Source organism: Mesorhizobium sp. LSJC280B00, from assembly GCF_000502835.1.
Taxonomy (GTDB): Bacteria; Pseudomonadota; Alphaproteobacteria; order Rhizobiales; family Rhizobiaceae; genus Mesorhizobium.
Window position 1 is genome coordinate 389,105 of the sequence record NZ_AYVL01000002.1, and the last position, 55,223, is coordinate 444,327.

Sequence of the window (55,223 nt, forward strand, 5' to 3'; positions counted from 1 at the left end):
GGTGGATCAAGCTGGCGTGAAGCGCGTCGCATAACCACATGTCTCCTAGGGAGAAAATCATGGAACGCAGTATCTATCTCGATGAGGCTCGCGACCCGCTGATCATCGCGGAGGGCTGGATGAAGGACGGCAAGGATGTCGCCATTGCCACCGTGGTCGAGACCTGGGGCTCGGCGCCGCGCCCGGTCGGCAGCCACCTGGTCATCGACGCCGAAGGCAATTTCCACGGCTCCGTCTCGGGCGGCTGCGTCGAAGGCGCCGTGGTCACCGAGGCGGTCGATGTTATCGATAGCGGCACGGCCAAAATGCTCGAATTCGGCGTCGCAGACGAGACCGCCTGGCAAGTCGGCCTGTCATGCGGCGGCCGCATCAAGGTCTATGTAGAAAGATTGGGTTGATCTCGAATGGATCCCTATGCGCTGAAGACACTCAACGCCGAACGCCGCGCCCGCCGCGCGGCAATCCTGGTCACCGATCTCGGCGACGGCCGCGACCGTGTCGTGCGCGAGGGCGACCGGGTAGCCGGCGAACTCGGGGCGGCCATCGCCAAGGCATTTCGCACGGGCAATTCCGGTTCGGTCGAAGCTGAGGGACGGACCTTCTTCCTCAACGCACATCTGCCGCAGCCGCGCTTGGTGGTGATCGGCGCCGTCCACATCAGCCAGGCGCTGGCACCGATGGCCAGGATCGCCGGCTATCCTGTCGAGATCATCGATCCGCGCACGGCCTTTGCCACGCCCGATCGTTTTCCCGATATCGCGCTGCATGCCGAATGGCCAGAGGATGTGCTGACGCGTCAGCCGCTCGATAGCTATACGGCGCTGGCTGCTCTCACCCACGATCCGAAGATCGACGATTTCGCCCTGAAGGCGGCGCTCGACGCCGGCTGCTTTTATGTCGGCGCGCTCGGCAGCCGCAAGACCCACACCAAACGTGTGGAACGCCTGCTGGCTTCGGGAGCGACCGCCGACCAGATCGCCCGCATTCATGCCCCGATCGGCCTCGACATTGGGGCTGCCAGCCCGGCCGAGATCGCCGTCGCGGTGTTGGCGCAAGCGATCCACGCCTTTCGCTCCCGCGGCCTCGAATCCAAAGGCGCGGTCGCGTGAAATTTGGTCCCGTTGCGATCGATACGGCCGAAGGGGCAGTGCTTGCGCATGCCACCAAGGTCGGAGAGCGCCGCTTCCGCAAGGCGCACAGGCTAAGCGCCGGGGATGTGTCCCTGTTGAAGGCCGCTGGCATTTCCGAGGTCGTAGCGGCAGTGTTGGCGCCCGATGATCTCAGCGAGGACGTCGCTGCCGAAAAGATCGCCGCATCCATGATCCATCGCAATATGGAGGCGAAGCCCGCCGCGACCGGCAGGGTCAACCTCCACGCGCAGGCTGCCGGCATATTCACCGTCGACGCGGCGATAATCGACGCCATCAATGCCGTCGATCCGACGATTACTATCGCCACGCTGGCGCAGCATGCGCCGGTCGAAAAAGGTCAGATGGTTGCGACGGTGAAGATCATTCCGTTTGCGGTCGCCTTCGCTTTGGTCGATGCCGTGGCAAGGATCTGCGCCGGCGGCGAGATATTTGCGGTCAACGCCTATCAGCCGGTGCGCGTCGGCGTCATCCAGACGGTGCTACCCGGCATCAAACCCAGCGTGCTCGACAAGACGCTGCGCGTCACCGAAGCGCGCCTGGCGCGTTCGGGCGGCAGGCTGACGGCGGAGCGTCGAACCCCGCATGAAATTATCCCCGTCGCCGAGGCTGCGGCCTCGCTGATCCGCGACAACGATATGGTGGTTATCTTCGGCGCCTCGGCGATGGCCGATTTCGGCGACGTCGTTCCCGCTGCCATCGAAAAGGCAGGCGGCACTGTCATCCGCGCCGGCATGCCGGTCGATCCCGGCAATCTGCTGGTGCTAGGCACTCTAGGCGGCAAGCGCATCATCGGTGCGCCGGGCTGCGCCCGCAGTCCCAAGGAGAACGGCTTCGACTGGGTGCTTGACCGGCTGATCGCCGGTCTCGACGTGACCGCCAGGGATATTGCCGGCATGGGCGTCGGCGGGCTGTTGATGGAAATTCCGACGCGGCCGCAGCCGCGCGAGCCATTGCCGGCCAAAGCCGAACCAAAGGTCGAGATCGTGCTTCTGGCCGCCGGCCGCTCCAGCCGCATGGGCGGGCCGAACAAGCTCTTGGCACTGTTCGATGGCAAGCCGCTGGTCCGCCGCACCGCCGAACGCGCGGTCGGTTCGAAAGCCGCGGCCACCATCGTCGTCATCGGCCACCAGAGCGAGCGCGTGCGCAGTGCACTGTCTGGCCTCGATATGACCTTCGCCGACAATCCGGATTTCGCCAAGGGTCTGTCTTCGTCGCTGAAGGCCGGCATCGCCAAGATTTCCGGCGACGCCGCCGGCGCCATGATTGTCCTCGGCGATATGCCCGGCGTCGCCTCGGCCGACCTCGACAGGCTGATCGAGGCGTTCCGCAAGTCCGAAGGCCGATCGGTGGTGCGCGCCGCTCATGATGGCCGGCGCGGCAATCCGGTGCTGCTGCCGCGTTCGCTGTTTGCCGCGATCGCTCACCTCGAAGGCGATACCGGCGCCCGCCATCTGGTCGAGGCCGAAGGGCTCGACGTCATCGATGTCGAGATCGGCGAAGGGGCAGCCGTCGACGTCGACACGCGCGAGGCGCTGGAAGGCGCCGGCGGCGTGCTGCAGGATTGACAAACCGAAGCCGAAAAACGCATGGCTGAGGGATGGCCTTTCGTTCCTGCTTCCGGTTCCGCTTGCCCCCCTCTGGCCTCCCGGCCCTGCTGATGGCGATTCTTTTGCAGCTCTTTTGTGTCGCCTACGCCAACGCTCTCGAACTCAAACCCTTCAAGGACGATCTGTTCGCCTATCCGGTCACACTCTCGTCCGAGAGCAACGGCGCCTATACGGTCGTCGATTATCGTGAGCTGCGCGACATCAACGCTCGTGACGAAGTGCCTGAGCGTCGTGTGCACGCGCAATACACCGACACCGGCGTGCGTAAGGTGCAGCAGGATCTATTGCTGCCGACCGATGCAGGCGACGTCCGCCACATTGCCGTCGGCAAGACCGGGGGCGCCAGCATCATCGTGCTTTATCTGCACGGGCAGGGCGGCAGCCGTAAACAGGGTGCTGACGATTTCACTTTCGGCGGCAATTTCAACCGTATCAAGAACCTGATGGCCGGTAATGGCGGCCTCTATCTGTCGCCGGATTTTTCCGATTTCGGCGACACCGGTGCCGCCCAGATCGCCGCATTGATCGGCCACTATGCCGAACAGTCGCCGCGCGCAAAAATCTTCGTCGCCTGCGGCTCTATGGGCGGCGCGTTGTGCTGGAAGCTGGCAGGCCGCAAGGACTCCGGCGGGCGCATCGACGGGCTGCTGCTGCTCGGCTCGCTGTGGGACGAGAGTTTCTTCTCAAGCTCCGCATTCAAGCGCCGTGTGCCGGTCTTCTTCGGCCAGGGCAGCAAGGACCCGGTGTTTCCAATCGAGAAACAGGAAGCCTTCTTCCGATCGATTCTGGGCAAATCGAAAGCCTACCCGACCCGCTTTGTCCGCTTCGAGACCGGCACACATGGCACGCCGATCCGCATGACCGACTGGCGGGGCACACTCAACTGGATGTTATCGAAGGTCCCTTAGGGCGCGGTGTTGTAGTCGAGCACGGTCTGCGGGTTGATCTCGCCGTCATAAGAGGCATCGACCTCATACTGCACCAGCGAGAAATTGCCGTGGCGAAACAGGTAGGTGCCGGCCGACGAGGCGTCGCCGACGCCGCGCCACTTGTTCAAGGATGAAATCGTTTTGGTGGCCTCGTCATATTCGGAGTTGACCAACTGGTCGTCAGTCTGGAAGCCGATGATGTTGATGCCCTCGACCTTGCCTTCGCTATTGTTGTTCTCATAGCGAATATCGAGTTCCGGTGACGCGAATTGTAATTGCCGGACGCCCGATACGTCGTCGTAGATGTAATAGACTGCGCTCTCATTGTAGGCGGCCATCGAGCAGAAAAAGCGAAACAGCCGTGTCTCGCGTTCGGGCTCGTTTTCGGCCGCCCCCGCATCCTTGTAGCGGAGCGAGTAGGCGTCCGGCTCTCCTCGCGGATCGCCGCCGGGCATGTCCTTGTCGCACTGGTCGCCATAAGTCGCGGCAAACGCCTTGTTGGCCTGCTCAAGCGCTGCGTCCTTCTTCGGCGGCGGCGGTCCTTCGCCGCAGCTTGCCGGCCCGGCATCTTCGAAATCGGCCTTTGAGGGTTTCAGCGCACCCTTGTCGATGAAGATTGCGCGAAATGGCGGTTCCTGGATCGAGGCGTTGATCTGGCGCAGCGTATAGCAGCCGGCAAAGACATTCTCGCTGCCGTCCTTGGCCGTCGCCCGGATGGCGACCGGAACGCTGTAGTAGATGCTGCCGGCAGCCCCGTCTTCGGATACGCCACCGGTTTTGACTTCGACCGTGTCCGTGCCGTCATAGCCTTTGACGAAGGAATTGAAATCCTTGGCCGGCTTGGTGTCGCCGAAATAGTCCCAGGCGCGCGCGAATTCGTGCCGGCTGATGGCACTATAAAGCGACCGGATGACCGCTTCGGCATTCGACCTGTCGTCTATGTAAGGCGCGTCGGCGGCGAGCACCGGTTGGCTGGTAGCGGCAAGGGAGAAAAAAGCGGTCGCTGCGAACAAGGCGCGTCTCATCGGGAACCTCCACTCGATGAAAAATCCTATCATATCGATTGCGGCGGCGTGGTGACGCTTGAACAATCGCCTGCGAAAGGCGCTACCTCTCGCCGTGGGCAGTCGGGCCGCGTGGAGATTTCTTGTGACCATATCAATGTATGAAGCATCCGTGCCGGTATTTTCGGCGAGGCTGAAGGCACTAGCCAATGTGCTGAACATTGCCGAGCAAAATGCGGCTGATCGCAAGATCGATCCGCAGGTGTATCTGACGGCGAGGCTGGCGCCGGACATGTTTGCGCTGACCAGGCAGGTACAGATTGCCACCGATCACGCCAAAGGCGCGCCGTCGCGGCTTGCCGGGCGCGAGGTGCCAAAATATGAGGACAATGAGGCGAGCTTCGCTGATCTGCAGGCCCGCCTTGCCAAGACATTGGCTCATCTCGCGACATTTTCGGCGGCCGAATTCGATGGTTCAGATGACAGGATGATCGAACTGCGGCTTGCGGGACGCGAGGTTTCGATGCCGGGAATGCAGTATCTGCTGCATGCCGCCATGCCCAATTTCTATTTCCACCTGACCACCGCCTATGACATCCTGCGTCACAACGGCGTGCCATTGGGCAAGTCGATTTTCCTCGGATTGCGTTGAGATTCGCTCGGGAGATATCCCGGCTGCGCCGGGATATCTCGCGGCGCGCTGTTTAGCGTAGGGACATTTCCCGGGCGATGCGCGGGAAGTCGGCCGGCTTGACGCCGATATCGGCGCGATCGGCATTGCTCATCGAATGGAGCAGCGCCAGCGCGGCTCGATAGCGCAGCTGTTCCCGCGGACGCGGACGGGCGAACATTTCAGTGAAGAATCCCATGATTCAAGCCCCTTATTGAACCTCCACGGCCGTCAATATAGGCAGATCATGACAATTGTGCAGTGCAGCATTCGCATGGCAGCCATGCTGCCCTGATCTTTTTAGACATAATTCGGCTGTTCCGGCGAAACTTCTGCGATGCTTCGACCGTAGGCCTCAGTGCCGGCACTTGGCCGGTTTTCCTCGCCATTCCTGGCGAACTTCCGGACTGCATTCACATGCAGTCCGGCTTTTTTGTTAGCCGCACGAAAAAAAGTCCGTTTGCCGGCATCCTGGGAAAGTCGCCGAGCCTGCCGTCGGTGGGCTTGGAAGCGGGCGGCGCTTTCCTGTATGCTATTGCTTCCTCCTCGCGCAGCCGCGCAAAATTCCCGCCGGAGAAACTCCATGCACAAACGCCGTCTCGGCCAGACCGATCTTTTCGTGTCGCAAATCTGCCTCGGATCGATGACCTGGGGCCAGCAGAACACCGAGGCGGACGGTCACGCCCAGATGGATCTGGCGTTTGCTCGCGGTGTCAATTTCATCGACACCGCCGAACTCTATCCGATCCCGCCCAAGGCGGAGACACAAGGCCGTACCGAGACATTCATCGGCAATTGGATGAAGGAGAAGCGCAATCGCGACCAGGTGATCATCGCCTCGAAGGTAGTTGGTCGCACCGCCAACAGTTGGTTTCGCGGCGACCGCCCGTCTAAGCTGGTGCGCGCCGATATCTTCGACGCTATCGATAAGTCACTTGCCAGGCTCAACACCGATTACATCGACCTCTATCAGATCCATTGGCCGGAACGCGACGTGCCGTGGGGCGCCAATCCGAACCGCATCGGCGCCGTACCGCGACGCTCCGATGCCGCCGGCGTGCCGGAAGGCGAGACGCCGATCGCCGAGACGCTTGCCGTATTTGATGAACTGGTGAAGGCCGGCAAGATCCGCCATTTCGGCCTGTCGAACGAGAATTCCTGGGGCGTCATGCGTTTCATCGCCGAAGCCGACAAGGGCGTCGGCCCGCGTGTCGCCTCGCTGCAGAACGCCTATAATCTCGTCAACCGCACCTTCGAAGTGAACCTTGCCGAAGTCTGCGAGCGCGAGCAGGTGTCGCTGCTTGCCTATTCGCCGCTGGCGCAAGGCTATTTGACCGGCAAATACGATCATGGCGCGCGGCCGCAGGGCTCGCGCTCGCAGTTGTTCAACCGCGGCCAGCGCTACGAGACTCCGAATGCTGCCGACGTGCAGCTCGAATACAACCGGTTGGCGCGCACCTTCGGCATGGAGCCGGCGCTGTTTGCCAATGCCTATGTCTCGAACCGGCCCTTGGTCACCTCGAACATCATCGGCGCCACCACCATTTCGCAACTCGAAATGGCGCTCTCTTCCGCCGACGTGGTCTGGACCGAGGACATGCAGAAAGCCGTTGATGCGATCCACCAGCGCGTCGGCAATCCGTGCCCTTGATGCGTCGGGACGCGGTTGTCCGATCGTCATAAGGAGAGGGGAACAGCCATGGACTTCCGGATCGACGCGGTGCGCGCGAAATTTCCGGCTTTGTCGCTGATCGACAAGGGCCGCCGGCGCATCTATCTCGACAATCCTGCCGGCACGCAGGTCCCGCAGGCGGTGGCGGACGCAGTATCGCGTTGCTTGCTGACCACCAATGCTAACCTCGGCGGCTTCTTCGAGACCACCGTTGCAGCACAAGACATCGTGGACGAGGCCCATCTGGCGATGGCGGATTTTCTCGGCGCTGCGAGCCCGCAGGAAATCATCATCGGTGCCAACATGACGACATTGACCTACCACATGTCGCGAACGCTCGGCCGCACGATGAAGCCCGGGGACGAGATCATCCTCACCCGCATGGATCATGAGGGCAACGTCTCACCCTGGCTGCAACTGGCTGAAGACCTTGGCCTTGTCGTGCGCTGGCTGCCTTTCGACCAGCAGAGCTGGCAGATCGAGGAGGCGGCGCTCGCCGCGCTGCTTTCCGAGAGGACGCGGCTCGTCGCGCTCAACTACGCCAGCAATCTCACCGGGTCGATCAACCGGGTGAAGGCGTTGACTGGCATCGCCAGGCGGGCTGGTGCGTTGGTCTACGTCGATGCCGTCCAGTTCGCGCCGCATGGCCTGATCGACGTCCAAAACCTCGGCTGCGATTTCCTGATCTGCTCGGCTTACAAGTTCTTCGGCCCGCATATGGGAATTTTGTGGGGCAGGCTGGACGTTATCGATACGCTTAAGCCGTATAAATGCCGTTGCTCGTCCAATGCCCTGCCGGAGCGCTTCGAGCTCGGCACGCCGCAAATCGAACTGATGGCCGGCCTGTCGGCCGCGGTCGATTATTTTGCCGAGTTGGGCGCGGCAGCCGGCGCGCAAGGATCGCGTCGGCTGAAAATCGCCAAGGCCTTCGAAGTTTCAATCGCTTACGAGAACCCGCTGGCGCAACAGCTGATCGACGGTCTGTCGGATATTGCCGGCCTGACCATCCACGGCATCACCGATCCGAAGCGGATCAATGAGCGTGTGCCGACGGTGTCGTTCACTGTCGAAGGCATCGTGCCGGAGACGATCGTGCGGCAGATGAATGCCGAAAACATCTTCCTGTGGTCCGGCCACAACTACGCCTGGGAGATCGTCCACCAGCTCGGCATTCCGGCCGAGCAGGGGGTGGTGCGCATCGGCATCGCTCATTACAACACTTCAGCCGAAATCGACGCGACGCTGGAGAGCGTGCACCGCGTTGTCGCCATGCTGAGGCAGGAATGATCCTGAGCGGCCCTCGCGGGCGGATCATCGCTTGTGGGCGCCGCCAAAACCGGTGAGGAAGGCGGTGAGATTGTCGCCGAGCTCGTCGCAGAGATAGCCGCCTTCCTGGACGATGACCGTTGGCAGGCCGAGCCCGGCGATCACCTCGCCAATGCGCGAAAAACCAGGCGTGCTCACCGACAGCCCGCCGAACGGATCGCCTTCGAAGGCATCTAGCCCCAGCGCCACCACAAGCGCATCGGGCGAGAAGGTGTTGATGCGCTGGAACGATGCCTCCAGCGCTTCGAGGAACGCTGCATCGCCGGATTTGCGCGGCAGCGGCAGGTTGAGATTGTAGCCGAGGCCGGCGCCTTCGCCGCGCTCGTCGCCATAGCCCCAGAAAAACGGGTAGAAGCGCACCGGGTCGGCATGCAGCGACACGGTGAGCACGTCCGGCCGGGCATAGAAGATGCCTTGCGTGCCGTTGCCGTGGTGCAGGTCGACATCGAGGATCGCCACCCGCGCCGCCTGCTTGCGCAGAACCTGTGCAGCGACGGCCGAATTGTTGATGAAGCAGAAGCCGCCGGCGACATCGGCAAAGGCGTGATGGCCGGGCGGGCGGCACAGCGCATAGGCGGCCGGCGCTCCCGACATCACCGCCTCGGCGGTTTCAACCGCGCTCCAGGCGCTCCAAAGCGCGCTCTGCCACGTCTCGCCGGAGATCGGGCAGGCGGTGTCGGCCATGTGGTAGCCGGCCTGGCCGACCGCCGAGGCCGGATAGGAGCCGTTCCGCGCGATCGGATGGATATTGGGGATGACCTCGGCCGAGGCGCCCTCGATGCGCTGCCAGCGCGCGAAGATATGCTGGAGAAAATCGAGATATTCCGGCGTATGCACCGCCGCAATCGGGCCGAGCCCGTGATCCCGCGGCCGTTCGATCGTGCAGCCGGCAGCCTTGGTGCCGGCTAACAATCGCTCGACCCGTTCCGGCTTTTCCGGATTGGGCTGCGGCGCGCCGCTTGAGAGGAACGCCTTCGGGTCGTGGCGCTTCTGTTCTTCGGCATAGAAGGCTTTCATGTTGGCTCCTCCGGTGCATCGGCAAAGGCGAAAAAGGCGTCGCCGACGATCTTCTGCACCTGCTCGTAGCTCGACCAGCCAATGCCTAACCGTTCGTAAAAAGCCTTGGCGGTCTTGTTGTCGGTGTCGACGGACAGCCTGAGATAGACGCCGCCTGCCTTCCGGCACTGCGCCGCCACCCGGCGCAGCAGGCGCTCGCCGATCCTGCGGCCACGAAAACGGTCCTCGACATAGAGGTCCTGCACATAGACGCCGGGCCGTCCCATCCATGTCGAGAAGATCGGAAAATACAGGCAAAGCCCGGCAAATTCGCCACCGACTTCGGCGATCAAGGTCGAGAAGGCAGGCTTTTCGCCAAAGCCATAGGTGCGGAGATCCTGAGCTGTCGAGGTGATCTCCTGATGTGCGCCGACATGCGCGCCGAGCCGTAGGAGCGCGGCGTGGATGGTTTCGACGTCCTCGACCCGGCCGGGGCGGATGACAATGTCTCTTGACGGTGGGTTGGTCACGGCCGCATCTCAGAACGCCACGCGGTCGCCGCCCTTGAGCGCCAGCATCTGCCGTGCCTCGGCCGGCGTTGCGACGTCCAGCGACAGCCCTTCGAGCACGCCGCGGATCCGGCGGACCTGGTCGGCATTGGACTTGGCGAGCTGGCGCCCGTCGTAGAGGCTGTCCTCCAGCCCGACGCGGACATTGCCGCCCATCGTCGCCGCAATCGAGATCATCGGCATCTGGTGGCGTCCGGCCGCCAGCACGGAAAACCGGTAGCTGTCGCCGAACAGTTTGTCGGCGATGCGCTTCATGTGGATCAGGTTTTCGGGATCGGCGCCGATGCCACCCAATATGCCGAATACGAACTGGATGAACAATGGGCCCGACACCAGCCCGCGGTCGCGGAAATGCGCAAGCGAATAGAGATGGCCGACATCGTAGCACTCGAATTCGAAGCGCGTGCCGCATCCGCGCCCAAGCTTTTCGAGCACCGTCTCCATATCGGCAAAGGTGTTCTTGAAGATCGTGTCGCGGGTGGCCTCGAGCAGCTTCGGCTCCCATTCGTGCTGCCATTCGCGCGGCCGCTCGAGCATCGGGAACAGCGCGAAATTCATCGAGCCCATATTGAGCGAGCACATTTCGGGCTCGGCCCTGAGCGGGGCGGCCAACCGCTGGTCGAGCGTCATCAGCGACGATCCGCCAGTGGTGATGTTGATCACCGCATCGGTCGCCTGCTTGATGCGCGGCAGGAACTGCATGAACACCTCGGGGTCGGCGGTCGGCCGCCCGTCGCTGGGGTCGCGGGCGTGAAGATGCAGGATCGCGGCGCCGGCTTCGGCGGCGGCGATCGCGTCTGCGGCGATCTGGTCCGGCGTCACGGGCAGATGCGGCGACATCGACGGGGTGTGTACCGACCCGGTGACGGCGCAAGTGATGATGACTTTTCGCGGCGCCATGGTTCGCCTCTCAGCCTTCGACCGCCAGGTCGAGCTCGCCGGCCAGCACCTCGAGCGAGTCGCCGATGATGGATATGATCTCGCCGATCTGCGCGGCGGTGACGATCATCGGCGGCGCGACCATGAAATTGTCGCCGTCGACACCGCCCTTGACCTTACGTCCGTAGATGATCAGGCCGCGCTCGTAGGCGAGGTCGAGCAGATGCTGGGTGGCCTTCTTTGCCGGCTCGATCGGCCTCAGCGTTTCTGGGTCGGCGACCATTTCGGCACCGGTGAGCAGGCCCTTGCCGCGGACGTCGGCGATGAACGGAAACCGCTTCGCCAATCCCTTCAGCTCGTCCATCAATAGCTCGCCCATGACAGCCGCGTTGGCGATCAGGCCGAGACGGTCCATCTCGCCGAGCACGGCGAGCCCGGCGGCGCAGGCGAGCGGATTGCCGGCATAGGTATGGCCGTGCTGGAAGCCGCCCGACGCGAGCAATGGCTGCACCAGCCGCATCGGTGCCGCCAGCGCGCCGAGCGGCGCGTAGCCAGAGCCCAGCCCCTTCGACAGCGCGACGATGTCGGGCTTGCAGTTCCAGTGGTCGCCGCCGAGGAATTTTCCGGTGCGGCCGGCACCGCTCATCACTTCGTCATGGATGAGCAGGATGCCGTAGCGATCGCAGATCTCGCGGATGCGCGGATAGTAGCTGTCCGGCGCCACCAGTGCTGCCGTGGCAGCGCCGCCGACTGGCTCCATGATGAAGGCGAGCACGCTCTGCGCTCCCTCGGCGAGGATCTTTTCCTCCAGCATGTCGGCGTAGCGGATGCCGCGCTGTTCCATCGAAAGATTGTCGCGGTCGCGCCAGGCGATGGGCGCCGGCACGGTCGGCATCATCTGCATCATCGGCACAAATGTTTCGGACAGCGCATCGTCGCCGGTAACGGCGAGCGCGCCGAGCGTGCCGCCATGATAGGAGGGAAAGCGCGAGATCACCTTCCAACGGCTGGGCTGGCCGGTGGCGACCGCCCATTGCCGCGCCAGCTTGATGCAGGATTCGATCGCTTCCGAGCCGCCGGAGACAAAGAAGATGCGGTCCATGCCTTCAGGGAGTTTGGCGGCCAGCTGCCGCGCGAGCTCCTCGGCCGGTTCGTTCTCGAAATGCAGGCGGTAGGCGAAGGTGGCGCGGTCCATCTGCCTTTTCATCGCGTCGAGCACGTTGCGATTGGAGTGGCCGATATTGGCAACCATCGGACCGCTCGATCCGTCGATGAAGCGGCGGCCATCCTGCGTCCACATGTAGATGCCTTCGGCGCGGTCGATCAGCGGCCGGCGCACGCTGGATAGATAAAACAGATGCGAGGCTTCGCGAGTTTCCGGGGCAGGAGACTTCAACATGTCATGGCTTTCCAAGATAGCGGTCGAGGACATTTCTGGTGACGCGCTCGACCATCGCATCCTGCCTTAGCAGGCCAGCAACCCATTCGCAGCTTCCGGCGTGAAACACCTCGCCTTTGCCGCGCGGGAAATTGACGATCATGCCGTTGCCGCGTTTGACCTTGTCGAGGTTGGCATCGCTTGCCTCGCCGAACAGCGTCTCGGCGGTGAAGCGTCCGTCCTCGTCGCCGAGAAACTGGTCGTCGAACGCAATGTCGGCGCTTTCCTCGACCTGGCTCGCCATGCCGACGGCCAGCACTTGCAGCCCGTCCGGTGCACCGCTGTCGGGCTTGGGGTAGGGCAGGCCGCCGCGGATCTCGAAATCGAGCCCGTCGACCTCGTAGCCATAGACATGGCTGTCGGCGCCGAGCAGATCGCCATAGTAGATGCCGGTGCCGGCAAACGCCCAATGCTCCGGCCGGTAGACCGGAAAGCCGCGTACGCCGCGCGGCGCGCAGCCGCCCCAGCCGGCATAGACGCCTCTTGTCGCGTTGAGGCCGAAGGTCGCCGCACCCGGCCGGCCGATTTCCGGCGCTTCCCAGGAATTGGTGGCGCGCCTTATATCGCCGCCGCGATAGGCCGGGTCCTCGGCGCGAGCGCGGTATTTGTAACAGACCTGCCGGCGGCCTTCGTCCTCCAGCCTGGTCTGCCACATGAAATTGCCGGCAAAGCGCGCCGCATGACCGCCGCGCTCGACATAGGTGTCGACCGCATCGCGCATTTCCCAGGTCCAATATTCGTCGTGGCCGACCAAGACGACGCAGTCATAGCCGTCGAGAATGTCGGGCGAAAAATGCAGATCGTGCTGGCTGGCGAGATCGACGGCGTAGCCGGCACGCTCGGCGAAGCGGAAGAAATGGCTGTCGTAGCTTGCCCAGCCGGACGAGGCGTATTTCTTCGAATGGCCGGTAGCAAAGGCCCATTCCATATGCGGATAGCGCGGCACGGTTTTCGGCGGCACGGCGACTTCGAGCGGCACGCGCGGCGCGTCCCTGGGCAGCACGACGAAGCCGCGGCACCACGGCCGTTGGGTCGACACCATTCGTGCATATTGGTCCCGGCCTGGCCCGGTGATGCCTTCGTAATGGTTGGAACCGCCCCATGTATTGTAGGCGAGCCAGGTGCTGGTGGCAGCCACCTGCAGCACGCGGCCGGGTTTCTTGCCGGGCTGCGGCGAGACGATGAAAAGGTGATGACAGCGGATCGGCTTGCCGTCGCGACCGTCCGCTTCAAGCGTGACGCGATAGGCGCCGGATGGCCAGTCGTCGCCGATGCGAAACTCGAACGACGCTTGCCAGCCGCAGCCTTCGACCGAACATTGATCCGGCGTATCTTGCCAGCGCGCCGCAATCCCGGTCCTTTCGAACATTGTCGTTTCCGCGCCGCCGTCGCGGATGATTGCGATGCCGAAACCGGCGGCCGTCGAACTGACATGCAGCGCCACCATCTCGCCGGGGCGATAGGAAAAACGGTCGCTGTAGCACCAGATTTCGCCGCGCCTGCCATCCATACCGGGCCATTCCCAGTAATGGCTGCGCACCGCCTGGCGTCGCTGCTCCGGCGTCAGTCCGAAATCGGGAAACTCGGTCGGCGGATGGTTCATGGACACCGCTAAGGTCGAAGGCCGCCATTTCGGCCATCCGCCGGCCAAGCGTCAATTGGAAACGATCGGGCCAGCCATTGCCGGGCTGCTCCCTTGGCCTTGCCTGACAAACAGACTATCTCACAAAGGGCGGCGTTGTCCGCCACGGGAGCCGATATGCTGAGAGTGCAAAAGGTCAGGGTCAACGATATCTACGTGCCGACGGCGCGCAAGAAGACGCTGCATCCCGAGACCGTCCGCCATCTGGCCGAGGACATTCTGGAAAACGGCATGAAGATGCCGATCCAAGTGCGCCATGACGGCAAGCGCCATATCCTGGTCGAAGGGTTGCATCGGCTGGAAGCGGCCAAGTGGCTCGGCGAGACCGAGATCGACGCCTATCTGGTGCAAGCCAAGCGCCACTGAAGCCACTTATTTCCGTCGTTCGAATCTCCTGTCCCGCGGATTTTTTCGCGGACCGTGTCGGCTTGCGTCTTGTCGGTTCGTCCTAGACACGGAAGCCAAAACCGACATGTGAGGAAACATCATGACCACCAAGCTCGACATCGCCCCCAACTCCGATCGCGAGCTGGTTCTCGCCCGCATCATCGATGCGCCGCACGAGAACGTCTATCGCTGCTGGACCGAGCCAAAGCTGTTGACGCAATGGTTCTCGCCGACGCCGTGGATGACGCCGCGCGCCGAAATGGATGTGCGGACCGGTGGCTCCACCCTTGTCGTCATGGCCGATCCCGACGGCAAGGAGTTCCCGAATCCAGGCATCTTCCTCGAAGTCGTACCGGGCAAAAAGCTCGTCTTCACCGATGCCTATACGAAGGCGTGGGAGCCGTCCGAAAAGCCGTTCATGACGGTCGTGCTGACCTTCGAGGACGAGGGCGAGGGCAAGACCCGCTACATTGCCCGCGTCGCGCATTGGTCGGTCGCCGACCGCGAACAGCACGAGAAAATGGGTTTTCACGAGGGCTGGGGCCAGTGCGCCGAACAGCTTGAGGAGGTCGCAAACCGACTTTGATGCAAACGAGAGAGGGAGACTGATGTCCAGATCGGTATTTTTCGCCATTTTCGCCTCGGCCGCCGCGCTATTTGCCGCGCCGGGCACCATCAACGCAGAGGAGGCCAAGCCCGCCATGACGACCGCAACCGCAACACTGCCGACGCCGGAAAAATCCGGCCTGCTGCCGATCAACGGCCTGAACTATTATTACGCCGTCTATGGCAAGGGCGAGCCGCTGCTTCTGCTGCATGGCGGTCTCGGCACGACCGACATGTTCGCGCCGATCCTGCCGAAGCTTACCGAGAACCGCACCGTCATCGGGGTCGACCTGCAGGGCCATGGCCGCACCGCGCTCGGCGACCGGCCGCTCAGCCTGGAGGCGATGGGCGACGACATGGCGGCAATCGTCAAGGCACTCGGCTACGACAAGGTCGACGTGATGGGTTATTCGCTGGGTGGCGGCGTCGCCTTCCGCATGGCCGTCCAGCAGCCTGAAGCGGTGCGCCGCCTGGTGCTGGTCTCGACCGGCTACGCCGCGGACGGCTTCTACGCCGAAATGCGTGGCCAGCAGGCACAAGTCGGCGCGGCGATGGCCGACATGATGAAGGACACGCCGATGTACAAGTCCTACGTCGCGGTTGCGCCGCATCCGGAGGATTTTCCGAAACTGCTCGACCAGCTCGGCGCCTATATGCGCAAGGACTACGACTATTCGGCCGACGTGCCGAAGCTGAAAATGCCGGTGATGCTGGTGTTCGGCGACAGCGATATGTACCGGCCCGAGCACGAGATCAAGTTCTATCAGATGCTCGGCGGCGGGTTGAAGGACGCCGGCTGGATGCGCGAGAACCTGTCGCAGAACCGCCTGGCGATCCTGCCGAACCGCACCCACTACGACGTGTTCTTCGCGCCGGAACTGACAGCTGCCGCGCTGCCGTTCCTCAATGGCCAGACCAAGGTCAAGACCTGGGACGAGGTCGTCAACGAAACGAACTGACGCCCAGTCAATTGTCTGCCGGCCGTCTTCCGCGAGATGGCCGGCATTTCGCCCATGGGGCCTTGGCCCGGCGCATCGGCCAATCGTGGATCGGCCGCATCACAGCTATAGATGGCGCCATCAAAGCTTTTCAATTGACGCTGCCACGCCTATCGATAGGTATGCCGCCTATCCTCACAGGGCAGGGACGCGGGTGATGGCAAGATATCAGGGCGGGTGTTTGTGCGGCGCGGTGCGCTACCGCGCCGAGGCGGCACCGATCAATGAGCGCGTCTGCCATTGCCGGTTGTGCCAGAAGGCGCTGGGTGCCGCCTTTAACGCGCGCGTGCTGTTCCGCATCGACGATGTGACGGTCGACGGACCGCTGGCGACGGTGAATTCCTCGCCCGATCTCAAGCGCGGCTTTTGTCCCCGCTGCGGCACGACGATGTTTTCCCGACGCGATTCCGCCGGCATCATCGGCATCACCACCGGCTCGCTCGATGATCCCTCGGTGTTCAGGCCTGAGATGCATATCTGGACCGCCTCGAAGCAGCCCTGGGTGCAGATCGATGACGGCCTGCCGCAATATGAAGGCGCGCCACCTCCGGCTTGAGGTGAAATCTGGACAAAATTTAATCCAAAGCGACACGAGATAGCCGGCAAAGCGTCATTGGCGGGCCATCATTGCTGCCTATCTATTGGCATGCGGGCAGGCAGTCGAGGAGGCGACGGATGAACGACAGCATCAACACCCTGGATGAACTCTTGAGCGATCCGATGATCAAGCTGGTAATGGAGCGCGACCGCGTGCAACCGGCACAACTTCGCACGTTGCTCGAAGAAAAGGTCCGCCGGGTAGACGATGATGCGCCGGTCAACGATCGCTTTGTACCGCCGGCCCACCTCATGGCCACGACCTGTCACAAGCTGTGGTTGTGCAGCTAGGGTCTTGAAGCGGTCAGCCGGAATTTGCCGGCAAATAGCTGTAATGGCTGCGGAAATAGGCAAGCTTGAAGCCGAGGCGTGCATAGTTGCGGTAGGCTGGCCCCTCACGTTCGGCTCGCGGCGCCTCGATATCGGCCACGAACAGTTTTGCACCGGCCGCAAGTCCGTCGCGCACCATCGCTTCGCCGAGCATTGCATCGAGGTCGAAGCTCGGCGCCATGATGCCGGGCACCGGCGCGTCGATGCCGCTCCAGGCCATGCCGTCGGCGCCGATGAACATCGAGCGCACCGCCGCCACCGCGTCTTCCCGCCGCAGCATGTAATGATGCCAGCCGCGCCGGCCGGCCAGCGCCAGCAACCACGGTGAGGTCGGCAACCGATATTGGCTGTCGATGAACCCAGCCCATTCCCTTGCCGTTGCCGGCGTCACCCGCTCGACCGAGACATCCTCCGTCGGGAAAAGCGGCTCAGCGGGCAATGGCGTCGCGTCGCGAAAGATGCGTTCCCAGCCGCCCTGACGCTGCAGGCCGCGCGCCTCGAGCCAGCAGCTGAGCGTCGCGGGCTCGGTGTGTGGATTGGTGTAGAACCAGGGCCGCAGAATGCCGGCGTCGCGATAATGCGCCAGAAGTGCGTCGAGCCGGCTCTCGGTGGCCGCGCTCTCGACGCCGAAATTTTTGACACAGTTGAAATGGATGAACGGGATCGTCGTGCAGGTGGTCCAGACGAGATCGCCATCTTCGGCGATGGCAAGGCTTTGCCTTGCGGCAAAGTCTGCCGGGGCGGCGCGATAGAGATCGAGCCACGCATTGACCTCGGCGCGTTCGATGGCGCGACTGAGGTTGCGAGGTATCTCGTCGACCCCGATGGCGGGCGAGCATGGCTCCGGCGGGACTACGGGCTGCAATTCTGACAGGGCGGCGGGCTGCATGACGTCCTCCACGTGGTGCCTTACACCGTAAGATTAGTAGAGACTAATCTCATGCCGTGCGTTGTCAAGCCGAGGCAGCGACGTGGCCGAACGTTGGAGGGATCGCGCAACTCCGCCCGGCCAACGTCCCGCTGCAAAGCCCTAACAATTCGATTCAAACTTTGTTGGTAGTTTCTTGTTAGGAATCCAGCTTGGTTTGTCCGGCGGCGTTGTCCTGCCTTCGGTCTGTTGTGTTTTGCGTACAGGTCCAGATGCGGTTATCAGGCGTCGTCATCTTTTCGATCGCAGCGCTGTGCCTTGCCGGCTGCACGTCGACCTCCGGCGTCGATGCACTGCAAGTGCCGTCCAGCGAGACCACCAGCTCGGTTGTGCGACCGCCCGCGCCGATCGCCTCTGCGGCGAAAATCGATGCTGCGCCCGCTTTTGCCGAACAGGAGCAGGACGAACAGCCGGTCGCGATGGACGTACCCGATCAGGACGTCGAACCGCCGGCCGAGGTGATCGCGCTGATGTCGCCGCCGAAGCGGCTGACACGCGCGGCACCAGCAATGCTTGCCGAACCGGTCACGCGCTATGGTTTTCGCGATGCCAAGCCGATCAATTTCGGCAAGGCATCCTCGCCGAGGCGTCTCGCCGTCCACGGCGTCGACGTTTCGCGCTGGCAGGGCAATGTGAACTGGGGAAAGCTGCGTGCCCAGGGCGCCAATTTCGCCTACATCAAGGCCACCGACGGGGGCGACCATCTCGACCCGATGTTCACCAGAAACTGGCGCAGTGCCGACGCCGCCGGCCTCAAGCGCGGCGCCTATCACTTCTTCTATTGGTGCCGCACCGCCGGCGAGCAGGCCGATTGGTTCATCCGCAACGTGCCGCGGGTCGAGGGTGCGCTGCCGCCGGTGATCGACGTCGAGTGGAACGGCGACTCCAGCTGCAAGCGCCGCCCATCGCGGCAAAAGGTGCTGGAAAAGATGCAGGTGTTCATGGACAAGCTCGAGCGCCACTACGGCCAGCGGCCGATCATCTACACCGCGCCCGACTTCTACCGTGACAATCTCAGGGGCGCCTTCCTCGATTATCCGTTCTGGCTGCGCGCCGTGGCGGCGCACCCGTCAAAGGTCTATCCCGACCGCAAATGGCTGTTCTGGCAATATTCCGGCTCCGGCCTGTCGCACGGCGTAAGAGGCCGCATAGACCTCAACGTCTTCCACGGCGATGAGAGGGCCTGGCGCGACTGGGTGGGTGGCCGGCAGATGGTGGCTGAGGCGGAGTAGCGCGGCAGCTTCTTTCTTCTCCCCATGTGGGAGAAGGTGGCTCGGCGCGGAGCGCCGAGACGGTTGAGGGGTGTTGGACGGAGTGCGTCGGTGCCAAGCTGGAGCACCCCTCATCCGACCTCGCTTCGCGAGGCCACCTTCTCCCACAAGGGGAGAAGGGGAGGCGCCGCGCCATCCCCTTTGGTTGGTCTCGAACGTCGGCCCTTATCTGAGGATTCCTTGGAGGTCGTCCCCAGGATTGGATAACGTCGCCCCATGCCGCATCAGCCCGTTGCGCCCACCAAACGTCGCTTCGCCCGCTCAATGCGACGCGAGCCGACGGAAGCGGAAGACCGCCTGTGGCACGAACTGCGCGGACGTAGGCTCGATCGCATCAAATTTCGGCGCCAAGTTCCGGTCGGCAAGTTCATCGCCGATTTCATTTGCGCCGAGGCCAGACTGATCATCGAGATCGACGGCAGCCAGCATGCGGATTCGAACTATGACCGGGAGCGGGACGCCGAACTTAAGGCGAGGGGCTTTCGTGTACTGCGTTTCTGGAATGACGACGTGCTGCGGGATCTGAACGCAGTCTGCGACACCATCATCGCTTACGTCCGCGATGACAGTTTGCAGCCTTGGCGGTAATCGCGCGCTCTTCCCTTCTCCCCCTGTCCTGTGGGAGAAGGTGGATTGGCGCGCAGCGCCGAGACTGTTGAGGGGTGTTGGACGGAGCGCCGCCGGTGCCAAGCTGGAGCACCCCTCATCCGACCTCGCTTCGCGAGGCCACCTTCTCCCACAAGGGTGTTTGGACTGGGGACATCGCGAACAGATGTGCGAGGACATCGCGAACAGTTTTGCATGCTATCGCGCCACGACATTGAGGTCGATGGTTTCTATTTTCTGATGTCTGAACCAGGCGTCGAAGACACCGTCTGTGGCGGTGGGCCTGAAGGCGACGGATTTTCCTGTGAAGGCCCTGCACAAACGCATGGTGCGGCCAAGAATGGAGACGAAGCCATGCTGCTGTACGCGGCGGATGAGATCGCCCTTGGCGTATTCGAACGGCTCGACCGTTTCGCGATAAGGGCGCAGCGATGCCCAGTAGCGATCGAGCGGCACGCCGCCGTCCAGCGCATCGTGGGGACGCTGGGCGTTGTAGACATGGCGCCACTGGTCGAATGCGTCCTGGGCCTTGGCGAGATCGGCGAAGGGCGGTCCCTGCAGCGCCTCGGCCTTGAGCGAGCGATGGAAGCGCTCGTCCTTGCCGAGGGTCTGGGGATGGCAAGGCCTGGAGTGGCTGACGGCGATGCCGGTTTCGATCAGCCAGACGGTGAGCAGCGTGAAGTCGTTGCGGCCGCCATCGCCCCAGGGCGGGCCATTATCGGTGGCGATGCGCCACGGCAAGCCATAGCGGCGGAAGGCGGTGACCAGCCGGGCTTTTACGGCTGCGGTGGTCTGGTCGGCGCAGGCCGACAGCGCGACCGAGAAGCGCGAATGGTCATCAAGCACGGTGAGCGGATGCAGGCGGCCGCAACGCAAGGCGACGTGACCCTTGAAGTCCATCTGCCACAGATCGTTGGGGGCGGCATGCTCGAAGCGGATGAAGGGCTGCGCTCCACCGCCCGACGTTCCCAACTCAATGCCGTTGCGACGCAGGATGCCGGTTACCGTCGAGGCCGCCGGCGTGCCGATACCCTCGCGGGCAAGCACACGCGCGATCTTGCGTCCACCCCAAGCCGGATGCGCCATACGCACCGCAAGGGCCGCCGCTTCCACCTCCGGCGCGCTGCGCGCCGGGCTCGATCGTGGCCGCCGCGACTGTTCGACCAGCCCAGCCTCCCCCTCGATCCGATAGCGCGAAAGCAGCTTGTGGCCACAGGTCCGGCCGATACCGAAGCGCTGGCACAGCACGCTTACATTCGCTCCTTTCGCCGACGCCAGCCTTACAAACTCCAGCTTCTGCTTTATCACGCTTCTGTCCTCGAATGGCATCCCGAACCCCCTCGCGCAAAAGCGCAAAACTGTTCGCGATGTCCTCGCACATCTGTTCGCGATGTCCCCAGTCCAAACAAAGGGGAGAAGGGGAGGCGCGACCTCAGCTCCTCAGCTACACCCGCTCGTGGCCCCGCAAGTATCGCACTTCTCGCAAGTCCCGTTCCGCACCATCGTGAAGTTATGGCATTCCGAGCATTCGTTGCCGGTGTAGCCCTGCATCAGCGATTGCTGGCGCCGGTTGGCGGCGAGCGCTTTGGCTTCGGCTGCTTCTTTCGCGGCCTCGTCGGTGAACAGCTCCGTCGGGTCGGAGGCTTCCGCGTAGACGATGTCCTCGACCAGTTCCCTGGCGCGCTCCTCGTAGTCGCGCTTGTAGGCGATGGCTTCGTCGCTGGCGGGCTTCAGCGTCAGCACATTGGAGCCGGAGAAAGCGGTCGGGGCGGTACGGGCTGGAGTTCCGGAACCGGAACCCGCAAAGCCTTTCGGCTCGGCGCCCATGCCCGACACCAGCTTGACCGGCGAGGCGCCGCGGGTCAGGCCCTTGGAGAAGGGCGTCGCCTTGCCTTCATTGATGCCGCGTCCGAGTGCCGTCTTGTCGAAATCCGACTGGTCGACATGGGCGAGATCGTGGCGGCCGAGATAGGAGACAGCCAGTTCGCGGAACACGTAGTCGAGGATCGACGTGGCGTTCTTGATGGCGTCGTTGCCCTGCACCATGCCGGCCGGCTCGAACTTGGTGAAGGTGAAGGCCTCGACATATTCGTCGAGCGGCACGCCATATTGCAGGCCGAGCGAGATGGCGATAGCGAAGTTGTTCATCATCGCCCGGAAGGCGGCACCTTCCTTGTGCATGTCGATGAAGATCTCGCCGATACGGCCGTCATCAAACTCGCCAGTGCGCAGATAGACCTTGTGGCCGCCGACGACCGCCTTCTGGGTATAGCCCTTGCGGCGGTTCGGCAGTTTCTCGCGGTCGCGGTAGAGACGCTCGACGACGCGCTCGACGATCTTCTCGGTCACCTGCACGGCGCGCTGTGCGGCCGGCGCCGCGATCAGCTGCTCGATGGCTTCGTCCTCGTCGTCTTCGACGTCGGCAAGCAACGAGGCGTTGAGCGGCTGCGACAGCTTCGAGCCGTCGCGATAGAGCGCGTTGGCCTTCAGCGCCAGCTTCCACGACAGCATGTAGGCGCCCTTGGCGTCTTCCACCGTCGCGTCGTTCGGCATGTTGATGGTCTTGGAGATGGCGCCGGAGATGAAGGGCTGCGCCGCCGCCATCATCATGATGTGGCTGTTGATCGACAGCGAACGCTTGCCGATCTTGCCGCACGGGCTGGCGCAGTCGAACACCGGCAGGTGTTCGGCCTTCAGGAACGGCGCGCCTTCCAGCGTCATCGCCCCGCAGACATGGATGTTGGCGGCCTCGATGTCCTTCTTCGAAAAGCCCAGCGCCGGCAGCATCTCGAACGAGAAATCATTGAGCTGCTCGTCGGTGAAGCCGAACGTCTCCTTCACCCAGTCAGCGCCCAGCGTCCACTGGTTGAAGACGAATTTGATGTCGAAGGCCGACTTCAGCGCGGCATTGAGTGCTGCGATCTTTTCGTCGGTAAAGCCTTTTGCCTTGAGCGAGCCGGGGTTGATGCCCGGCGCCTGGTTGAGATTGCCGTGGCCGACGGCATAGGCCTCGATCTCGGCGATCTGGGCCTCGGAATAGCCGAGCGTGCGCAGCGCTTCGGGCACCGCGCGGTTGATGATCTTGAAATAGCCGCCGCCGGCGAGCTTCTTGAATTTTACCAGCGCGAAGTCGGGCTCGATGCCGGTGGTGTCGCAATCCATCACCAGGCCGATCGTGCCGGTCGGCGCGATCACCGTTGCCTGCGCGTTGCGGTAGCCATGCTCCTCGCCGAGCTCGATGGCGCGGTCCCAGGCGGCCTTGGCATGGTCGGCAAGCTCCTGCTGCCTGAGATCGGAGGCGACCAGCGGCACCGGGTTGACGGCTAGCTTCTCGTAGCCGTCCCTTTCGCCATAGGCCGCGCGGCGGTGGTTGCGCATGACGCGCAGCATGTTCTGCGCGTTGCGGTCGTAGTCGGGGAAGGCGCCGAGCTCGGCGGCCATTTCGGCCGAAGTGGCATAGGCCGTGCCGGTCATGATCGCGGTGAGGGCGGCGCAGATGGCGCGGCCCTCGTCGGAATCATAGGGAATGCCCGAGGTCATCAGCAGGCCGCCGATATTGGCATAGCCGAGGCCGAGCGTGCGGTACTCGTAGGAAAGCTTGGCGATCTCCTTCGACGGGAACTGCGCCATCATGACGGAGATTTCCAGCACCATGGTCCACAGCCGCACCGTGTGCTCGTAGGCTGATATGTCGATCGTGCCGTCGGCATTGCGGTAGGGCAGAAGGTTGATCGAGGCCAGATTGCAGGCGGTGTCGTCGAGGAACATGTATTCCGAGCACGGGTTGGACGCCCGGATCGCACCGGCCGAGGCGCAGGTGTGCCAGTCGTTCATCGTCGTGTTGAAATGCAGGCCCGGATCGGCCGATGCCCAGGCGGCATAGCCGATCTTTTCCCAGAGATCGCGCGCCTTCAGCGTCTTCAGTACCTTGCCGTCCTTGCGGGCGGTGAGATGCCAGTCGCCGTCCTGCTCGACGGCGCGCAGGAAATCGTCCTTCAGCGACACCGAATTGTTGGAATTCTGGCCGGAAACCGTGAGATAGGCGTCCGAATCCCAGTCGGTGTCGTAGGTCTTGAACGACATCGAGGTGTAGCCCTGCTTTGCAAACTGGATGACGCGGTAGATGTAGTTCTCCGGCACCGCGTCCTTCTTGGCCGCCTTGATCTCGCGCTTCAGCGCGGTGTTGACCGCCGGGTCGAAGCAGTCGTCGCCATTGCCTTCGCAGTTGATGCAGGCCTTCATGATCGCTTCGAGATGCTTCTTGACGATCTTCGAGCCGGTGACCAGCGAGGCGACCTTCTGCTCCTCATTGACCTTCCAGTCGATGAATTCCTCGATATCGGGATGATCGGCGTCGACGATGACCATTTTCGCGGCGCGACGCGTCGTGCCGCCCGACTTGATGGCGCCCGCCGCGCGGTCGCCGATCTTGAGGAAGCTCATCAGCCCCGACGAACGACCGCCGCCCGACAGCTTTTCGCCTTCGCCGCGCAGGAACGAGAAGTTGGAGCCGGTGCCGGAGCCGTATTTGAACAGGCGCGCCTCACGCACCCACAGGTCCATGATGCCGCCCTCGTTGACGAGGTCGTCCTGCACGCCCTGGATAAAACAGGCATGCGGCTGCGGGTGCTCGTAGGAAGACTTCGACTTGGTCAGCTTGCCGGTGAACGGGTCGACATAGAAGTGGCCCTGGCTCGGACCGTCGATGCCATAGGCCCAGTGCAGGCCGGTGTTGAACCATTGCGGCGAATTCGGCGCGACGCGCTGGGTGGCCAGCATATAGGCGAGCTCGTCGCGGAAGGCGCGCGCGTCTTCCTCCGACTTGAAGTAGCCGCCCTTCCAGCCCCAATAGGTCCAGGTACCGGCAAGCCGGTCGAAGACCTGGCGGGCGTCGGTCTCGGAACCGTAGCGCTCGGCTTCCGGCAGCTTGGCCAATTCAGCCTCGTCGGCGACCGAGCGCCACAGGAAGGAGGGGACTTGCGTCTCTTCGACCTTCTTCAGCCGTGCCGGGACGCCAGCCTTGCGGAAATATTTCTGCGCCAGGATATCGGCGGCAACCTGGGAGAACTGCGCCGGCACGTCGATGTTGTCCAAGCGGAACACCACCGAACCATCCGGATTCTTGATCTCGGAAAGCGCCTTGCGGAATTCGATCTCCGCGTAAGCTGATTGCCCTGGCTTGGTGAAACGACGCTCGATGCGCATTGGTCCGGTCCCTTTTGTCTACATATAGCGCTTTTCCCAGAGGATTTCTGCCCTCTTGACGAAACGCGCATGTCCGCCGCCTGCCGGCGTTCGAAAACCGCCGGCTCTCATCTTCACAGTCTCCGCCGCCCTGCCGGTCAAACCTCTCGCGAGGCCGCTGTCCAACGCGCTCACGGACCCTGTGGGTCCCTCAAAACTGAAAACTTTTTGTAACGCCCTCGATCGAGGGAAATTTACATTATCTAGCGTCGAACCTACCTGCAAACACTAAATATAGTATTAACAGACAATTTATTCAAGTCCGACAATCCTCCCCTTTCGCCACCCAAGGCTTCAAAATCCCACGCCTTCGCCGGCCTCGTAAACAGGCGGGAATGCGGCTCAAAACGCACATATTCCGGGAAAAAGACCGGCCTCGAAACTTTTCCGGTCGCACTCTCAACAGGAGCGCATGGCCTATAAAAGGCGACTCGTTTTGCGGCGTCAAGGATTCGTTTGCGTAGCTTTTATGACCCCCACATCTTGTGTGTCACACATGTGGATAACGGGGATAGAAGCGGAGCGCAAGGAAGGGTCGGCTCTGGGTGGAGGCGCTTCGGCAACGACGTTCCACAGCACCTGAGCGATAGGCTATGCGCGACTGAGACTCAGGAGAACCGATGCGGATCCGCGCAGAAATGGGCGATGATCTGGCTGAGGTCGGGTTCGTTGACCATGCGCACAGCCTCGGCGGCGCTGACCCACTTGCGGGTGCGTGCCCGCTTTTCCTTCCACCGGTCGGCGACCTTGTCGACCTGCAGCGGGAAGACCAGCACCTCGCACGGCACTTCCTCGCCGGAATCCAGCAGCTTGGCATAGAAATAGCGGCCGGCCTCGTGATGCGAGATCGTGCCGCGCAGCCCGGCCTCCTCGCCGGCTTCGCGTGCCGCCGCTTCGCAAAGCGGCTCCTTCGCCTCCGGCCAGCCCTTGGGAAGCACCCAGCGGCCGGTATCGCGGCTGGTGATCAGCATGATTTCCACGCCGTCCCCGCTATCGCGCCAAGGCAGGGCTGCAACCTGCAGGCGGGACGGCACCGCGCCGAAGAGTCGCCGGACCCTTTCGGCCTTATGGTTGTGCGTCGTTGGCCTCGTCAACATCGGAGAAGCTTGCCCCAGCTTCCAGAATCATTTGCCGTCTCACGAATCTTACGGCTAATTATAAGCAGTGAAAGTAAAAAATGTTTCACGGATCGGCCAGATTCCGTCAATCTGCGCCGATCTCAGCCTAATGGCGCGACTGCAGCAGCGTCGCGCCACGCCTTTATCGGTGTGCGGAGGTCCCCTGGGCGGACTCGGTGCATCAAGCGGCGTTGCCGCGAATCAGCCGGCGTGGTCGTCGGCGATCGGCTTCTGGTAGGTGAAGCCCATGTCCCAGGGAAAATAGATCCAGGTGTCCTGGCTGACCTCGGTGACGAAAGTGTCGACCATCGGCCTGCCTTTCGGCTTGGCGTAGACCGTGGCGAAATGCGCCTTGGGCATCATCGCGCGCACTATGCCCGCCGTCTTGCCGGTGTCGGTGAGGTCGTCGATGATCAGCACGCCGGCCCCGTCATCGGCGAGCAGCGCCGGCGTGACCTCCTTCAGCACCTGCAATTGCCCCTGGCTGGTATAATCGTGGTAGGAGGCGACGCAGACCGTCTCGATGATGCGGATGCCAAGTTCGCGCGAAATGATAGCCGCCGGAACCAGGCCGCCGCGCGTGATGCAGACGATCGCCTTCCATTGCCCCTTGTTGGCGCCGGCAAGCCGCCAGGCGAGCGCGCGCGCGTCGCGGTGGAACTGGTCCCAGGAGACCGGGAAGGCTTTTTCGGGCAGGGACATCTCTCGCGCACTCCGCAAGCGCGCATTGCGCGCTAGAACATGATGGAATGCGCGCGGAATTAACTGGAAAGGCTTGCTCTTGGCAAGGGCGCGGCAAGGCGATTGTCCTGTCAGCGATCCCTGCAGACCTAGCGCGACAGGAAAGCCGCCACCGGTGCGGTGCGCAGCACCGTTCGCGTCACCCCGCCGAACAGCAGCTGGCGCAGCCAGGAATGGCTGTAGGCGCCGAGCACAAGCAGGTCCGCGCCCGATTCGGCGACCCTGGTCTGGATGATGTCGTCAACGGAAGCGCCGCCGGACCTCAGCACTGAGACGCTGACGGTCGCGCCATGCCTGGACAGCGAGGCGGCGATCTCTGCGCCGGCTGTTTCCGGCGCCTCGTCGAGCGTATCCGGCGGGTCGATGACGACGATGTCCGTCTTCTCGGCCTCGATGATGAAGGGCAGGGCATCGAAGGCCGCGCGCGCGGCTTCCTTGCTGCCGTTCCAGGCGAGCAGCACGTGCTTGAAGCTGGTGACGAGGGGACCCGAATGCGGCACCACCAGCACCGGCCGGCCGGCATCGTAGACCAGCGTGTCGACGTCGGCGCTCGGATCGCTGCCCGATTCGCGCTGCGCGGCGATGATCAGGTCCGCGGTGCGAACGGTCGAGATGCCGGTCAGCGCACTGTCGCCGGAAAAACTCTCGAGACTGCGCCACTCGAACGACAGGCCGGAATCCTCGATGCGCCTGTGAAAGGCGGCCTGCAACTTCTCGGCGCGCTCCCGGTTCATATCGGCGGAAACCTGCAGGAACTCGGTGTCCGGAAAGCCGGTGGCAGAGGTGTAGGGCACGGGCAGCGCCTCGGCATGGATGCCGATCAGATGGCTCTGGAATCGGCCGGCCAGCGGGATCGCGCAGTCGAGGACGCGCTCGGCATCCTGTTCATTCTGCAATATGGCGACGATGGTCTTGAAGCGCATGGCAGTCCCTCACTTCTTACGGCGATCCCACTCGTGACAAACGTCACTGCGCGATGCTGGTTCCGTCAGGCCGGCCGATCAGCCCACTCGGCTTGCCTTGATCAAGCCCGCCACCATAGCCTCCACGTCGGCGCGTGCGGAGTCCAGTGCCTGCTGGCTGCGGGCGCGCACCACCAGTTCCGTCCAGAATTTGCCATCGCCATATTTCGGGTAGGAGCCGATGATCGTGTCCGGATGCGCCTTCTGGATGTCGCCCAGCTGCCCGCCGATCAGGCCTTCGCCGAACGGGCATTCCACGGTTGCCGACAGCATTTTGGTGCCGGCCCGCAATGTCGGCACGACATTGTCGAGCATCGCCTGGAAAATCGCCGGCACGCCGGCCATGACATGGACGTTGCCGATGCGAAAGCCCGGCGCAACCGACACTGGATTATCGATGTGGTCTGCCCCGCGCGGCATCCGCGCCATGCGCTTGCGCGCTTCGGTGTATTCGATGCCGCGGGCGGCGTAGCTTGCCTCCAGCAGGGCGTAGGCCTTGGCGTCGTATTCGCATGGCACGCCAAAGGCCTTGGCAACCGAATCGGCGGTGATGTCGTCATGCGTCGGGCCGATGCCGCCGGTGGTGAAGACATAAGTATAGCGGGTGCGCAGCGCATTCACCGCAGCGACGATCTCGTCTTCCTCGTCCGCAACGATGCGCACTTCCTTCAGGTCGATGCCGATCGCCGTCATGATGTCGGCGAGGTGGCCGATGTTCTTGTCCTTGGTGCGGCCGGACAGAATCTCGTCGCCGATGACGAGCATGGCGGCGGTGACGATTTCGGTCATGACTGGCTCCGGCAAACGGGTCGCCTGAGATAGCGCGGCAAACGGCCGGCGGCAATGCCGCCAAACGACGGATCTACCTGTGCCACCTCCCTTGCAGTGGAGCCGTCGGCGGGTGATGCTGCGCCGGTTTGGGCGCTGAGGGAAAAATGCCGGTATCAATTCTGCTATGGCTGCCCGGCGCGCTGTTTCTGCTGGCGCTCGTCGTGGCAGCCTATCCGATGCTGGCGACGCGGCGAATCGCGGCGAAGGCCGAAAGGCTGGTGCCGGTCAGTGGCAAATTCATCGAGATCGACGGCAACCGCATCCATTATGTCGAGACGGGCGAGGGGCGGCCGATCGTCTTCCTGCACGGCCTCGGCGCGCAGCTTCATCAATTCGGCCACACGCTGTTCGGACGGTTCGGCCCGAACTATCGGCTGATCGCGCTCGACCGTCCGGGCTCCGGCTATTCGGTGCGGGCCAGGGGCGCCAGCGGACGGCTGCCCGAGCAGGCCGAGATCGTGCGGCATTTTATCGAGGCGCTTGGGCTGAAAAAGCCGCTGGTCGTCGGTCATTCGCTGGGTGGCGCCATCGCGCTGATGCTGGCTATCGAGCATCCAGAGGCGATTTCCGGCATCGCCTTGCTGGCACCGCTGACCCATCTGGAGCCGGACGCGCGCGAGAAGTTCGGCCCGCTGTACATTAAGTCGCCGCTGCGGCGCCGGATCATGGCTCATACGGTGGCGATCCCGGCGGCTCTCAAATATGCCGAAGCGACGCTTGCCTTCATCTTCGCGCCGCAGACGGCGCCGGCCGACTATATGGTCGAGGGCGGCGGCTGGTGCGGGCTGAGGCCAAGCCATTTCTATGCAACGTCGACCGATGTCGTGGCCATCGAGCACGACCTTGGCCGCATCGAGCAACGCTATCGCGAGATCACCTTGCCGGCCGGCATTCTGTTTGGTGCTTCCGACTTCGTGCTTGGCATCGATATCCATGCCTGGCCGCTGATGGAAAAGATCAGCGGGCTCGATTTCGAGCCGGTCGAGGGGCTTGGCCATATGCCGCAATTCGTTGAGCCGGAACGGGTCGTCGCTTTCATCGAACGCATTGCCGACCGCGCATTTGCGCCGAAGTCCGACACCGGCACTGACACCCTTCCGTAACCTCGCGCATTCCTCACGCAAAGGTGTGCAAGCCTGTCTCCGACGCCAACGCCAACACGAATGTCAACGATCAATACTGCGGCAAATAACCGGCCGTAGCCTCGGCCGGCAGTGTGCCTACCCCAGGCATTCCGGCCGCCGGGAATACCTCCGAACCCAATCACGATGCTGGCTATTCCTTCACGGCTCCGGTCATCGAGGAAACATAGTGCTCGACAAAGAACGAATAGAGCACCACGACCGGCAGCGAGCCGATCAGCGCTCCCGCCATCAGCGCCCCCCATTCATAGACGTCCGAGCGCACCAGCTCGGTGAGCACGCCGACCGGCACAGTCTTGTTTTCGGACGACTGGATGAAGGTCAAGGCGTAGATGAACTCGTTCCATGACAGCGTGAATGCGAATATGCCGGCGGAAATCAGGCCCGGCACCGATAGCGGCAGCACGATCTTGGTGAGGATCTGCCAACGGCTCGCCCCGTCGATCAGCGCGCATTCTTCCAGCTCGAACGGGATCGAGCGGAAATAACCCATCAGCAGCCATGTGCAGAACGGGATCAGGAAGGTCGGATAGGTGAGGATGAGCGCGAACGGCGTGTCGTAAAGCCCAAGGTTGAACACCATCACCGACAGCGGAATGAACAGGATCGAGGGCGGCACGAGATAGGCGAGGAACACCGCGAGGCCGACCTGCCGCGCCCCGGAGAACCTCAAGCGTTCGATCGCATAGGCAGCGAACACGGCAGCCAGCAGCGACAGGAACGTGGCGGCGGTCGAGATGATGATCGTGTTGAGCAGCCAGCCCGGATAAGACGTCTCGAAGAGCAGGTAGCGGATATGCTCGAGCGTCGGATGCACCACCCAGAACGGATTGAAATTGGCGTAGTCGGTCATCTCGAGGTTGGGCTTAACCGCCGTGATCGTCATCCAGTAGAACGGAAACAACAGCACGATGACGAAGATCAGCAACGGCAGGTAGACCGTCACCACGCGGCGCGGCAAACTCTGCAGGTAGCCCATGCCGCCTTCGTCGAGTTCCGGGCGTTTGCTCGTTTCGATCGCGGTCATGTCAATCTCCGCCGCCCTGCTGCCATTTGCGACGCTGCAGGCCAAAATAGCTGAACAGGATCGCCGCCAGCAGGAACGGGATCATGGCAACTGCGATCGCGGCGCCTTCGCCAAGCTGGCCTCCGGAAATGCCGCGCTGGAACGACAGCGTCGCCATCAGATGCGTGGCGTTCACGGGCCCGCCGCGCGTCAGCACATAGATCAGCTGGAAATCGGTGAAGGTGAACAGCACCGAAAACGTCATGGTGATGGCGATGATCGGCGTCAGCAGCGGCAGCGTCACATAGCGGAACAATTGCCAGCGGCTGGCGCCGTCGAGCGTGGCGGCCTCGTAGAGCGACTGCGGAATCGTCTGCAGGCCGGCAAGCAGCGTGATCGCTACGAAAGGAATGCCGCGCCAGACATTGGCGGCGATGACCGAAGCCCGCGCATTCTCGGGATCGCCGAGGAAGTTGATGCGATGGTCGATCAGGCCCATTTCCATAAGCGCCCAGGACAGGATCGAGAATTGCGAATCGTAGATCCACCAGAAGGCGATCGCCGACAGCACCGTCGGCACCACCCAGGGCAGCAGGACGATCGCGCGGAAGAACGACTTGAACGGCAGGTTCTGGTTGAGGATAAGCGCCAGCCACAGGCCGAGCGCAAACTTCAGGATCGAGGCGCTGATCGTGTAGAGCAAGGTGTTGAAGACGGAGAGCCAGAAGACCGCGTCATCCCACAGATATTCATAGTTCTCGAAGCCGATGAAGATGCCGGGGCGGCCGATGCGGGCATCGGTGAAGCCGAGCCAGACGCCGAGCCCGAGCGGATAGGTCAGGAAGACCAGCAGCAGCGCCGCCGCCGGCAGCATGAAGCCGAAGCCAAGCGCGTTATGACTTTCGGACACGAACGCTAGAATGCGCGACAGCGTCGACCGGCGTGGCTGAACGGCAGCGGAGGTCACGGCCATGGGTCGGCTCCTCTAAGGTCTCATTGAACGGCCGGGCGGCCATGCGCGATTCGAAGCCGGGCAGCATGGCTGCCCGGCTGAACCCGGCTCAAACGCGATAGTAACGGTTTGCGCGCTTCTCGGCTTCTTCCATCGCTTCTTGCGGCGTCGCCTGGCCTGTCACCGCCTTGGCGAACATGTCGACCAGCACATAGTCGGCCATGGTCGCTGCCGAGGCATAGCCAAGCGGGCCGGCATAGCCGTTGGGCCGCAGCGTCGCCGAGGCCTTGGCGTAGGCGGCATTGTTCGGATCGGCCGTCCACACCGGATTGTTGTCGAAGGCTTTGAGCGTCTGGCAGCAATAGCCTGCCGACGACGTGATCCACTGCGACATTTGCGGATCCTCGAACATGAACTGCAGGTAGGCCTTGGCCGCGTTGGGGTAGGGCGTGTAGTCGAAGATCACGGCCGTGGTCACCTGGAACAGCTCGACGGATTTTCCGACCGGGCCGATCGGCAGGTTGGTGGTGCGGATGTCCTTGGCTATCTCAGTGAGCTTCGGATCCTTGTCCTTGTTGATCTTGGCGGTGTTGTAGGCGGAAATGCCGTTGGCGATGACGCTCAATTGCCCGGCCAGGAAGGCGCGGTTGTTGTTGACGTCGAGCCAGCTTTCGGTGCCGGGAATGAAGGTCTTGTAGAGTTGCTGCGCGTATTCGATCGCCTTGAGCGTCTCGGGGCTGTTGATCGTCACCTTGCCGCTCTCGTCGACCATCTGACCGCCATGGCTCCACAGCAGCCAGTGAGCGTAGTTGTTGCCGTCGCCGACGCCGTGGCCATGCGTGAAGCCGGCAGGGTGCCCCTTCGCCTGCAATGCCTTGCAAAGCTCGAGCAAGCCTGCCGTGTCCTTCGGAAATTCGGAGAAGCCGGCCTCTTTCACCCAGCTTTCGCGATAGACGATGGCATTGCCGATGGTCGCCAGCGGCAGGCCGAGGAATTTGCCTTGCCGTGTCGCATATTGGTGCGGTCCATCGTGCCAGCCGCCATATTTCGAGCCGAGATATTCGCCCAGTTCCGTCACGTCGTGCAGCTTGTCGGGATATTGGTGCGGGTCGTCGAACCAGACGAACATCAGGTCCGGGCCGGAGCCGACATTGGCGGCGACCGCCGCCTTGGGGCGGATGTCCTCCCAGCTTTCCTTGTCGACGCGGACCTCGACACCGGTCGCTTCGGTAAAGCGCTTGGTGTTGGCCAGCCATTGATCCTCGTCGCCCTGCACGAAGGGCGACCAGCGCAGCAGCCTGAGCTTGGCGCCGTCCTCGGGCTTGTATTTCAACCCCTCCTGGGCAAAGGCGGGAGAGCCGATGAACCGGCTTCCCAAGGCTCCCGCCGCCGCACCGGCGGTGGTGCGGATCACGTCGCGTCTGGTGAATTTCATGCTCGCTTCCTCCTGCTTATTGTCCTTGCCGTCCTACTGCCCGATGGGTGTTTCGAACCGCTGTCCGGTTTTGCCGTGAAAGAGATGGATGAGGCCAGGCTCGGCCGTAAGCCGGATGGTTTCGCCCGGCGTAAAGGAATGGCGTTCCCGGAAGTTTGCGACGATCTCCTCGCCGCCGGCGGTGCGGCCGATGAGCTGCACTTCGGACCCTGTCGGCTCGACCACCACGACGGTGACCGGGATGCCCTGATGGTCGGACAGCCGTAAATGCTCGGGCCGTATCCCCAGCACGACCGGCTCACCATTGCCGATGGAAAGTGCAGAGGCCAACGGGACCGAAATCCCTCCGGCGCCGCGAAATGACGGCGAGCCGTCGCTTACGATCTCGCCCCTGAGCATGTTCATGGCGGGCGAGCCGATGAAGCTGGCGACAAAAAGATTGTTCGGCCGGTCGTACAGCTCGAGCGGCGGCCCGATCTGCTCGACGATGCCGTCATGCATGACGACGATCTTGTCGGCCATGGTCATCGCCTCGATCTGGTCGTGGGTGACGTAGACCGTCGTCGTCTTCAGGCGCTGGTGCAGTTCCTTGATCTCGGCGCGCATCTGCACCCGGAGCTTGGCATCGAGATTGGACAGCGGCTCGTCGAACAGGAAGACCTGCGGATCGCGCACGATCGCCCGGCCCATGGCAACGCGCTGGCGCTGCCCGCCGGAAAGCTGGCGCGGATAGCGGTCGAGCAGCGGCACCAGTCCCAGGATTTCGGCCGCGCGCCGCACGCCGGCATCGCTCTCCGTCTTGGGAACGCCCTTGAGCATCAGCGAGAACGCCATGTTCTCGGCGACCGTCATATGCGGGTAGAGCGCATAGTTCTGGAAGACCATGGCGACGTCGCGCTCCTTTGGCGCAACGTTATTGACGACACGTTTGCCGATCGCGATCTGGCCGCGCGAGATCTTTTCCAGGCCGGCGATCATCCTGAGAAGGGTCGACTTTCCGCAACCCGAAGGACCGACCAGCGTGACGAACTCGCCGTCGTCTATATCGACGCTGACCCCGTGCAGGACCTCGACGGTCCCAAATGATTTGTAGACATCGCCGATCGCGACAGACGCCATCGATCTCCTCCCGATTGATTCCCGCAACGACTTCGAAGGAAACCGCTTTCCTGCCTGGACCGCGAAAGCGCCCAGGCTCCTCCCCGGTCACGCGCGATGTGAGACGGTAGCGCTACCAAACCGGCCTGTAAAGCAGCCCGGCATCACCTGGATATCGACACACCCTAATCCGAAACCTCCGTCTGCGGCCGGTCGCGGCCATCTGCGAGCTCGTCGTGCCATTTGCCGTCGGCGTCCTCGTACTGGATGCCGTCGGTATTGCCGGCGACCTGCTGTTCGGCCGAAGCGATCTCGGCGGCGCGCAACGCGTCCTGATGGGTGGGGAACGTTTCGGAGAATGTCGAGCCAACCTTGTAGGCCCAGCCTCCGTCATGCTCGACGATCTTGTAGGTCAGTTTCGCCATGAAACCCTCCGGTTGAAAGCCCGTTGCCTCAATGCAGCCTATCGTCGGCCAGTCTGTCGTCTGGCAGCCTGTCGTCTGTGACCAGCACGTCCGATTCCCTGGCGGCTTCGATCAGTGCCCGGCGCGCATCCGCCGTCGAACGATAACCTTCCAGCACTTTTAGGCAAGTGTCGAGGGCATCACGATGACGCGGCCCGCGATTGAGTGGCCAGACCGTCATCAGGCACTCCGCCGCCTCCTGGGCGCTGCGGATCTGCCGATATTTGCCGACATGGCCGAGTTCGACCACGACCGGCTTTTCAAATGGCTTGCTGTCCATCATCGCCGCCAACGCGGAGCGGCCGATTTGGTTGCAACTGCTATTTTAGCTCAGGCGAAAATAGCTCAATAGCCGCAGTCGTTGCGCAGCCAGCGTGCATTCGCCCAGCCGGTGCGGCCGCCGAAATCGACCTTGTACCAGCTTCCGCGGCGGTCGAAGATCTCGGTTTGGTCGCCGTTGAATAATTGCCCGATCATGCGCGGCGACGAGTTCGGTCGGGCTCGAACGGCGAGAAAGCCGCTTCCCGTCGCCAGATTGTAGTGCCTGGAAAGGCCGTGCACCGTGCCTTCGCAATATTGCGCCCCGGCCGGCGTCGGTGCGGCGAACGACAGCCCGGCCAACACCGCGGCAGCAGCCGCAATGGAATTCCCCCTGAACGGCATGTCTCTGCTCCCCAACCCGCCGCGCCCAGCCGCGGCCCCGGCCACCCTACACCGGCAGAGGATCAAAGCGAAGCTGTGATGCCTCGCCCAGTGAGGTGAGAACCCGCCGTCAGGTCGCCACCTTCATCCAGTGCTGCATCGTCGTCACCGAGCGGGCAAGCTGCGGCGCCGGGTGGATTTTTTCGCCGAAGGTGGCCGCGGCGCGCCAGCCCCAGCGCGGATCGGCAAGGAAGGCGCGCGCCAGCGCCACCATGTCGGCGCGGCCGTCGGCAACGATCGCCTCGGCCTGTTTCGGATCGTCGATCAGACCGACGGCCCGCGTCGGGATGCCGACGGCCTTGCGCACCGCTTCGGCCAGATGCACCTGGTAGCCGGGCCCGGAGGGCAGCTTCTGCAACGGTGAATTGCCGCCGCTCGAGCAGCAGAGATAGGCGACGCCGGCTTCCTTCAGCGCTTTTGCCACTTCGATCGCATCCTCGACCTCGAAGCCGCCATCGACCCATTCCTTGATCGACAGACGCGCGCCCAGCATCAGCCTGGGCACCGCCTTCTTCACCGCCTTGGCGATCTCGACGGCGAAACGCATGCGGTTTTCCAGCGAGCCGCCCCAGCGGTCGGTGCGCCGATTGGAGAGCGGCGACAGGAACTGGAAGATCAGATAGCCATGCGCGGCATGCAGCTCGATGAAGTCGAAGCCGGCGCGCTCGGCCCGCCGTGCCGCTTCGGCGAAGCGTTCGATGATTTGCAGGATCTCGTCGTCCTCCAGCGCCCGCGGCACCTGCCAGCCGCTGTCGTAGGCGATCGCCGAGGCCGACACGATCGGCCACGGATCCTGATCGGCATGCAGCGGTCCGCCGCCCTCCCAGGGTTTCCGATTCGAGGCCTTGCGGCCGGCATGGGCAAGCTGCGTGCCGAATTTCGTGCCCGGTGCGGCGACACGCTTGGCTGCATCCAGCGTGCGTCGCGCGGCCGCCTCGTTGTCCTCGGAATAGAGGCCGAGACAGCCATGCGAGATGCGGCCGCGCCGTTCGACATCGGTCATCTCGACGGTGACCATGCCGGCGCCGGACATCGCCAGGTTCATCCAGTGATAGAGGTGCCAATCGCTGGCCGAACCGTCCTCGGCCGAATACTGGCACATCGGCGCGACCGCGATGCGGTTGGGGAAGGTCAGGCCGTCGAGGGTGATCGGCTGGAAAAGCGATGAGGTCATAAAAAACTCCGGAAAGGGTTGCCGCTATTTATGCAGCCGATTGTGCCAGCGCCAGACACGAGACGGTGAACCGGTGCTCTGGACCAATTGGTGGCCCGATTGCACGAACCGCCGTTCGCGGCTACGCCTTGCCGCGGCAGCAGGGAGTCCACCATGGAAGATCGCATTCGCATCCGCTCCGAGGAAGTCCTGTCCGACGAGTGGGCGGTTTTGAAAAAGACCGTCTTCGACTACCGCCGGCGCGACGGCAAATGGGAAACGCACACCCGCCAGACCTACGATCGCGGTGACGGCGCGGTGATCCTGCCTTTCGATCCCGACCGCTCGACGGTGCTTCTGGTGCGGCAGTTCCGTTACCCGGCCTACGTCACCGGCCACAAGGAGCCGCTGATCGAGGCCTGTGCCGGCCTGCTCGACGAAGACGATCCCGAAACCTGCATCCGCAAGGAGGCCGAGGAGGAGCTCGGCTACCGGCTGAAGGACGTGCAGCGGCTGTTTTCGCCCTATATGAGCCCCGGCAGCGTCACCGAGCGGCTCTGGTTCTTCGTCGCCCGCTACTCGCCCGCCGACCGCATTTCCGACGGCGGCGGCGCGCATGACGAAGGCGAAGACATCGAAGTTTTGGAAATGCCGCTCGACGAGGCACTGGCCGGCATCCACGACGGTCGGATCATCGACGCCAAGACGATTATTTTGATCCAGCACCTGAAGCTGAACCCGATCGGGAGGTGAGCCCTGCAATAGGCCACGATCCCGCCAACGAACGATTCCGCACGGGCTGTGGAGGAATATTCCTCTATGTAGCGATACAGCGCATCCAACTGGCGCTCCGCTTGAGCGGAAAATACAACCGTGCGCGTCATTCCTTAGTGGCATCATCGCGTCGCGCCGCGGCGCGGTCGCGGATACGCAGCATGACCTGCTCGGCAGGGATGGCGCTGGACGGATTCGCCTTGTACTCGTCGTAGCTCTGGGCGACTTCCTCGCGCAGCCAGCGTTCAACGGCGGCGTCGCGGTCGAGCAGCGCGCGCACGCCCTCGCGCAGCACTTCGCTGACGGAGGCGTAGGCGCCGGATTCGACCTTGCGCGCGACGGCCTCGGCCATGTCGCGCGGGAGGGTGATACTTATCGGCTGGGTGGTTCGCATGGGTGGACTCCTTTTCCACCATATAGCAGCCGATGTGACAAAATCATATCGAAATTGCTGGCGATGATGCGTGTGACCGATACCGCCGCCCTTGCCTGAGTGCGCTTTGGAAGCTGGCAAACGAACATGCGGACACCGGATACGCATATCGCAGATCCCGCATCGGCTCGCCGGCTCCTGGTCGAGAAATGGCATGTGGCAGCCTGTATGCGGCGAGTTCATGCTCTTGCTTAGGCCGCAATGGCGGCGCCGATGTTGCTGGTGCGGACGACGGGAATCGAACCCGTACGATCAGAGATCGAGGGATTTTAAGTCCCCTCTGCGGTGGTGCGGGCGACGGGGGTCGAACCCGTAAGTCACTAAGGACGCAGGATTTTAAGTCCTGTGCGGTTACCAGTTTCGCCACGCCCGCAAGTCACCGTGGCACCGGTATGTCACAGCCCATGTCACAAGTTCAAGGTTCCCGGGGCTCTGGCTGGCATCAACCGCCAAGATCGGTGGAAGGGAGACCCCGGCCCGACCTGCTCGCCGATGCCATGTTGGAGAACAATCGTGGTTTCTAGGGCCGGAAAGCGCAGCGCGATTTTGTTACTTCAAAGTCGCTGTACCCCTTCTTACGCAGATATTCTGATATCTGCCCAATCGAGCGGTCATTGTTTGGCCCAATGAGTACATGCGATATAGCACGGGAGGGGTCCCATGCTGAGGACAGCAAGCGACCAAAAGGCTTCATGAAGTAGGGAACCTGCGAACCGTTCCGCACTCGGATGAGCGGATCAGNGCGGATCAGCAGGATAGACCGCCGTTCCGTCGCGAAGTAGGCTGACAGGCCACATTGGCCCCCCTTCGAAATCACTTGGCTTAGCCATGCTAGAAAAAATAAGCCGTACCTCATCCTCATGCGCCCACGTGTCATCCTTTACTGAAGTTATCAGCGCAAGAATATTTGTCATAGGTTCGATTTCTTTTACGAAGTCGTGTTCGTGGCCGACAAATGGCTTGGAGATTTCCTCAACTCTCGAGTGGATAGATCCGAAATAATCTGGCTTTGCGTAGCTTACCCGCTGAACCCTAAGCGGCATGTGGTTGAATGCGCTGGCTCTAAAGCCGATACAAAACCCACGGCCTCTATCCGTGTACTCTTGCCACATAGGCAGCTGATCGCCCCGAAGGGATAGGCTGAATGAGTACATCCCAAAGCGCGTCCTCAGCAGGTGGAGGCGGCGCTGCAAATGAAGGTAAGTGGCTTTAAGCGCCGGCGCGGTCGCTTCGTTGTCCGCCAACTCAGTCATGACCCGATCTATAACATGAGTGAGTTGAAGTTCCTTTGGGTCATTGGCGTGTTGCAAGTCAGTCAGCCAGATCGATCCGTTCCCTGTAATCCCTTCGAACCCCAGCGCGCCACAATAGTGAAACAATGCTGATCTGGGCCGGTATTCAAGAAAGGCCATGACCCTAAGCCACCGCGCCTGTTGAGTTAGAGTTTGCCGGGTTCGGCCATGACAGGCGATCCCTTTTGGGGACGAAGCCCGCTGCGGCCCGAGCCGCTTTGTTGATGGCAGCGCTGGAGCAAGCGCGGCGTCCATGGATGCGGCCTTGGGAGCTGGGTATCACGTGGAGATAGCGGGCGTGCCGCTCACGCAAACCTTTGGAAATGTATTTACCAAGGCTTTTGTATGTCGGCTGGTCTACGTCTTGAGAATGGACGTCGTACTGGCCGGGTGCTTTGCCTTGCGCTTTCCTGACCCAGTGGGGGAGCTTGCGATGAAATTCAGTGCGCATCTCTGGCGGCACGTATACGACCCAGTTAGCGTGTGCCTGCCCAGACGGGTTCTCCAGTGTGTAGACGTACAGGGGCAGCAACGGGACACCGTAGAGTTTCCGGGTTCGCCAGTTATACCAATCTCGGTATTTGTCCCTAACCCTCACGAACAGCCAACCTGCCAGTTCAGCATCCTGAGCAGGAAAGTTGATGACGACGTAGGTGTTTAGGGGACAGCCGAGATAGCGGGCGAAATCCATCGCGTGGAATATGTTCTCGGCTGGCAGTACGTTTAGGGCGTCGGTGTAAGGGGAGAACTGGATTTTGGGCACGTTCCGGGTACCTATACTAAATGTTGTGGTCCGCTCCCTCTGTGCGCTGCTAACACTTGCGGCAAAGGGTCACAATAGGCCGGCGACGGTAATCCCCAGGTAAGTTCTAAGTACCCTAGTTGTTGGCGACTAATCTGAGAGCCGGATGCATGCCCTCGGGCTCCAGCGCCGAGGTAGCCATTTCAAGGGCTGACGGTGCCAGCTTCATGTACCGCTCGGTTGTGACGAAAGACGCATGATCCATCCATTCCTTGATGCGGTTGGCGTCGACACCACGGGTCGCCATCCGGCTTGCGCAGGAGTGACGGAAGACGTGGAACGGCTGAGTGATCTTGGCGTATTCACCGCCGAGCTTCTTGTAGATTTCCTGCAGCAGCCGGCGAGCCTGATCCGCGTTGATGTCCTTGAAGCGACTTTCGGGGTTCGTACAGGCCGACCGGCGCCGGGTGAGTGCCGCCTGGGCGGCCACCGTAGGCATCCTCAATGAACAGGCTGATGCCCCCGGCGACGAGTGGCACGGAGCCCTCAAGGATGCAGCGCCCGGTGTCAGTCTCGTAGCCGCGCTCCTTGTCGATGTTCTTGCGAACACGAGAAAGGTAACGGTCCCGACCGAGGCCGGACATCTCGATCTCCAGCTCGATCTGCCGCTGGAGGTTGTGGCCGAAAGGTGCGTTCACGGTCGGTTCTCCTGTCATGTCACAGTGTCACAACTTCCGTGTCACAGGATGCCCGTGTCACGAAATCCCCTCCGCAAAGGGAGGTGTATGGTTCGGGGCTCCAGACTAACGCTGGAACCGTTGAATTAGATGGGTTTGAGGGGTAGATACGGTAGGGGAGACGGGATAAAGGGGATTTTAAGTCCCTTGCGTCTACCAATTCCGCCACGTCCGCAGGCCAGCCCTTTTCAGCCGCCAGCCAAAGGCCGTCAAGCCGTCTTCTGCCGTCGACAAATCTGGCACTGGAAGCTAGCGAGGCCGATCACCTACAGTGATACAAACAAAATCGTTTCACCTGGAAATGTTTTTAGCGGCAGCTTCCGCGGCTACCGCGAATGCGCGTCCCCCGTTCGCAGGATGCGTTCGGGCGCTCTGCCCTGATAGACTCCAATTGGCAAGTGGATCGGCGCGCCGATACTCGACGCCGTCCTCTACAGACACTGGGAGATTGTCATGCTCAAGCTTGCCTCTGCCCTGGCACTGCTGCTTGTTGGGACGGCGCCTCTGTTTGCCGATGAGATGCCGATGAACGCCAAAGACATCAAATGGGGTCCTGCTCCTGCTGTCATTCCCGCTGGCGCGGAAATGGCTGTTGTCGCTGGAGATCCCTCAAAGGACGGCGCCTATGTGCTGCGGTTGAAGACACCCGCCGGCTACAAAATTGCCGCACATAATCATCCCACCACGGAATACGTAACGGTGCTTTCCGGCAACTTCCATATTGGAATGGGCGATAAGCTCGACGAGGCGAAAGGTGTCGAACTGACTGCTGGCGGCTTCGGCGTCGCGCCGGCCGGAATGAATCACTTCGCCTGGACGACAAGCGATACCATTATCCAGGTTCATGGCGAGGGGCCATTCAAGATCATCTACGTCAACCCGGCAGACGATCCGAGCAAGAAGTGACAGTTCGGGATCGAATTGATTGAACCGGCCGAAGGCTCGAACGATGGAGTGCGTCGAACTCCGCGACCGTCGATTCAGAAGGATCCTCTAACGAGACGAAAGCTGATTGGCCGCAACGGAATCGTATTCCGCTTGGGCCATTTTGCCGTGAATGGCGCCATAACAGAAAAACCCGCCTCGGGGGGCGGGTCGTTGGAGCCAATTGGCACCTTACCCAAATTAGTAGCATAGCTGCCGGCACAAAGCAAGAACAAAAGTTGCTGCGCCGGCACAAAATGCGCTTGGCGATTGGCGAAAGCCGTGGTGGCATCAATCTCCCTCCTTGAGGGGGAGATGGCCGGCAGGCCAGAGGGGGTCGTCGCGCGTCGAGCGCCAGCCTGTTTTGTTCGCGGTAAAGGTTCGCGTCAGGACGTCCCGACCCCCTCTGTCGCCTTCGGCGACATCTCCCCCTCGAGGGGGGAGATCTGCAACTTCGCCGTCCGCGCTTACTTCCTCGCTGGTCAAAATCCTCGCGGCTTGGCACAGTCGGGCAAAGAGGAGCCTGTTGATGCCGAAGACCGCCAATGCGACGAAACCAAAACCCTGGGCCGAGATGGCGACGCATCTGGTCGATGTCGCTATGGGCCGCAAACCCGCCGATCTCGTCATCCGCAACGGGCGCTGGGTCAACGTCCATTCGGGCGAGATCATCGCCGGCACCGACATCGCCATTGCCGGCGGCCGCTTCGCTTATTGCGGGCCGAACGCCGGCCATGCCATCGGCCAGGGCACCAAGGTGGTCGATGCCGGCGGCCGCTATCTGGTGCCGGGGCTTTGCGACGCGCATATGCATGTCGAGAGCGGCATGGTGACGGTGACGGAATTCTGCCGCGCGGTGATCCCGCATGGCACAACTTCGATGTTCATCGATCCGCATGAGATCGCCAACGTGCTCGGCCTGCCGGGCGTGCGGCTGATGCATGACGAGGCCGTCGCCATGCCGGTCAACGTGCTCGTGCAGATGCCGTCCTGCGTGCCCTCCGCCCCGGGGCTCGAGCATGCCGGCGCCGAGCTGACCGTCGCCGACGTTGCCGAGGCGATGACCTGGGAGAACATCATCGGGCTCGGCGAGGTGATGAATTTTCCGGGCGTCGCCGCCAATGATCCGGTGATGTCGGGCGAGATCGCGGCGACGGTGAGGGCCGGCAAGACCGTCGGCGGGCATTATGCCTCGCGCGATCTCGGCCTGCCGTTTCACGGCTACGTCGCCGGCGGCCCGGAGGATGACCACGAAGGCACGCGCGCCGAGGACGCCATCGCGCGCGTCCGCCAGGGCATGAAGGCGATGCTGCGGCTGGGCTCAGCCTGGTACGACGTGGCCTCGCAGATCAAGGCGGTGACCGAGAGCGGCCTCGACCCGCGCAACTTCATCCTGTGCACCGACGACAGCCATTCCGGTACGCTGGTGCACGAAGGCCATATGGACCGGGTCGTGCGCCACGCCATCAGCCAAGGGCTGACGCCGGTGACGGCGATCCAGATGGCGACGCTCAACACCGCCCAGCATTTCCGGCTGGAGCGCGAGATCGGCTCGATCGCGCCGGGACGGCTCGCCGATCTGCTGATCATCTCCGACCTGGCCGAAATGACCATCGACGAGGTCTATGGCCGCGGCGTCAGGCTGGCCAAGGGCGGCAAGCTCGAAATTGACATTCCGGCCTACAATTATCCGCGGACGGCGAAGAACACCGTCAAGCTCGGCAGGAAGCTCAAGGCAGGCGATTTCGACATCGCGGCACCCATGGGCGCCAACGAGGTGCGGGTGCGCGTCATCGGCGTCATCGAAAACCAGGCGCCGACGCGGGCGCTGGAGGCCGATCTTGCCGTCGAGGACGGGCTGGTCGCCATGGATCGCCGCAACGATGTCTGCCAGATCGCGCTGGTCGAGCGCCACAAGGGCACCGGCGGCGTCACCAACGCCTTCGTCTCCGGCTTCGGCTATATCGGCGACTGCGCCATGGCGTCGAGCGTGGCCCACGATGCCCACCACATCATCGTCGTCGGCACCAACAAGCAGGACATGGCTCTGGCCGTGAACCGGCTGGGCGAGGTCGGCGGCGGCGTCGTGCTGTTCTCCAGGGGCAAGGAACTGGCGCTGGTCGAAATGCCGATCGCCGGGCTGATGTCCAACGAGCGGGCGGAAATCGTCGCCGCCAAGGCGGACCAACTCAGCGACGCCATGCGCCAGATGGGCTGCTCGCTCAACAACGCCTACATGCAGCACTCGCTGCTGGCGCTGGTCGTCATCCCCGAGCTCCGAATTTCCGACGTCGGCCTTATCGACGTGACGACATTCCAGAAGGTCGATCTGTTCGTTTGAAGAAGCACTGAACCCTGGAGGGACAGCGCCCCCCTCTGTCCTGCCGGACATCTCCCCCTCAAGGGGGGAGATTGGCAGTTTCGTCGACAGCGCGTTGTTCGTCAGAGTTGGAGATTGGCGAAANCATCTCCCCCTCAAGGGGGGAGATTGGCAGTTTCGTCGACAGCGCGTTGTTCGTCAGAGTTGGAGATTGGCGAAAGCCGAAAGTGGCGGCCAATCTCCCCACTAGAGGGGGAGATGTCCGGCAGGACAGAGGGGGGCGCGAAGGATCGCTGCAGAGCGTTTTTGTTGACAGCTGCCAATCACCGGCGCGTTTGGCAGTAGAGGTCGGCTCACCCGCCCGTGGCGATGGTCAGCACTTTGAACGGCGTGGTGATGACGATTTCGGCGACCGAACCGACGGCCTTGCCGAGGCCCTGGCCGAGATTGTCGAGCTGGGCCGGCGCGGTCTCTTCGGAGGCGAGGCCGGCCGGGGCGCGCAAGCGGTCGCCGAGCAGCTGCACCAGGAACGGGTTGTCGGCGAATTTGGCGTGGTTCAGCCGGTCGCCGCCCTTGGTTTTGGTCAGGTCGACCACCGAGACGCCATAGCTGGCGAGGTCGGCCGCGTCGCCATAGTCGCCGACGCGTGGCTTGTCGCCGGAGATCAGGGTCGACAGTCTGAGCGCCCGGTCGTCGCCCGAAAGCAGCACGGCGAACGGCTTGTCGGGCTTGCCGTAGCGGATCATCTGCTTTTTGAACACGTCGACGTCGATATCGGGCGAAGCCAGGATAACATAGCCGAGCTTGCCGCCGAGGTCGCGGTCGCCGGTGATGGCAAGCTGGCGCAACGCTTCCATCGTCACCCAGGTCCCCATCGAATGGGCAATGATGTCGATGCTCTTGGCGCGGCTCTTGGCGAGCATGCGCAGCGTCGCTTCGAGATCGTCGCGCGCCGCATTGGCGCTTTCCTTGTCGTAGATGTAGCCGGTCGTCTTGCCGCTCGACGCCCACGAAAACAGCACCGGCGTGCCCGGGTATTTCGTGTCGTGCGCGATCTGCGTCAGCCGGTAGATACCGTCGTCGAAGCCGTTGTTGAAGCCGTGCACGAAAACCAGCGCGCGGTCGCCGCGCATCGCGATATCGGCGCCGACCGCCTTGGCGAATTGCGGCGCGCCTTCGTAGAAGGTGACGCCGGTCGCCGTGAAATCCTTCGCCGGATTGCTGTTGGCCGATCCCTTGACCCGCTCGATGGCGCCGAGCTGGTGAATTTTGGGCACCGTCACCTCGACGCTGGCAAAGCTGGTGGTCGGCGAACGGTCGCCATCGAACACCTGCCGGGGCGCTTTCATTGCCTTTTGCCGGGTTGTGGCGACGAAGATCTTGTGCGTCGCGGCAATGTCGGAAGCAGGCACGGTGATTGTCGTCTTGTTGAGCAAGTCGTGCGTGTTCTGGCCGGCGCAGCTTGCCAGCGCGAGCGCGAACGCAACGACGAGAAAGATCTTCGAAGGCACGGTCACGCGGGCTCCCGCAAAGGCGACGTCGAGCCGGAGACGTCTTGGCCTATTCGATAGAGGCAGAGCCCGGCACGGTCCAGTTCAAACTGTTCCGATGGTGCGGCAATGGTCAACAGTCACTGCCGCGCAATGCAGCTATTGTCCGACCGAGGCGATGCGGTCTGTCACTTCGCGGTCGCTGGCAAACCCGTCATCCTCGCGCAGCTTCTGGCCGATCAACTGCACCAATTCCGGATTATCGGCGAATTTGGTGTGGTTGAAGCGGTCGGCTCCCTTGACGCTGGAGAGATCGACGACCGACACGCCATAGCTGGCGAGGTCGGCGGCGTCCTTGTAGTCGCCAACGCGCGGCCGCGCGCCGGCTATCAGGCCGGAGAGCCGCAGCGCCCGGTCGTCGTCGGAGAGCAGCAGGATGAACGGCTTGTTCGGCTTGCCGTAGCGGCGCATCTGGCTCTTGAACACGTCGACGTCGATGTCTGGCGAGGCCAGCACGACGTCGCCGAGCTTGCCGCCGAGATCGCGGTCGCCGGTAATGGCAAGCTGGCGCAGCGCCTCCATGGTGACCCAGGTTCCCAGCGAATGGGCAACGATGTCGATGCGCCGCGCGCCGGTCTGCGCCAGCATTCTCAGCGTCACTTCCAGCTGGTCGCGGGCAACGCTGGCGCTTTCCTTGTCGTAGACATAGTCGGTGGTCTTGGCGCCCGACGCCCAGGAAAACAGCACCGGCGTGCCCGGATAGCCGGAATCATGGGTGATCTGGGTGACGCGGTAGACCGCGTCGTCGAAGCCGGTGTTGTAGCCGTGGACGAAGACCATGACGCGGCCGCCGCGCGCTGCGATGTCGGCGCTGAGCGCGCTGGAGAATTTCGGCTGGGTGTCGTATCCGACGACCTCGGAAGCCATGAAGTATTTGGCCGGATCGTCCGACTTGCCGCGCGAGCGCCGCTCGATCTGGCCTGTCTTGTGGATACCGGGGACGGTGACGTTGACGCGGGCATAGTTCAGCGTCGCCGAGCGCTCGCCGTCGAAGACCTTGTCGGGATCGTCGGAGCGCTTGCGCGTGGTTGCGATGAAGATCGAGTGGTTGCCGGCGATTTCCGTCACCGGCACCGCCATCATGGCGCTGCCGAGCAGTTCCTCGGTTTGGCGCCCGCCGCAGCCGGCGAGCAGCGCGGCAATGAGAATGATGCAAATCGTCTTCAAGGGCACTTAAGCAATTCCACTCCGGCCTGACCAAAGGCCCATCCACCTCCGCCGCACCTCCCGGACAGGCCAAGTGCGGCGGAAGTAAGTCGCAGGCGCCGAAATGCGCTCAGCGCCTCGCGACTGCCATCGCACTGTTGCGCGAAAGCCAGAACGGCGGCAGGAACGCCGGAATGTTGGAAAACGGCAGTACTTCCGGCTTCAGCCTTATGCCGAGCACGTCGGTCATGAAGGCGCGGCGCGCCTCGATGCGGCGCCAGGCTTCGGGATAGCGCACCGCGATCTCTTCGCGCAGCGCCTCGTCGGCCAGCGCGATGCCGTCCTCGATGTTTGTGGTGAAATAATCGGTGCCGGTCGCCGGGATGATGTCGACCTGCAAGGCCATGCCCGACTTCAATCTGATGTCGGAGCCGGAAAATACCGGCGAATGCATCCATTCGTCGATATGGATGAGATGGCCGGGGTTGAGCGCTACGCCGAAGAACCGATCGCCGATGCGGTCGTGCACCGCTTGCCACAACGCGCCGCCGGGAACGCCGATGCCGACCGTCTCGTACCAGTCGACGACGGCGCAGAAATAGGGCGCGACCAGCTTCTCGACATAGTCCTGGATGCCCCTCGGAAGCTCGGCCGCGTCCTCGACCAGAAAACCGGCGCGCGCATTGAGCGAGCCCTGGATGCCATAGGCCATGGTGATCGGGTCGCCGCGCTTGATGATGTCGAGGCGCGGGCTCGGCAGGCCATAGGCCGCACGCTTGCCGGTCGACAGCATCGGGTGACAGCATTGCGGCAGGCCGTTGATGCCCATCAGCCGCGCCGCCTGCAATTCGGTCATGCCGGGTTCGATGCCTTGCAGGACGTTGCGCAGGCCTTGCGAGGAATAGGTCGCGGCGAATTCGAACGCGGCCAGTTGGTCGGCCTCATTGATGGCGCGCAGGCCGTCGGCGGGGTTCATCAAAAGGTTCGCCGCGTTGACGACCGTGCCCCTATCGCCGGCAAGGGTACGCAGCGTGTCGGCGATGAAGGACGGCAGGTCGAGCGTCGTTTCGCCAAAACCCGCATCGCCGGGGCCGAACGGCTTCCAGCCGATGGCGCCGATGCGCTGGCCGGCTTTCAGGCCGCAATCGACGAGGATGTCGGAAAGCGCCTGCGAGCGGTCGCGCGGCTGCGCCGGCAGCGAAAACGTCTGGTAGAGCACGCGCTCGTACGGCCCATCGCAGATCTCGGCATAGCCCCAGCCCTCATTGCCGACCAGCAGTTTCGGCGGCTTGCCGGGAACGATGACCAACAGCGTCTCCTCGAAGCGCGGATCGTAGCCGCAGAGGTAGGCGACATTGGCCGCATGTTCGCGGTCGCCATAGACGACGAAGGCATCGAACCCGCCAAGTGCGACCAGCGCCGCGATACGGGCCTCATAGGTGGCGCGGGGAACCAGCGGCATCACCGTCGGCTCGCCGAACTCCGGCAGCGACACGGTTTTCCGGGCAACCGATGCGACAGGCATGAGCAAACGCCCCCAAATGCTTACGTTGATTCCGGAAATGCCCCTTCGGGGCGGCCGGACAATGGCTTCACGAGGCCGGATATGCAATAGCGGGACCGAACTCGCGTAGCCTGTGGGGTACTCCTGCCATGACCAGTTTCTCCTCTCGCGTCGCTGCCGCCGCTGCGGCGATCCGCGAGATTTTTCCGGAGACGCCGCTGCAGGAAAACGACTATCTGTCGAAGAAGACCGGCGCGCGGGTGCTGCTGAAGCGCGAGGACCTGACGCCGGTGCGCTCCTACAAGATCCGCGGCGCCTTTAACTTCTTCCGCAAGGCGCTCGCTGCCGGTAACAATGCCGAGCTGTTCGTCTGCGCTTCGGCCGGCAATCATGCGCAGGGCTTTGCCTTCGTCTGCCGCCATTTCGGCAAGAAGGGCGTCGTCTTCATGCCGGTGACCACGCCGCAGCAGAAGATCGACAAGACGCGGCTGTTCGGCGGCGCGTTCGTCGAGATCAGGCTGGTCGGCGATTTCTTCGACGACTGCTATCGCGCCGCACTCGAATTCACCGAAACTGCCGGCGCCCACATGGTGCCGCCTTTCGACCACAAGGACATTATCGAAGGGCAGGCGACCGTCGCCTACGAGATATCAGGCCAGATGCCCGGCGCGCGCATGCCCGACATTGTCATGCTGCCGGTCGGCGGCGGCGGCCTGGCCGCCGGCGTCACCCATTATTTCGCCGACCAGCAGCGTGAAACACGCTTCGTCTTTTGCGAGCCGCTCGGCGCGCCGAGCCTGAGCGAGAGCCTCGCCACCGGAAAGCGGGTCAAGCTCGCCAAGGTCGACAATTTCGTCGACGGCGCAGCAGTGGCCGAGATCGGCCGCGAGCCGCTGCGCCACCTCAGGGAGTTTGCCGCCGACACCGTGCGGCTGATCCCGGAAAACCGGCTCTGCGCGACCATGATCGAAATGCTCAATGTCGAAGGCGTCGTGCTCGAGCCGGCCGGCGCGCTGGCGATCGATGCGCTCAAAGATTTTTCCAGGAAGGAAATCAGGGGCAAGACCATCGTTGCCGTGGTGTCGGGCGGCAATTTCGATTTCGAGCGGCTGCCGGATGTGAAGGAACGGGCGCTGCGCTTCGAGGGCTTGAAGAAATACTTCATCATCCGCTTTCCGCAACGGCCCGGCGCGCTGCGCGATTTCCTCGAATTGCTGGGTCCCGACGACGACATCGCCCGCTTCGAATATCTGAAGAAATCAGCGCGCAATTTCGGTTCGGTGCTGATCGGCATCGAAACCAAGGACCGCCGCAATTTCGACCTGCTCAAGGCGAATTTCGACGCCGAGAGCGTCCATTACCAGGACATCACCGACAACGAGACGCTCGCCGGGTTCATCATATGAGCAGCAACGATCTTCCGAACGCTCCGGCGAACGTTTTTATCGCGCTGTTTTCCGGCATCAATGTCGGCGGCAACCGCATCGTCAAGATGGCGGAACTCAGGTCATTTTTTGAGCAGCTCGGCTTCTCCGATGTCGCCACCTATGTGCAGAGCGGCAACGCCGTGTTCCGGTCGCCAGATGGCGATGCGGCGACGCTGACCAAGCGGTTGGAAGCGGAATTCGAGAAGAAATGGGGGTTCCATTCACGCATCATGGTGCGCGATCTCGGCTGGCTCGAGCGGCTGGCGGCGGACAATCCCTATCCGGAAGTGGCCGGCGAGCCGACGAAGCTGCATGCCTATGCGCTGGAGCGCCGGCCGACCGCCGAGGAGGTCGCCCGGCTGGCGGAAAAATGCACCGGGCCAGAACGCTTCGAGATCAAGGGCGACGTGCTCTACCTGCATGCGCCTGACGGGCTCGGCAAATCGGTGTTTGCCAATCTCATTCCGCGCGTTCTGAAGGTGCCGGGCACGGCGCGTAATTGGCGCACCGTGCTGATGCTGCTGGACATGGCCAAGGCCGGCGGTTGACAGGTCGTCTACGCGGCCGGAGCGCGTTTCCAGTCGAATGCCAGCGCTTCACGGAAGGCGAAGCGCTTGATGTGCTCGGCGACGACCGTTTCCAGGCGCTCGAGCGAGCCGGCTTCATCGGTCGTCACCGCAATGTGCAGCGCAGCCGGGTCGGCATCGAGAACCGTGCGGCCGAGCGTCAGATCGATGGTGCCGTGGTTCGGGTCGAATTCGACGGGAAACTTGTGCGCCCAATGTTTGCACAGCTGCTGCAGATAGCGGCTGGCGTGTTCGGTGGCGACGTCGACATGGCTGGTCGGCATAAATGAATTCTCCTGGGGCACGCCCCTGTTGGCGTGATTGGGCGCCAGCCTGGGAGGCGGGCGCGACAACCGGATAGATAGGTGCCGTCTCGCGGATCGGCAAAGGCTGCCGGACGCATCCGCCCCCAGGCGGGGCCAAAACTCGCGACACATAGGCGCCCGACGCGGACCGCGCGGACGAACGTGCTCGCGATCATTAACTCAGGTCGATTGACCGCCGATCTTCTCCCGCGTCAGCCCCGGTATCGCAGGGTCTCCACAACGATGCTGAACGCGGGCGTCGGCTGGCGTCGGCTCGGGTAATAGAGGTGATATCCCGAATAGGGCGGAGTCCAGTCCGAGAGCATTTGGACGAGTTGGCCGCTGTCGAGGTAGGGCTGAACCTGGCCTTGCGGCAAGTAAGTCACGCCGAAACCATCCAGAGCGGCTTGCAACATCGGATTCCCGCTGTTGAACGTCAGTTGTCCGTCGACGCGCACCCGCAGCTCCCGGCCGTTCTTCTCAAATTCCCATGCATAAAGTCCGCCATAGGTCGGCAGGCGAAGATTGATGCAGTCGTGGCTCGTCAGATCCTGAGGCGTTCGCGGCATTGGGCGTCCGGCGAAGTAGGACGGCGCCGCGACCGCTGCCATGCGCAAATTCGGTCCGATGGGCACGGCGATCATGTCCTTGGCCACCATCCCGCCGAGCCGCACGCCGGCGTCGTATTGCTCCGCGACGATATCGGTCAGGCCGTAGTCGATGACGATCTCCAATTTTACGTCGGGATAGCGCGGAAGCAGCTTGTGAAGCGCGGGCCAGAGCACAGCCCCAACGGCATATTCATCCGTCGTAATACGGATGTTGCCGGCCGGCTTCTCCCGCAATTCGCTGAGCGCCGCGAGTTCGAAGTCGATCTCCGCGAACCGCGGAGCCAAGGTCCGAAGGAGGCGTTCACCCGCCTCTGTCGTCGTCACGCTGCGGGTCGTCCGCGTGAGCAGCCGAACTCCCAGGCGCTCTTCGAGCGCACGCATCCCGTGGCTCAGGGCGGATGGAGAGATGGCGAGCTTGGCGGCGGCCCGAGTGAAACTTCGCTCGCTCGCGACCATGACGAAGGCGGCAAGATCGTTGAGGTTCGCTCGAGCCATTGCTGAATCTCACTCACAAATACATGCACAAACTAGCACCTAATCGCATGATTGGGCGACCCTTATATTGCTTGCGAGCAGAACAGCCTGCCACACAACGGGCACGGCGCGACGCCCACCACGGCCATGATCCATCTTCCCGTCACCGAAGCCCTCGACGGCAAGGCGGTCGAGTGGACGGAGAAAGTGACGGATGAGGAATATCTCGCCGGCCCACCAAGGAGAGTCTCCGATGAGCGAAAAGCCCAAAGCCTTCTGCAGTCCGTTTGGGGACATCGCTTCCGCGCTCGCGGGCTACACCGATGACGTTCTGTTCGGCGATGTCTGGAAGCGGCCCGGCCTGTCGCCGCGCGACCGCAGCCTGATCTCAGTGGCGACGCTGATCGCCCTCTACCGGACAAACGAGCTGCCGTTCCACCTGAAATTTGCGTTCCAGAACGGCGTCACGCGCGACGAACTGGTCGAGACGATCACCCATCTCGCCTTCTACGCCGGCTGGCCCACCGCCAGCACGGCGGTCGGAATCGCGCGCAAGGTCTTCGAAGAAACCGACGCGGGAGAATGAGAATGCTGAACCGCACGCTCGGTGACAGCGGCCTTGTGGTCTCGGCCATCGGGCTGGGCTGCATGGGCCTGAATTATCACCGTGGCCCGGCTCCAGACCGTCAGGAGACGATCGCGCTCGTCCGGGCGGCGGTCGAGCGCGGTGTCACCTTCTTCGACACCGCCGAGGTATATGGTCCGTTCACCAATGAGGAACTCGTGGGGGAGGCGCTGGAGCCGTTCCGCAAGGACGTCGTCATCGCCACCAAGTTCGGCCACGACTTCAGTCGCTGCAGATCCAGCGGGCTCGATAGCCGCCCCGAACGCATCCGGCAAGCGGCCGAAGGGTCGCTGAAGCGGCTGCGGGTCGATGCGATCGACCTGTTCTATCAGCACCGGGTCGATCCCGACGTCCCGATCGAGGACGTCGCCGGCGCGATGAAGGACCTGATCGCGCAAGGCAAGGTCAAGCAGTTCGGTCTCAGCGAGGCAGGCGCCTCGACCATCCGCCGCGTCCATGCGGTTCAGCCGGTCGCGGCGATCCAGAGCGAATATTCCCTGTGGTGGCGTGAGCCCGAGGCGGAGGTGTTGCCCGCTTGCGAGGAACTGGGGATCGGCTTCGTCCCTTACAGCCCGCTGGGCAGGGGCTTCCTCACCGGCAAGATCGACGAAACCACCAGCTTCGGCGGTAACGACAACCGCGCCAGCTTGCCGCGCTTTACGCCCGAGGCCCGCAAGGCGAACCGCCCCGTGGTCGACCTGCTGGAAAGAATCGGCGCGCAGAAACGCGCGACGCCCGCACAGATCGCGCTCGCCTGGCTGCTGGCGCAAAAGCCCTGGATCGTCCCAATCCCAGGCACCACCAAGCTCAACCGGCTCGAGGAGAACATCGCCGCGGCAGGGATCGAGCTCTCGCCCGACGATCTACGGCACATCGAGGACGCTGCCGCGCAAATCACCGTGCAAGGCGACCGTTACCCTCAGGCGGAGGCGGAGCTCACGCGGCGTTAGCGGCGCACACGCCGAACCGACACATTTACAGGAGATATTTCCATGAACATTGCATTCGAGGGGAGGGTCGCGCTGGTGACAGGCGCGGCGTCCGGACTGGGCCTCGCCACAGCGAAAGCCTTCGCGGAATCGGGGGCGTCCGTCGCGCTCGCCGACTGGAACGAAGACGCGGTGCGTGCTGCGGTCGATGAACTGACCGCTCAAGGCCATAAGGTCCTCGCCATTCGTTGCGATGTCGCCGATGACGCACCAGGTCGAAGCCATGGTCGCGCATACGGTCGCGGCCTTCGGCCGGCTCGATGCCGCCTACAACAATGCGGGCGTGCAGAATGTCCTCGCGGAAACGGCCGACGCCACCCGGGAAGATTACGACCGAGTCATGGGGATCAATCTCCGCGGCGAATGGAGCTGCATGAAATTCGAACTGCAGCAGATGCGCAACCAGGGTAGCGGCGCGATCGTCAATTGCTCTTCACTCGGGGGACTTGTGGGAGGTGCCGAGCGCGGGATCTACCATGCCGCCAAGCACGGAGTGCTTGGGTTCACCAAGAGCGCGGCTCTCGAATATGCAGCACGCGGCATCCGTATCAACGCCATATGCCCAGGGCTCATTTGGACGCCGATGGCCGACCAGATGGTGGCCGGCGGTCAGGGCGATGCGCTCAGGGCGATGGAAAAGAGCATTCCGATGGGACGGGTTGGCCGCCCCGAGGAAATTGCGAATGCAGTCCTGTGGCTCTGCAGCGACGCTGCGAGCTATGTGACCGGCCAGTCCATCTCGGTGGACGGCGGTTTTGTCATGCGCTGAAGAGGACGAGGAAAACCATGCAAGGAGCAGTTCTATACGGTCCGGGAGACGTGCGTTTCGAGGACCGTGCCGAGCCGAAAATCCTGGCCTCGACCGATGCCATCATCCGGATCGCGGCGACCTGCGTATGCGGGTCGGACCTCTGGCCCTACCGCGGCCTGCAAGCGTCCTCCGGGCCGACACCGATGGGACATGAATATTGCGGACTCGTCGAAGAGGGGAGGCCCAGACATGACGAGATGGTCTGAAGACGAATTGCGCGAGATCGCCGAAGCCGACAACTTGCACATTGCGCCGTTCAGGGAAGATGGCGTGACATATGGCACCCCAACCTGGATCTGGTCCGTGGCAGTCGACGGCGTCCTCTATGCGCGCGGCTACAATGGACAGGACTCACGATGGTACCAAGCCGCCATCCGGCAGAAGGGCGGACGGATCATCGCCGCTCGCATGACGAAGGACGTCGCCTTCGAGCCGGTCGACGGGCCGATCAACGACCGTATCGATGACGCCTATCGGGCGAAGCATCGCGGAAACCCGTACCTTAGCCCGATGATCGGTGCGCGCGCTCGGTCCGCCACCGTCAGGATTGTACCGCTGCTGCCTGAGTAGCAAGCTCACCGAAGGACCACGGCTCACCAGCCAAAGGCTTGCCGAGCGATCCTCCCCATTAGACACAACCCGCCCAGCAATGCCGGCTCAAGATGGCGTGATCGGTTACCAGCTGCCGGTGTTCGGCATCGACGCCCACGGCTCGGCCTTCGGCTTGGCCGGACCTTTCTGCAACAGCTCGATCGAGATGCCGTCCGGCGATTTGACGAACGCCATGTTGCCGTCGCGCGGCGGCCGGTTGATGGTAACGCCATTGTCCATCAGCCGCTGACAGGTGGCGTAGATGTCGTCGACCTCATAGGCGAGATGGCCGAAATTGCGGCCGCCCTTGTAGTCTTCCGGGTCCCAATTGTAGGTCAGCTCGACCAGCGGCGCTTTCTCGCTGATGCCGCTTTGCTCGTCTTCGGGGGCGGCGAGGAAGATCAGCGTGTAGCGGCCCTGCTCGTTTTCATGGCGGCGCACTTCCTTGAGGCCAAGCTTGTTGCAGTAGAAATCGAGCGAAGCATCGATGTCGGCGACGCGGACCATGGTGTGCAGATAGCGCATGATTTCCTCCTTATGTTGCGTTGCGGCGCAACATAGGGGCGGCCCGGCCAAAGGGCAATTGGCCACGTTTGCCGGCGCCGGCAAACGGCAAATCCGCTATTCCTGTATGGAACCGTGAAAAAAGGCACGTCAGGTCTTGCACACACCGGAAGCCGCGGTGTTAATCTGATACCAAGAATCAGTTGCAGTGTTTCTTGAAAAAAGGGGGCGTTCTTATGGGGGAAAAGGCCTCTTTCATGGGGCGGGACGGGGCCGGTAACGATACGTTGAAGCGGGATGAGAGCGCCGATACGGCCGATCTCGTCGAAATCGCCGGCGCCATCAAATGGTTCGACGTGGCCAAGGGCTACGGTTTCATCCTTCCCGATGATGGTACTTCGGGCGACATCCTCCTCCATGTGACATGCCTTCGAAAGGATGGTT

Annotated in this window: 56 protein-coding genes, 1 tRNA gene and 3 pseudogenes (1 of these 60 cut by a window edge); 27 read left to right on the forward strand and 33 right to left on the reverse strand. The window is 62.8% G+C overall.

Annotation, left to right across the window (positions count from 1 at the left end; genetic code table 11):
• Positions 1-59 precede the first annotated feature (59 nt).
• From X773_RS44235 to X773_RS44250, 4 genes are all read left to right on the forward strand, one after another.
• Entirely contained in the window at positions 60-398 is a 339-nt protein-coding gene (locus tag X773_RS44235; protein WP_023674738.1) for an XdhC family protein, read from the forward strand.
• Between the two features lie 6 nt (positions 399-404).
• The gene (locus X773_RS44240) at positions 405-1,109 is read left to right on the forward strand and encodes an XdhC family protein (protein ID WP_023674739.1); all 705 of its coding nucleotides are present in this window, start codon (positions 405-407) and stop codon (positions 1,107-1,109) included.
• A complete protein-coding gene (locus X773_RS44245) occupies positions 1,106-2,716 on the forward strand; it encodes a molybdopterin-binding/glycosyltransferase family 2 protein (RefSeq protein ID WP_023674740.1) in 1,611 nt (536 codons plus the stop codon). The genes X773_RS44240 and X773_RS44245 overlap by 4 nt, the downstream gene beginning before the upstream one ends.
• 92 nt (positions 2,717-2,808) lie before the next feature.
• Entirely contained in the window at positions 2,809-3,666 is an 858-nt protein-coding gene (locus X773_RS44250) for a phospholipase (RefSeq protein ID WP_023674741.1), read from the forward strand.
• Here X773_RS44250 and X773_RS44255 read toward each other — a convergent pair.
• A complete protein-coding gene (locus tag X773_RS44255; RefSeq protein WP_023674742.1) occupies positions 3,663-4,712 on the reverse strand; it encodes a DUF1176 domain-containing protein in 1,050 nt (349 codons plus the stop codon). The two genes, X773_RS44250 and X773_RS44255, sit on opposite strands and share 4 nt — an antisense overlap.
• 124 nt (positions 4,713-4,836) lie before the next feature.
• On the opposite strand from X773_RS44255, the gene X773_RS44260 reads away from it, so the two are divergent.
• Positions 4,837-5,343, forward strand: coding sequence for a DUF1993 family protein (locus tag X773_RS44260; RefSeq protein ID WP_023674743.1), 507 nt, complete (start codon positions 4,837-4,839; stop codon positions 5,341-5,343).
• 52 nt (positions 5,344-5,395) lie between these two features.
• Here X773_RS44260 and X773_RS74215 read toward each other — a convergent pair whose 3' ends face one another.
• Positions 5,396-5,560, reverse strand: a complete 165-nt coding sequence (locus X773_RS74215) for a hypothetical protein (RefSeq protein ID WP_023674744.1) — start codon at positions 5,558-5,560, stop codon at positions 5,396-5,398.
• A 384-nt stretch (positions 5,561-5,944) separates the two neighbouring features.
• Here X773_RS74215 and X773_RS44265 point away from each other — a divergent pair, with 384 nt between their 5' ends.
• A complete protein-coding gene (locus tag X773_RS44265; protein WP_023674745.1) occupies positions 5,945-7,012 on the forward strand; it encodes an aldo/keto reductase in 1,068 nt (355 codons plus the stop codon).
• Between the two features lie 48 nt (positions 7,013-7,060).
• Entirely contained in the window at positions 7,061-8,320 is a 1,260-nt protein-coding gene (locus X773_RS0137245) for a cysteine desulfurase-like protein (protein ID WP_031211238.1), read from the forward strand.
• Positions 8,321-8,344: 24 nt separating this feature from the next.
• On the opposite strand, the gene X773_RS44270 is transcribed toward X773_RS0137245, so the two are convergent.
• Genes X773_RS44270 through X773_RS44290 form a run of 5 tightly spaced genes read right to left on the reverse strand, consistent with a single transcriptional unit; the run spans position 8,345 to position 13,844 of the window.
• Positions 8,345-9,376: a histone deacetylase family protein gene (locus tag X773_RS44270; RefSeq protein ID WP_023674746.1), complete on the reverse strand. Its 1,032-nt coding sequence runs from the start codon at positions 9,374-9,376 to the stop codon at positions 8,345-8,347.
• Positions 9,373-9,885 carry a GNAT family N-acetyltransferase gene (locus X773_RS44275; RefSeq protein WP_023674747.1) on the reverse strand — a complete coding sequence of 171 codons (513 nt, stop codon included), beginning with the start codon at positions 9,883-9,885 and terminating at the stop codon, positions 9,373-9,375. Before X773_RS44275 ends, X773_RS44270 begins: the two co-directional genes overlap by 4 nt.
• A gap of 9 nt (positions 9,886-9,894) precedes the next feature.
• Positions 9,895-10,824 carry a 3-keto-5-aminohexanoate cleavage protein gene (locus X773_RS44280; RefSeq protein ID WP_023674748.1) on the reverse strand — a complete coding sequence of 310 codons (930 nt, stop codon included), beginning with the start codon at positions 10,822-10,824 and terminating at the stop codon, positions 9,895-9,897.
• A 10-nt stretch (positions 10,825-10,834) separates the two neighbouring features.
• Positions 10,835-12,202 (reverse strand): aspartate aminotransferase family protein, encoded by a 1,368-nt coding sequence (locus tag X773_RS44285; protein WP_023674749.1) that lies wholly within the window; start codon positions 12,200-12,202, stop codon positions 10,835-10,837.
• 1 nt (position 12,203) lies between these two features.
• Positions 12,204-13,844 (reverse strand): N,N-dimethylformamidase beta subunit family domain-containing protein, encoded by a 1,641-nt coding sequence (locus tag X773_RS44290; RefSeq protein WP_023674750.1) that lies wholly within the window; start codon positions 13,842-13,844, stop codon positions 12,204-12,206.
• 156 nt (positions 13,845-14,000) lie between these two features.
• Here X773_RS44290 and X773_RS44295 point away from each other — a divergent pair, with 156 nt between their 5' ends.
• The 5 genes from X773_RS44295 to X773_RS44315 all read left to right on the forward strand — a co-directional run bounded on the left by X773_RS44295 (position 14,001) and on the right by X773_RS44315 (position 16,762).
• Complete coding sequence (locus X773_RS44295) at positions 14,001-14,249, forward strand: ParB N-terminal domain-containing protein (RefSeq protein WP_023674751.1); 249 nt, start codon at positions 14,001-14,003, stop codon at positions 14,247-14,249.
• Between the two features lie 121 nt (positions 14,250-14,370).
• The gene (locus X773_RS44300) at positions 14,371-14,856 is read left to right on the forward strand and encodes an SRPBCC family protein (RefSeq protein WP_023674752.1); all 486 of its coding nucleotides are present in this window, start codon (positions 14,371-14,373) and stop codon (positions 14,854-14,856) included.
• A gap of 22 nt (positions 14,857-14,878) precedes the next feature.
• A complete protein-coding gene (locus X773_RS44305) occupies positions 14,879-15,835 on the forward strand; it encodes an alpha/beta hydrolase (RefSeq protein ID WP_023674753.1) in 957 nt (318 codons plus the stop codon).
• Positions 15,836-16,031: 196 nt separating this feature from the next.
• The gene (locus X773_RS44310; RefSeq protein WP_023674754.1) at positions 16,032-16,430 is read left to right on the forward strand and encodes a GFA family protein; all 399 of its coding nucleotides are present in this window, start codon (positions 16,032-16,034) and stop codon (positions 16,428-16,430) included.
• Between the two features lie 119 nt (positions 16,431-16,549).
• Positions 16,550-16,762, forward strand: a complete 213-nt coding sequence (locus X773_RS44315) for a hypothetical protein (RefSeq protein ID WP_023674755.1) — start codon at positions 16,550-16,552, stop codon at positions 16,760-16,762.
• Positions 16,763-16,775: 13 nt separating this feature from the next.
• On the opposite strand, the gene X773_RS44320 is transcribed toward X773_RS44315, so the two are convergent.
• A complete protein-coding gene (locus X773_RS44320; protein WP_023674756.1) occupies positions 16,776-17,690 on the reverse strand; it encodes a hypothetical protein in 915 nt (304 codons plus the stop codon).
• A 251-nt stretch (positions 17,691-17,941) separates the two neighbouring features.
• Here X773_RS44320 and X773_RS44325 point away from each other — a divergent pair, with 251 nt between their 5' ends.
• Together X773_RS44325 and X773_RS44330 are read left to right on the forward strand one after the other, a co-directional pair.
• Positions 17,942-18,961: a GH25 family lysozyme gene (locus X773_RS44325; protein WP_023674757.1), complete on the forward strand. Its 1,020-nt coding sequence runs from the start codon at positions 17,942-17,944 to the stop codon at positions 18,959-18,961.
• Positions 18,962-19,216: 255 nt separating this feature from the next.
• Positions 19,217-19,588, forward strand: coding sequence for an endonuclease domain-containing protein (locus tag X773_RS44330; protein WP_023674758.1), 372 nt, complete (start codon positions 19,217-19,219; stop codon positions 19,586-19,588).
• A 216-nt stretch (positions 19,589-19,804) separates the two neighbouring features.
• Here the strand turns inward: X773_RS44330 and X773_RS44335 are convergent, their stop codons facing one another.
• The 6 genes from X773_RS44335 to X773_RS44360 form a co-directional block, all read right to left on the reverse strand.
• Positions 19,805-20,935, reverse strand: a complete 1,131-nt coding sequence (locus tag X773_RS44335; RefSeq protein ID WP_023674759.1) for an IS481 family transposase — start codon at positions 20,933-20,935, stop codon at positions 19,805-19,807.
• A 111-nt stretch (positions 20,936-21,046) separates the two neighbouring features.
• Positions 21,047-24,811 (reverse strand): vitamin B12-dependent ribonucleotide reductase, encoded by a 3,765-nt coding sequence (locus X773_RS44340; protein ID WP_023674760.1) that lies wholly within the window; start codon positions 24,809-24,811, stop codon positions 21,047-21,049.
• 647 nt (positions 24,812-25,458) lie between these two features.
• A complete protein-coding gene (locus X773_RS44345) occupies positions 25,459-25,947 on the reverse strand; it encodes an NUDIX hydrolase (protein ID WP_023674761.1) in 489 nt (162 codons plus the stop codon).
• Between the two features lie 222 nt (positions 25,948-26,169).
• Positions 26,170-26,670: a xanthine phosphoribosyltransferase gene (gpt, locus tag X773_RS44350; RefSeq protein ID WP_023674762.1), complete on the reverse strand. Its 501-nt coding sequence runs from the start codon at positions 26,668-26,670 to the stop codon at positions 26,170-26,172.
• A 128-nt stretch (positions 26,671-26,798) separates the two neighbouring features.
• Positions 26,799-27,632, reverse strand: coding sequence for a universal stress protein (locus tag X773_RS44355; RefSeq protein WP_023674763.1), 834 nt, complete (start codon positions 27,630-27,632; stop codon positions 26,799-26,801).
• A 78-nt stretch (positions 27,633-27,710) separates the two neighbouring features.
• Positions 27,711-28,460 (reverse strand): competence/damage-inducible protein A, encoded by a 750-nt coding sequence (locus X773_RS44360; RefSeq protein ID WP_023674764.1) that lies wholly within the window; start codon positions 28,458-28,460, stop codon positions 27,711-27,713.
• A 146-nt stretch (positions 28,461-28,606) separates the two neighbouring features.
• Here X773_RS44360 and X773_RS44365 point away from each other — a divergent pair, with 146 nt between their 5' ends.
• On the forward strand, positions 28,607-29,605 hold the full coding sequence (locus tag X773_RS44365) for an alpha/beta hydrolase (RefSeq protein WP_023674765.1): 999 nt from the start codon (positions 28,607-28,609) through the stop codon (positions 29,603-29,605).
• Positions 29,606-29,777: 172 nt separating this feature from the next.
• Here X773_RS44365 and X773_RS44370 read toward each other — a convergent pair whose 3' ends face one another.
• The 8 genes from X773_RS44370 to X773_RS44405 all read right to left on the reverse strand — a co-directional run bounded on the left by X773_RS44370 (position 29,778) and on the right by X773_RS44405 (position 36,475).
• Entirely contained in the window at positions 29,778-30,671 is an 894-nt protein-coding gene (locus X773_RS44370; RefSeq protein WP_023674766.1) for a carbohydrate ABC transporter permease, read from the reverse strand.
• A 1-nt stretch (position 30,672) separates the two neighbouring features.
• Positions 30,673-31,623, reverse strand: coding sequence for a sugar ABC transporter permease (locus X773_RS44375; protein WP_023674767.1), 951 nt, complete (start codon positions 31,621-31,623; stop codon positions 30,673-30,675).
• A gap of 88 nt (positions 31,624-31,711) precedes the next feature.
• Complete coding sequence (locus X773_RS44380) at positions 31,712-33,037, reverse strand: ABC transporter substrate-binding protein (protein ID WP_023674768.1); 1,326 nt, start codon at positions 33,035-33,037, stop codon at positions 31,712-31,714.
• Positions 33,038-33,070: 33 nt separating this feature from the next.
• Positions 33,071-34,156 (reverse strand): sn-glycerol-3-phosphate ABC transporter ATP-binding protein UgpC, encoded by a 1,086-nt coding sequence (gene ugpC / locus X773_RS44385; RefSeq protein WP_023674769.1) that lies wholly within the window; start codon positions 34,154-34,156, stop codon positions 33,071-33,073.
• Positions 34,157-34,320: 164 nt separating this feature from the next.
• The gene (locus X773_RS44390) at positions 34,321-34,560 is read right to left on the reverse strand and encodes a DUF2188 domain-containing protein (protein ID WP_023674770.1); all 240 of its coding nucleotides are present in this window, start codon (positions 34,558-34,560) and stop codon (positions 34,321-34,323) included.
• A gap of 28 nt (positions 34,561-34,588) precedes the next feature.
• A complete protein-coding gene (locus X773_RS44395; RefSeq protein WP_031211240.1) occupies positions 34,589-34,882 on the reverse strand; it encodes a DUF982 domain-containing protein in 294 nt (97 codons plus the stop codon).
• Positions 34,883-34,944: 62 nt separating this feature from the next.
• Positions 34,945-35,262: an SH3 domain-containing protein gene (locus X773_RS44400; protein WP_023674772.1), complete on the reverse strand. Its 318-nt coding sequence runs from the start codon at positions 35,260-35,262 to the stop codon at positions 34,945-34,947.
• Between the two features lie 109 nt (positions 35,263-35,371).
• Entirely contained in the window at positions 35,372-36,475 is a 1,104-nt protein-coding gene (locus tag X773_RS44405; protein ID WP_023674773.1) for an NADH:flavin oxidoreductase/NADH oxidase, read from the reverse strand.
• Positions 36,476-36,628: 153 nt separating this feature from the next.
• Between X773_RS44405 and X773_RS44410 the strand changes: the two genes are divergently transcribed.
• Positions 36,629-37,207: an NUDIX domain-containing protein gene (locus X773_RS44410; RefSeq protein ID WP_023674774.1), complete on the forward strand. Its 579-nt coding sequence runs from the start codon at positions 36,629-36,631 to the stop codon at positions 37,205-37,207.
• A 127-nt stretch (positions 37,208-37,334) separates the two neighbouring features.
• Here X773_RS44410 and X773_RS44415 read toward each other — a convergent pair whose 3' ends face one another.
• The 5 genes from X773_RS44415 to X773_RS44435 form a co-directional block, all read right to left on the reverse strand.
• Positions 37,335-37,622 carry a type II toxin-antitoxin system ParD family antitoxin gene (locus X773_RS44415; RefSeq protein WP_023674775.1) on the reverse strand — a complete coding sequence of 96 codons (288 nt, stop codon included), beginning with the start codon at positions 37,620-37,622 and terminating at the stop codon, positions 37,335-37,337.
• Positions 37,623-37,947: 325 nt separating this feature from the next.
• A tRNA-Leu gene (locus X773_RS44420) sits at positions 37,948-38,034 on the reverse strand.
• A gap of 364 nt (positions 38,035-38,398) precedes the next feature.
• Positions 38,399-39,073, reverse strand: a complete 675-nt coding sequence (locus tag X773_RS44425; RefSeq protein WP_031211242.1) for a DUF2971 domain-containing protein — start codon at positions 39,071-39,073, stop codon at positions 38,399-38,401.
• A gap of 4 nt (positions 39,074-39,077) precedes the next feature.
• Positions 39,078-39,716, reverse strand: a complete 639-nt coding sequence (locus X773_RS77245) for a hypothetical protein (RefSeq protein ID WP_023674777.1) — start codon at positions 39,714-39,716, stop codon at positions 39,078-39,080.
• A gap of 115 nt (positions 39,717-39,831) precedes the next feature.
• Complete coding sequence (locus X773_RS44435; protein ID WP_198023523.1) at positions 39,832-40,185, reverse strand: tyrosine-type recombinase/integrase; 354 nt, start codon at positions 40,183-40,185, stop codon at positions 39,832-39,834.
• Positions 40,186-40,885: 700 nt separating this feature from the next.
• On the opposite strand from X773_RS44435, the gene X773_RS44440 reads away from it, so the two are divergent.
• Both X773_RS44440 and ade read left to right on the forward strand, forming a co-directional pair.
• On the forward strand, positions 40,886-41,338 hold the full coding sequence (locus X773_RS44440) for a cupin domain-containing protein (protein ID WP_023674779.1): 453 nt from the start codon (positions 40,886-40,888) through the stop codon (positions 41,336-41,338).
• 547 nt (positions 41,339-41,885) lie between these two features.
• The gene (ade, locus tag X773_RS44450) at positions 41,886-43,697 is read left to right on the forward strand and encodes an adenine deaminase (RefSeq protein ID WP_023674781.1); all 1,812 of its coding nucleotides are present in this window, start codon (positions 41,886-41,888) and stop codon (positions 43,695-43,697) included.
• A 332-nt stretch (positions 43,698-44,029) separates the two neighbouring features.
• Here ade and X773_RS44455 read toward each other — a convergent pair whose 3' ends face one another.
• The 3 genes from X773_RS44455 to X773_RS44465 form a co-directional block, all read right to left on the reverse strand.
• Positions 44,030-45,193: an alpha/beta hydrolase gene (locus tag X773_RS44455; RefSeq protein WP_023674782.1), complete on the reverse strand. Its 1,164-nt coding sequence runs from the start codon at positions 45,191-45,193 to the stop codon at positions 44,030-44,032.
• Positions 45,194-45,325: 132 nt separating this feature from the next.
• Positions 45,326-46,399, reverse strand: a complete 1,074-nt coding sequence (locus tag X773_RS44460; RefSeq protein ID WP_023674783.1) for an alpha/beta hydrolase — start codon at positions 46,397-46,399, stop codon at positions 45,326-45,328.
• Between the two features lie 103 nt (positions 46,400-46,502).
• Positions 46,503-47,897: a M24 family metallopeptidase gene (locus X773_RS44465; RefSeq protein WP_031211244.1), complete on the reverse strand. Its 1,395-nt coding sequence runs from the start codon at positions 47,895-47,897 to the stop codon at positions 46,503-46,505.
• 128 nt (positions 47,898-48,025) lie between these two features.
• Between X773_RS44465 and ilvA the strand changes: the two genes are divergently transcribed.
• Positions 48,026-49,282, forward strand: coding sequence for a threonine ammonia-lyase IlvA (gene ilvA / locus X773_RS44470; protein WP_023674785.1), 1,257 nt, complete (start codon positions 48,026-48,028; stop codon positions 49,280-49,282).
• Complete coding sequence (locus X773_RS44475) at positions 49,279-49,851, forward strand: DUF1697 domain-containing protein (RefSeq protein ID WP_031211246.1); 573 nt, start codon at positions 49,279-49,281, stop codon at positions 49,849-49,851. Before ilvA ends, X773_RS44475 begins: the two co-directional genes overlap by 4 nt.
• A gap of 8 nt (positions 49,852-49,859) precedes the next feature.
• On the opposite strand, the gene X773_RS44480 is transcribed toward X773_RS44475, so the two are convergent.
• Together X773_RS44480 and X773_RS44485 are read right to left on the reverse strand one after the other, a co-directional pair.
• Entirely contained in the window at positions 49,860-50,153 is a 294-nt protein-coding gene (locus tag X773_RS44480; RefSeq protein WP_023674787.1) for a DUF2218 domain-containing protein, read from the reverse strand.
• Positions 50,154-50,386: 233 nt separating this feature from the next.
• Positions 50,387-51,280: a LysR family transcriptional regulator gene (locus tag X773_RS44485; protein ID WP_023674788.1), complete on the reverse strand. Its 894-nt coding sequence runs from the start codon at positions 51,278-51,280 to the stop codon at positions 50,387-50,389.
• A gap of 96 nt (positions 51,281-51,376) precedes the next feature.
• On the opposite strand from X773_RS44485, the pseudogene X773_RS77955 reads away from it, so the two are divergent.
• The 6 genes and pseudogenes from X773_RS77955 to X773_RS44505 form a co-directional block, all read left to right on the forward strand.
• Positions 51,377-51,484, forward strand: a pseudogene (locus tag X773_RS77955) (cupin domain-containing protein); the annotation flags it as partial.
• Positions 51,485-51,512: 28 nt separating this feature from the next.
• Positions 51,513-51,845: a carboxymuconolactone decarboxylase family protein gene (locus X773_RS44490; RefSeq protein ID WP_023674789.1), complete on the forward strand. Its 333-nt coding sequence runs from the start codon at positions 51,513-51,515 to the stop codon at positions 51,843-51,845.
• A gap of 2 nt (positions 51,846-51,847) precedes the next feature.
• Positions 51,848-52,834 carry an aldo/keto reductase gene (locus X773_RS44495; RefSeq protein WP_023674790.1) on the forward strand — a complete coding sequence of 329 codons (987 nt, stop codon included), beginning with the start codon at positions 51,848-51,850 and terminating at the stop codon, positions 52,832-52,834.
• A gap of 42 nt (positions 52,835-52,876) precedes the next feature.
• Positions 52,877-53,642 (forward strand): annotated as a pseudogene (locus X773_RS44500) (SDR family oxidoreductase).
• A gap of 17 nt (positions 53,643-53,659) precedes the next feature.
• Positions 53,660-53,860: pseudogene (locus X773_RS74235) on the forward strand (alcohol dehydrogenase catalytic domain-containing protein); the annotation flags it as partial.
• A 13-nt stretch (positions 53,861-53,873) separates the two neighbouring features.
• Entirely contained in the window at positions 53,874-54,254 is a 381-nt protein-coding gene (locus X773_RS44505; RefSeq protein ID WP_023674792.1) for a DUF2255 family protein, read from the forward strand.
• Positions 54,255-54,359: 105 nt separating this feature from the next.
• Here the strand turns inward: X773_RS44505 and gloA are convergent, their stop codons facing one another.
• A complete protein-coding gene (gene gloA, locus X773_RS44510) occupies positions 54,360-54,800 on the reverse strand; it encodes a lactoylglutathione lyase (RefSeq protein WP_023674793.1) in 441 nt (146 codons plus the stop codon).
• Between the two features lie 236 nt (positions 54,801-55,036).
• Here gloA and X773_RS0137255 point away from each other — a divergent pair, with 236 nt between their 5' ends.
• On the forward strand, positions 55,037-55,223 hold the start of the coding sequence (locus X773_RS0137255; RefSeq protein ID WP_348625914.1) for a cold-shock protein. 389 nt of this gene lie beyond the right edge of the window; only the first 187 of its 576 coding nucleotides appear in the window; the start codon lies at positions 55,037-55,039; its stop codon lies beyond the right edge, outside the window.

What these genes read in the sequence shown, in the direction of transcription:
- X773_RS44305 (WP_023674753.1), top strand. Translation starts at nt 14,879, where the DNA reads ATGTCCAGATCGGTATTTTTCGCCATTTTCGCCTCGGCCGCCGCGCTA.
- X773_RS44465 (WP_031211244.1), bottom strand. Translation starts at nt 47,897, where the DNA reads ATGCCTGTCGCATCGGTTGCCCGGAAAACCGTGTCGCTGCCGGAGTTC.
- X773_RS44485 (WP_023674788.1), bottom strand. Translation starts at nt 51,280, where the DNA reads ATGGCTCGAGCGAACCTCAACGATCTTGCCGCCTTCGTCATGGTCGCG.
- X773_RS44335 (WP_023674759.1), bottom strand. Translation starts at nt 20,935, where the DNA reads ATGCCATTCGAGGACAGAAGCGTGATAAAGCAGAAGCTGGAGTTTGTA.
- X773_RS44270 (WP_023674746.1), bottom strand. Translation starts at nt 9,376, where the DNA reads ATGAAAGCCTTCTATGCCGAAGAACAGAAGCGCCACGACCCGAAGGCG.
- X773_RS44295 (WP_023674751.1), top strand. Translation starts at nt 14,001, where the DNA reads ATGCTGAGAGTGCAAAAGGTCAGGGTCAACGATATCTACGTGCCGACG.
- X773_RS44330 (WP_023674758.1), top strand. Translation starts at nt 19,217, where the DNA reads ATGCCGCATCAGCCCGTTGCGCCCACCAAACGTCGCTTCGCCCGCTCA.
- gpt (WP_023674762.1), bottom strand. Translation starts at nt 26,670, where the DNA reads ATGTCCCTGCCCGAAAAAGCCTTCCCGGTCTCCTGGGACCAGTTCCAC.
- X773_RS0137245 (WP_031211238.1), top strand. Translation starts at nt 7,061, where the DNA reads ATGGACTTCCGGATCGACGCGGTGCGCGCGAAATTTCCGGCTTTGTCG.
- X773_RS44475 (WP_031211246.1), top strand. Translation starts at nt 49,279, where the DNA reads ATGAGCAGCAACGATCTTCCGAACGCTCCGGCGAACGTTTTTATCGCG.
- X773_RS44255 (WP_023674742.1), bottom strand. Translation starts at nt 4,712, where the DNA reads ATGAGACGCGCCTTGTTCGCAGCGACCGCTTTTTTCTCCCTTGCCGCT.
- X773_RS44380 (WP_023674768.1), bottom strand. Translation starts at nt 33,037, where the DNA reads ATGAAATTCACCAGACGCGACGTGATCCGCACCACCGCCGGTGCGGCG.
- X773_RS44375 (WP_023674767.1), bottom strand. Translation starts at nt 31,623, where the DNA reads ATGGCCGTGACCTCCGCTGCCGTTCAGCCACGCCGGTCGACGCTGTCG.
- ade (WP_023674781.1), top strand. Translation starts at nt 41,886, where the DNA reads ATGCCGAAGACCGCCAATGCGACGAAACCAAAACCCTGGGCCGAGATG.
- X773_RS44240 (WP_023674739.1), top strand. Translation starts at nt 405, where the DNA reads ATGGATCCCTATGCGCTGAAGACACTCAACGCCGAACGCCGCGCCCGC.
- X773_RS44365 (WP_023674765.1), top strand. Translation starts at nt 28,607, where the DNA reads ATGCCGGTATCAATTCTGCTATGGCTGCCCGGCGCGCTGTTTCTGCTG.
- X773_RS44310 (WP_023674754.1), top strand. Translation starts at nt 16,032, where the DNA reads ATGGCAAGATATCAGGGCGGGTGTTTGTGCGGCGCGGTGCGCTACCGC.
- X773_RS44505 (WP_023674792.1), top strand. Translation starts at nt 53,874, where the DNA reads ATGACGAGATGGTCTGAAGACGAATTGCGCGAGATCGCCGAAGCCGAC.
- X773_RS44395 (WP_031211240.1), bottom strand. Translation starts at nt 34,882, where the DNA reads ATGATGGACAGCAAGCCATTTGAAAAGCCGGTCGTGGTCGAACTCGGC.
- X773_RS44235 (WP_023674738.1), top strand. Translation starts at nt 60, where the DNA reads ATGGAACGCAGTATCTATCTCGATGAGGCTCGCGACCCGCTGATCATC.
- X773_RS44490 (WP_023674789.1), top strand. Translation starts at nt 51,513, where the DNA reads ATGAGCGAAAAGCCCAAAGCCTTCTGCAGTCCGTTTGGGGACATCGCT.
- X773_RS44495 (WP_023674790.1), top strand. Translation starts at nt 51,848, where the DNA reads ATGCTGAACCGCACGCTCGGTGACAGCGGCCTTGTGGTCTCGGCCATC.
- X773_RS44345 (WP_023674761.1), bottom strand. Translation starts at nt 25,947, where the DNA reads ATGTTGACGAGGCCAACGACGCACAACCATAAGGCCGAAAGGGTCCGG.
- X773_RS44280 (WP_023674748.1), bottom strand. Translation starts at nt 10,824, where the DNA reads ATGGCGCCGCGAAAAGTCATCATCACTTGCGCCGTCACCGGGTCGGTA.
- X773_RS44390 (WP_023674770.1), bottom strand. Translation starts at nt 34,560, where the DNA reads ATGGCGAAACTGACCTACAAGATCGTCGAGCATGACGGAGGCTGGGCC.
- X773_RS44410 (WP_023674774.1), top strand. Translation starts at nt 36,629, where the DNA reads ATGGAAGATCGCATTCGCATCCGCTCCGAGGAAGTCCTGTCCGACGAG.
- X773_RS74215 (WP_023674744.1), bottom strand. Translation starts at nt 5,560, where the DNA reads ATGGGATTCTTCACTGAAATGTTCGCCCGTCCGCGTCCGCGGGAACAG.
- X773_RS44265 (WP_023674745.1), top strand. Translation starts at nt 5,945, where the DNA reads ATGCACAAACGCCGTCTCGGCCAGACCGATCTTTTCGTGTCGCAAATC.
- X773_RS44250 (WP_023674741.1), top strand. Translation starts at nt 2,809, where the DNA reads ATGGCGATTCTTTTGCAGCTCTTTTGTGTCGCCTACGCCAACGCTCTC.
- X773_RS44290 (WP_023674750.1), bottom strand. Translation starts at nt 13,844, where the DNA reads ATGAACCATCCGCCGACCGAGTTTCCCGATTTCGGACTGACGCCGGAG.
- X773_RS44415 (WP_023674775.1), bottom strand. Translation starts at nt 37,622, where the DNA reads ATGCGAACCACCCAGCCGATAAGTATCACCCTCCCGCGCGACATGGCC.
- X773_RS44325 (WP_023674757.1), top strand. Translation starts at nt 17,942, where the DNA reads ATGCGGTTATCAGGCGTCGTCATCTTTTCGATCGCAGCGCTGTGCCTT.
- X773_RS44355 (WP_023674763.1), bottom strand. Translation starts at nt 27,632, where the DNA reads ATGCGCTTCAAGACCATCGTCGCCATATTGCAGAATGAACAGGATGCC.
- X773_RS44440 (WP_023674779.1), top strand. Translation starts at nt 40,886, where the DNA reads ATGCTCAAGCTTGCCTCTGCCCTGGCACTGCTGCTTGTTGGGACGGCG.
- X773_RS44315 (WP_023674755.1), top strand. Translation starts at nt 16,550, where the DNA reads ATGAACGACAGCATCAACACCCTGGATGAACTCTTGAGCGATCCGATG.
- X773_RS44360 (WP_023674764.1), bottom strand. Translation starts at nt 28,460, where the DNA reads ATGACCGAAATCGTCACCGCCGCCATGCTCGTCATCGGCGACGAGATT.
- ilvA (WP_023674785.1), top strand. Translation starts at nt 48,026, where the DNA reads ATGACCAGTTTCTCCTCTCGCGTCGCTGCCGCCGCTGCGGCGATCCGC.
- X773_RS44300 (WP_023674752.1), top strand. Translation starts at nt 14,371, where the DNA reads ATGACCACCAAGCTCGACATCGCCCCCAACTCCGATCGCGAGCTGGTT.
- X773_RS44340 (WP_023674760.1), bottom strand. Translation starts at nt 24,811, where the DNA reads ATGCGCATCGAGCGTCGTTTCACCAAGCCAGGGCAATCAGCTTACGCG.
- X773_RS44405 (WP_023674773.1), bottom strand. Translation starts at nt 36,475, where the DNA reads ATGACCTCATCGCTTTTCCAGCCGATCACCCTCGACGGCCTGACCTTC.
- X773_RS44480 (WP_023674787.1), bottom strand. Translation starts at nt 50,153, where the DNA reads ATGCCGACCAGCCATGTCGACGTCGCCACCGAACACGCCAGCCGCTAT.
- X773_RS44285 (WP_023674749.1), bottom strand. Translation starts at nt 12,202, where the DNA reads ATGTTGAAGTCTCCTGCCCCGGAAACTCGCGAAGCCTCGCATCTGTTT.
- ugpC (WP_023674769.1), bottom strand. Translation starts at nt 34,156, where the DNA reads ATGGCGTCTGTCGCGATCGGCGATGTCTACAAATCATTTGGGACCGTC.
- X773_RS44320 (WP_023674756.1), bottom strand. Translation starts at nt 17,690, where the DNA reads ATGCAGCCCGCCGCCCTGTCAGAATTGCAGCCCGTAGTCCCGCCGGAG.
- X773_RS44370 (WP_023674766.1), bottom strand. Translation starts at nt 30,671, where the DNA reads ATGACCGCGATCGAAACGAGCAAACGCCCGGAACTCGACGAAGGCGGC.
- gloA (WP_023674793.1), bottom strand. Translation starts at nt 54,800, where the DNA reads ATGCGCTATCTGCACACCATGGTCCGCGTCGCCGACATCGATGCTTCG.
- X773_RS44400 (WP_023674772.1), bottom strand. Translation starts at nt 35,262, where the DNA reads ATGCCGTTCAGGGGGAATTCCATTGCGGCTGCTGCCGCGGTGTTGGCC.